A 57388-nucleotide genomic window follows, 5' to 3' on the forward strand; every position below is an offset into this window, starting at 1 on the left:
TTTGTATTTGATTATCTGCCCGGTGGTGTCATAGTCAAAAAGATGTTTGGTATGCATTACATTTATTGGCACAAAAAGATCATGCTGATACTTCGCAAACGCGATAATCTTCCTGAATTGAATGGTATTTGGGTGGCAACAAATAAAGAACATCATCAAAGTTTAAAAGAAAATATTTCAGAGTTTAGTCCATTCTTTATTGATGGCGACGAACGACACGGCAATTGGCTTTTGATACAGGCCGACGCAGAAAATCTTGAAGAAGCAGCAATTAAACTTTGTGAATTGATCTCGCATGGCGATCCCAGGATTGGAAGACTAACGGAAAAAGCTCCGTTCTGATCAATATTTCCTTACTTTCGCAGCAACTATGGTAACCTATTTTGAAGCTTCGCTGGAAACTGTTTCTGTTCATCACATTGGCAATCAGGCACAAAATGAAATGTACGCCTTATCTGAGCAGCCACTTACATTTAAGGATGAAGTGATCCCGCAATTGTTGATGCAATATTTTTTAAAACCTTTTGAAAAAGCCAACGAGGTGTACCACTTAATGCATACCAGTGGCGAACTTAACCTGAACGAGCTTCATCATTTTGCTACACAAATATTTGAGGATCCCAGTCGCTTTCATGAAATATCCGAACAAGTAGCAAAACACTTGTACAAAGTATCCAATCATCCCAATATAAAACCCGGCGAATTATATGTTGCTTATTTTAGAAAAGTACAAATAGAGGGCAATCCACTAGACGCTATAGGTATTTTTAAATCAGAAAATAAAGAAACTTATCTGAAGGTTTATCCTGAACAGGGCGGTTTTGGAGTGGATTACGAAGAGAATGCCATCAATATTAATAAGCTGGATAAGGGTGTACTCATTGTTAATATCGAAAAAGAAAACGGCTATAAGGTTGTTGTAATCGACCATACTAACCGTGGCCAGGACACAGCTGCTTATTGGAAAGACGAGTTTTTACAATTGAAGATCAGGAATGACAGTTTTAACCAGACTAATAATGCTCTTGGGATTTATAAAAACTTTGTCACCCAAAAATTGGATGACGAATTTGAACTGAGCAAAGCCGATAAAATTGACCTGTTGAACAAGTCGATGAAATACTTTAAGGAAAAAGAAACTTTTGATATGGATGAGTTTACCGGAGAAGTGATTGGAAATCCACAAGCTATTGAATCATTCAAAAACTTTAAAAGTCAATACGAACAGGAGTTTGAAATGCCCATTGCGGATACCTTTGAAATATCAGGCAACGCTGTAAAAAAGCAGCAGAGGGTTTACAAGAGTGTATTAAAGCTGGATAAGAACTTTCACATTTATATCCATGGCGACAAGGAGCTGATAGAAAAAGGCTTTGACGAGGGTAAATCGATGAATTATTATAAGGTATTTTTTAAAGAAGAAGCTTAGTTACTCACCGTTATAAGCCAATCGCATAAATTCAATTACTTCATCATTCACGTCTTCTTTACTAAGCATCCTGAAATGGTGATTGAACTGCATGTCTCCCGGCACCTGGGCGATCTTCTGAAAACATAGATTATCGGGATAAGGCTGTTTGAACGGGAATACTACATGAATAAAATTTTTACCTGGTTGGGTAATGTAAACTATTCTTTTGTTTGCATTGGCTACGCCTATCATTGTTTTAGCCGGATGCAAAGTAACAGGTCCTACTTTTTGCAGCTCGTTCACGAAATGGAGAAACAGCGTTAAGGCAACCTCAGGTTTTCCTTTAAAGAAATCTTCCAAGTCTCTGAAATCATGAATATTATAATCTCTCATCAAAAATCATTGAATTTATAACCCTAAAGTAAATATTTTATTAAAGATTTTTTTACTATTATTGACTCTTATTAACCTTATCATAAATGCGATTAATTTTTTTAAATGTCTTTTTGGCCTTATCTATTAATGTTTTTGGGCAAGATAGCAAATCAAGTGACACCTCTTTTAAGCTAACAGATCATATCAGAAATAATTTTATAAAAGAATCAACAAATAAGGGGAGACTGGATTATTGGACGTCAATAAAGGGCCACGAATTAGAAGGCGAAAAGATTGAATCGGATTATTATGTTTCTAAAGGTGATGCAGCTATTATTAAGTGGGCATACGATTTAACGACATCTGGTGTAAAAGATAAAACAGCTATTATCTCTTTATACGAAGAACTTAAGAGACGTAAGATTAGCAATAATGAATTATCTTACATTGATTATGGATACAATAAAGCATTGAGAAAACACTAAATGCATATCAACCAATGATGATTTAAAATTTTTCTTCTATCCCCAAGCCAAATAAGGCAAAATCATATTTAACCGGGTCAAGTGGGTCAAATTCACACAGGCGCCCGGTTAATTCCACAGCCGTCTGCCAATCGGTTTGCTTGCGGGTAATCAGCTTAAGCTTGCGGGCGACACGATCTACATGTAGGTCGCAAGGCATTATTAGGTCAGACGGCTTTAGCTTGTTCCAAATGCCAAAATCTACCCCACAATTATCTTTTCTCACCATCCAGCGCAGGAACATATTCAACCGTTTACAAGTTGATTTCTGCGATGGTGATGAAACATGTTTTTTTGTGCGATGCGGGTAATCGGGTAATGAAAAGAAATAGCTTCTAAAATAGTTCAGCGCTTGTTCCACCCCCTTCAGGGGGCCGGGGGGCATAAAAGCATCTTCTAAGGAATCATGCCGACTATAATGGTATCTGAAAAAAGAAATAAAATACAACGTATCGATATCATTAAAAGTCCGGTGCTTAAAATGCAATAGCCTTTTCAGGTCTGGTTCTTCATGATTGATAATGAAATCGTAAGGCGCACCATCCATCAAAGTAATCAGTTCTTTACATTTATTGATGATAGTAACCCGTTGACCCCATGCTAAAGTAGCCGCCCAAAAACCCATGATCTCAATGTCCTGCCTTCTTGTGAACAGATGCGGGATGGATACCGGATCGTTTTTTATAAAATCTGGTCGGTTGTACTGGGAAACTTTGGAATCGAGAAAAGCTTTGAGGTTTTCTATTTTCAATCCATCCATAAACATTTTGTAGAATACTAGTAGATCAAATCGGAACTGGAGTTTATCAATAACACCACCTCTTCAATTGTTGGAGCAATGGGAATACTTTCGGATTCATTTAAATTAGAATATAATTTATATATGCCATGTTGATTTCTTTTAAATCCTATATAATGACTGGCTAATAAAAAATCGCAAAATGGTATAAAATCCTTGTCCTGTAGATCGAAATATTCTTCCATTATTCTTTCCAAAGGCCAGAAATAGAACATATGCTCTTGCCAATCAAGGTCTTTAAAACCATTGATCACAGAATAAAATTCTTTAAAATCGGTGGGAAAGCTAAATTTTAATACTCTTTCAGTTTGTTCGATTAGTTCATTCGGGGCGGGTTCGTTGATTTTAACGCCTTCACGACTCCACTTTAAAACGACCTTATCGACCCAGCTTTCCATGTTAGGCTAATGCTTGTTTCAAATCATCGATTAGGTCATCAATATCCTCAACACCCACACTCAGTCGTAGCAGATTATCAACCACACCGGCCTTCTCACGTTCTTCTTTTGGTATGGAAGCATGTGTCATAGTTACCGGGTGATTTATAAGTGATTCTACACCACCTAATGACTCTGCCAAGGAAAACACTTTAAATGAAGATGCAACCTTAAAGGTTTCCTGAAGATCAGCTCCTTTTAGGGTAATGGATATCATTCCGCCAAAATCGCGCATTTGTTTTTTGGCAATAGCGTGATTAGGATGATCGGTAAATCCTGGCCAGTAGATTTTGTCTACCCGGGGGTGTGTCTTTAAAAACTCTGCTATTTTACGGCCATTTTCGCAATGCGCTTTCATACGCAGGTGCAATGTCTTAATACCGCGCAACACCAAAAAACTATCCATCGGACCGGGAGTAGCACCGCAGCTATTGTAGATGAACCAAAGCTTTTTATACAGGTCTTCATCGTTCATCATTAAAGCACCCATTACCACATCGCTGTGCCCACCAATATATTTGGTTACCGAATGCATTACGATATCAGCACCAAGATCAATAGGATTTTGCAGATAGGGTGAAGCAAAAGTATTATCAACTACCAAAGTTAAACCTTTAGCTTTAGTTATCTTAGCAATTTCCTCAATATCAATTATTTGCATTGTTGGATTGGTTGGTGTTTCAATCCAAACCAACTTAGTTTTATCATTCACATAATCATTAACGATCTCTGGTTTTGACAGATCAAGGAAATGGAACTTGATCCCATAATTTGCAAATATTTTGGTAAATATCCGGTACGAGCCGCCATAAAGATCATTTCCTGTGATCACTTCATCACCTGGCTTCAATAATTTCATTACCGCATCCGTAGCACCCATACCACTTGAAAAAGCCAAACCAAATTTGGCATTTTCTAATGCTGCCAAACAATCTTCCAGCGCTCTGCGTGTTGGGTTGGTGCCTCGAGAGTACTCATAACCTTTGTTATCTCCCGGCGACTTTTGCCAATATGTTGACGTCTGATATATCGGGGTCATAATCGCCCCCGTTGTTGGATCGGGCTCCTGCCCTGCGTGTATAGCTTTGGTTGCGAATTTCATTTTCTCGTAGTTCATGGTTCATAGATCATGGTTCATGGTTAACCGCTCATTACTATGAACTATTAACCATGAACTATATGCTGTGTCTAATAGGCACGTGCAAACAACACTCTTTGTATTGATGGCTTACCTGTCAGGATGCATTTACCTGCTTCCAATTTATTATTTAATGGTATGCAGCGTATGGTAGCTTTGGTTTCTTCTTTTATGCGTTGCTCTGTTTCCGGAGTTCCATCCCAGTGGGCTGATAAAAAGCCTGGTTCTTCGTCCAGCATACGTTTAAATTCTTCGTAAGTATCTACTTCCTTAGTATTTTCAGCTCTGAAGTTGAAAGCTTTTTGATAAATATTTTGTTGAATATCTTCAAGCAACTTTTCGATATGTGCTGCTAATCCTCCTTGAGTAACTGTTTCTTTTGTTTTTGTATCACGTCGTGCCAGTTCTACTGTACCATTTTGCATATCACGGCTGCCTATAGCTACGCGCAAAGGCACTCCTTTCAATTCATATTCTGCAAATTTTGCTCCCGGGCGATGCGTATCGCGGTTATCAAACTTTACGGATATATCTTTTGCTTTGAGCTCTTTTGTAAGTGCCTTTACATAAGCTGATATATTCGCCAACTCTTCATCGTGCTTATAGATCGGAACTACCACTACTTGTATAGGGGCCAGTTTTGGAGGTAATACAAGTCCTGCATCATCCGAGTGTGACATTATCAATGCACCGATCAGGCGAGTAGATACACCCCATGAAGTAGCCCAAACATAATCCAGCTTATTTTCTTTGTTGGTGAATTTCACATCAAAAGCTTTGGCAAAATTCTGTCCTAAGAAGTGTGATGTACCTGCCTGGAGCGCTTTACCATCCTGCATCAAAGCCTCGATGCAATAAGTGTCCAAAGCACCAGCAAAACGTTCGTTAGGCGTTTTACGCCCTCTGATAACAGGTAAGGCCAGCCAGTTTTCAGCAAATTCCGCATACACGTCCAGCATTTGTTCTGTTTCAGCAATAGCTTCTTCTGAAGTAGCGTGGGCGGTATGTCCCTCCTGCCATAAAAACTCGCTGGTTCGCAAAAACAAACGGGTACGCATTTCCCAACGGACTACATTAGCCCATTGGTTAACCAAAATAGGCAGGTCGCGGTAAGATTGTATCCAGCCTTTATAAGTATTCCAGATAATGGTTTCAGAAGTAGGGCGAACGATCAATTCTTCTTCAAGCTTAGCGTCTTCATCCACTACAATATTACCGTCAGCATCATTTTTAAGCCGATAATGGGTTACCACAGCACATTCTTTAGCAAAGCCCTCTACGTGGCTTGCTTCTTTTGAAAAGAATGATTTCGGGATAAATAAAGGGAAATAAGCATTGCTGTGACCGGTATCTTTAAACATTTTGTCCAATACAGCCTGCATTTTCTCCCAGATGGAATAACCATAGGGCTTAATGATCATACAACCTCTTACTGGCGAATATTCGGCCATATCAGCCTTAATTACCAGGTCGTTATACCATTGTGAATAGTCTTCCTCTTTACTAATGATCCCTTTGCTCATATTATAGTGTAGTAGTATTTAATGTGAATTTATAATAGCGCCAAATTTATAAATTTAAACGTTACCCTGAACTGTATTTCGCCATACAAAACTATCCCGTCGAAATAAGCATATTTGTACAATTTACTATGCTGCAACCTCAAATTAGATGTCAATTTAAATCAACCGTATGGCGACTGGAAATAGATGCCCTGAGCCAAATCATATTTGCCGAAGTAAGAGATCAGGCTGATAAAAAAGTCTACTTTGCAGCTATCAGTCTGGACACCGGAGAATTGCTTTTTGATAATTTACAAACAGAAGAAAGATGGCTCACCGGCATTGAGACAGCATATAACGGAGTTCTGTTATTGCACAATTATCAATCCGAAGCAGCCCCTGTACATAAAGGGTTGACAGCTATTGATGGCGGCACAGGGAAAGTGCTTTGGAACAATTTCACACATGCTTTTGACCACCTTTCGGTAAACGGACCTATAATTTATGATACAAGAATACAGCCGCGAAAATTATTCCTGGTGAATATTATAACCGGGGAAATAATAAGACCGTATAATTCATCAATGGATACGGAGATGGATAATGAAATAACTTTGCCTGAAGAAATTTCAATCGGCTCTTTGAAACATATTTCTTTATCGACGGAGCCTTTTGGAAATACAATTCATTATCTTGAGCACAATAATTTCAGAATTGTATCTTTGCACACGTTTACAGAAGGGACACTGCAACAACGCTTGTATATCATCAGTAATGCGGAGATAGTATATGAAGATTTGTTGAACAGTGATATACAAAAGTTGCAGCCCGAGGCGTTCCTATTACATAAAGATCAATTAATTTACCTCAAAGATAGATCACAATTGAAAGTTTTAAACTTGTAAATACTGTTTTTTAACCAAAATGAAATTTAGATTATTATTACTAACTATTTCTTTAACAGCTTTTTCTATATCTGCTTTTGCTCATTCGGTACCCGATTCAGTGGGTGTCGAAAATCAAAACGGTAAAAAAGTGATCCTGCACAAACTTGATCCAAAAGATAATTATTATTCGATAGGCAGACGCTACAATGTAAGTCCAAAAACAATCATTGATTTTAATAAAAATGCCAAAATGACTATTGGCACGATCATCAAAGTGCCAACTGATCGTCCTTTTAATCAACCTGAAAAAACTACGACAAAAACTGCACCTGTATACCAACAACCGGTAGTACAGCAACCAGTTGTTCAGCCACAACAACAACCAACTCAAACTGCTAATGATACTGATGGTGTACCAACACAATACAAAGTTTCTGCCGGCGAGACACTATATTCAATAGCAAAACGATTTAATACTACAGTTGAGGATATTACAAATCTGAATGGATTAGCATCGAATGCAATAAGCCCTGGACAGATATTGCTCATCAGGGCAAATGCGGCATCACCTGAACCTGAGCCGGCGACCCAACCAGTTCAACCACAAACAACACAACCCATAGTGGCTACGCGTGATTCAACAATGCCTGACAGCACCCATCATATGAATGCAAATCGTTTCGGTTTGTACGAAAGGGACGAAAAAGGAGTAGCCACCTGGATGGACGATGATGGCCTTGACCCTAATAAAATGCTGGTTCTGCATCGCACAGCCCCTATTGGTACTGTCATTAAGATCACCAATATCATGACCAACCGCACTACCTTTGCCAAGGTAGTAGGACGTTTTACGGATACAGAGCAAACCAAAGACGTTATTATTGTGATGACCAAAAATGTTGCACAAGCATTAGGCGCCCTTGATAAGCGTTTCCAGGTAAACCTGAGCTACGGTGCACCAAATGAACAATAATCTCTAAAAAATATTCTGGTGATATAAATAAACGGCTATTTTGAATGAGTAAGCACGATCATATCTTAAAGTGGGACAAACCTTTTATTATTGGCATTGCAGGCGGAAGCGGTTCGGGAAAGACCTTTTTCTTAAAGTGCTTCCTTGAACATTTTACGAATGAAGAAGTCTGCCTTGTATCACAGGATGATTATTACTTCCCGGTTGCTGATAGTATGACAGCAGAGGAAATTAAGCTTTATAATTTTGATGTTCCCGAAACAATTGATCGTGAACACTTCTATTCGGACATTACCAAACTTATCAATAAGGAAACCATTTTTAAAAAAGAATATACCTTCAACAATCCGTATGCTGTTCCAAAAATTCTTGAGATCAGACCGGCGCCAATATTAATGGTTGAAGGTTTATTTATTTTCCACTTTACAGAAATTGCTCGCCTGCTAGATCTTAGAATATTCATTGAGGCCGATGAGCATGTGGCTTTAAAGCGGCGCTTAAAACGCGACCTGGAAGAACGCGGCTATTCACATGATGATGTGATGTACAGATGGGAAAATCACGTTGTCCCCGCCTATAATGAATATCTGTTACCTTACAAAAATGTATGCGAACAAGTGATCGTCAATAACACACATGTTGCTGATGATATAATAAGCCTGACGGAAGAGATTTCTAAAGAATTGAGAGGGAAGGTTCTTTAATCACAAGGAATGCCAAACAAATCCAAATCGTCTACCCACACAACTTTTGCCGAATTTCCAGATATTCTAAAAACGCTCCTAGTTGGAAAAAGGCATTTTGATTCTTTATTTGTTCCAAACCATTTGAAATCATCAGAATAAGCAAAAAACAATTGTGAATTGTAGGCGAATTGTTTTGAAATAATACTGTCCTTATAATCCGTTGTTTTGTTCAATATGGCTTCATATTTTACTAGTCCTTTTTGAATGCCCTTACTGGTTGTAAAAATGAATTCGTGTAATTTTTTACTTGCAATTAACGGATAGCCGAAACGTAGAGTATCGATTTTTGAAAGTTTTAAAATCAATACAGTATTGCAATCAGTAGTGCCAAATAGCACATTTTCAACTGTAGCTCTCGTCATACCCTTTGTACAATATATATAAAATGTTCGAGACGTATCATTATTCAAAATTGTGTTGAATAAACCTTTTGAATAATGAATGACGTAATGACCTGAGCTATCTAATCTTATATCCTTTTCAGACTGGTTGGCACCATATGCAAATAACGAATCAAGTAACGGAGTATCCGGTCCTGCTTTTATCTCAAATCCTATTCCGGTTAAATTCTTAGAAAAATGATATACACCATAATATTCGCTTATCGATGTCCATTTCTTAACATCTTTTTGTTTTTTAAATGAAAAAGCAGTGTCAATTACCATGTCGTTTCTTTTAGGTTTCTGGATTGACCGTTTGTTCTCTTTGTTGTTCGAACACGAAAAAATGAAGACAATTATGATTGTGAATAAAGCTGGTCTCATTTTATTGAAAGGTTTAAGCAAAATTATCAATAATCATTTCCGGCACCTCACCCTCAACAATCAATTTCCCTGCAGTTGCATTCTTTATTTCCTCAACACTTACCCCGGGAGCACGTTCCAGTAATTTAAAACCGCCAGAAGGCAATACTTCAAGCACGCCCAACTCTGTCACTATTTTTTTAACGCAGTTTACACCCGTAAGCGGCAAAGTACACTTGGGCAATAATTTAGATTCACCGGCCTTGTTTACGTGCTGCATCGCTACAATAATATTCTCTGCCGATGCCACAAGGTCCATCGCACCACCCATGCCTTTTACCATTTTGCCTGGTATCTTCCAGTTGGCAATATCTCCGTTTTCGGAAACTTCCATTGCGCCAAGGATAGTGAGGTTCACTTTTTTAGCCCTGATCATCCCAAAACTCATAGCCGAATCAAATATGGCTGATCCCGGCAGTATGGTAATGGTTTGCTTACCCGCATTAATTGTGTCTGCATCCTCCTCACCTTCAAATGGGAATGGCCCCATACCCAGCAATCCATTTTCTGATTGCAGTACTACATCTATTCCTTCCGGAATGTAATTTGCTACCAATGTTGGTATACCTATACCAAGATTAACATAATAGCCATCTTTTATTTCTTTAGCAATCCGCTTTGCTATACCTTCTTTATCAAGCATATTTCTATAAATAATGTCATCACGAGAGGAACGACAAAGCAATCGCAGATTTACAGAGCGGCTCTGTATATGCGATTGCCACGCTACCGTTCGCAATGACAAAGAGTTATTTTTTTCTTACAGTTCGCTGTTCTATTCTTTTTTCATAAGCGTTGCCCTGGAATATCCTGTGTACATATATTCCAGGGGTATGAATATGATCAGGGTCTAATTCGCCCGGTTCAACTAATTCTTCTACTTCGGCAATGGTTATTTTTCCAGCCATTGCCATTATTGGGTTAAAATTACGGGCTGTATGCCGGTAAACAAGGTTACCCATTGTGTCCCCTTTCCATGCTTTTACGATAGCAAAATCTGCATTAAAAGCCAATTCCATCAGGTAATCCTTACCATTGAAATTTCGAATTTCCTTTCCTTCGGCTACTTCCGTTCCAATACCTGCAGGAGTAAAAATAGCGGGCATCCCATATCCGGCAGCCATACAGCGGGTAGCTAAAGTCCCTTGTGGTATCAATTCAACTTCCAGTTCGCCGCTCAATAGCTGTCTTTCAAATTCAGCATTTTCGCCTACGTAGGATGAGATCATTTTTTTTACCTGGTGTTGTTTCAGCATCAACCCGATGCCAAAATCATCAACCCCGGCATTGTTTGAAATACAGGTGAGGTCCTTTGCACCTTTCTTCACCAGGGCGGCAATACAATTCTCTGGTAAACCGCACAAACCAAAACCGCCAAGCATTAGGGTCATGCCATCCATAACATCCTGGATGGCTTCATCAGCATCTCTAACAACTTTGTTCATATGTATAATTGGTTGGGGTAAAATTAAATACGATTTTGGGATTTTATGGATTTATAGGGTTTTTTATTGTCACTATTAAAAGCATCCTGGAAGTCTCACACACTTCAATATTAAGCTGGTCTCCAAAAATCAAAGCGTTAATTAAAATGATTGTCTCCTAACAAAGTATCCTATTAATCCATCAAATCTTATAATCGTGTCACCATTTTATATGCTGATCGATAAATGCGATCAGATCGTCGGCCATGGCCTGCTGCTCCTTTTTGCTTGGATGACCGGGCGTATTCTTGTATGGAAAGAAATGGATGAAAATGTTTTTATCACCTATTTCTGTTACAGCTTTTTGTACATATCCCGGCCATGGAGAACCTTCTTTTACTGCATCCATGCTTCCTAACGTACAAATGATATGTGCTTTGGGATATTTACTTCTGATATTTTTTACAAAGTCTTTGTAAGCTTTGACGATCTGATCCTCTGTAGGCGCTTTAGTACCAAACTTAGCTTTGAACTGATCGTTATCGGGCAATTTAGTGATCCATACGTCATTCTGAAAAATATTGATCACTACTAAATTAGGCGTATATTTTGAAAAATCCCATTTAAGATCGCCATCAGTTGGGTCCTGGCGATTATACATATCCGGCATCACCATCGGGAACCAGCTTACCAGCATACCGATTCCGGTTCTTGATATATTAGACAGTTCGGCATCATAGTGTCTTGCTATTATGCTTGGATAACTTAGGTAACCGTTCTCAAAAGGCGCTGTGCCTCTATCCTGCCCTGTAGTATCTTCTAGTGCATAACCACAACTAATGGAATTTCCATAAAACTCTATTTTGCGTTTTTGTGAAGTCGGCGGTGATAACACAGTACTATTCTTATCTAACGAAAACTGGTAAAACCATGTTTTACCCATAGCCCATTCTGTACGTTTAAATAATTCGAGTGTATGATTTCCCTGGGGCAAGCCTGAGACCAATGTATATTCTTTTTGAATGCTATCAGGCTGGAGAACAGAAACTACCTTTCCATCAACGATAACATTAAAATAGTCAGACCCGTGTTCATCTTTTAGTGTTGCTTTAGCTCCCGTTCCGTTAAAGTTTATTTTAATAGATGACGCTATCCATGAAATTTCTGCTGCTTCATCAAGCATCACAACCCTGCCAGAGTAACGAATATGCGTATCATGGCTTTTGATAACTATGTTTTGGGCACAGGAATTGAGACTTGCTATAATAAACAGCAATGTGAAAAGGCAATTATTTCTCATATCAGGTGATCTTAGGTTATTTCAAATATACATAAGTAATCCCATCTCCGCCCCTGTCCGCATGCTCGTCTTCCATCCGGCTTACCGCATCATATTTTTTCAAGTAATCGCGTATCAATTTACGCAAAATACCATCACCTTTTCCATGTAAGATCTTCAAATTATTAAAGCCCATCATCAATGCCCTATCGAGCATTTTTTCTATCTCATATAGGGCTTCATCACCACGTTTACCACGCACGTCTATCTCGGGACTAAAACTGGCATAATCATTTGTTTGTGAACTAAAGCTCTTCCTGATTTCTTTAGGAACTTCTTTTTTGGATACCTTTTGCACCCTGCTTTTCTTAGCGACTGTCCGCAAATCACCAATGGCAATAATCAGATTATCCTTTGCAATTTCAATTATTTGTCCTGTAGTTTCCGAATCATTCAGTTTCACCCAATCACCAGGCTTCAGTTCGTTATCGACAATTGTTGGCTTAACTACCTCTGGCCTTATCGTGTTTTTCTGTAATTCTTTGCTCAGGTTATCACGCAGCTGACGCGTTTTTTCTTTATCCGCATTATTGCTTTTTATATCAGCTATAGTATTTTCAACCAGCTTATTCGCGTTCAGGATGATATTTTTAGCTTCCTGTTTAGCGTCCCGGATAAGTGCCTTTTTATTTTCTTCGAGATAGCTCTTCAGCTTTTCATTTTCAGCAAGCAAATCACTAACTCTTTTTTGCTGCTTATCAAGTTTTAACCTGGTATCAAAAATTTCCTTTTTTTCACGCTCCAGGTCAACCAGTAGTGTATCAACCTTTTTCTGGTTGACACCTATTTTATTTTTAGCGAGATTAATCACTTGTTGGGGCAGACCTATTTTCTGTGCGATTTCAAAAGCATAAGAGCTGCCAGGTTTACCTACTTCTAAAATATAAAGTGGGCGCATCTCTACATTATCAAACAGCATCGAAGCATTCTCAATGCCGGGTGTATTACTTGCGAAAATCTTCAGATTAGAATAATGGGTGGTAACCACGCCTTTCACTTTTTTATGATTGAGCGTTTCGAGTACGGCTTCGGCAATTGGGCCGCCGAATTGCGGATCGGTGCCGGTACCAAATTCATCAATCAATACCAGCGTTTTCCCGTTTGCCATCTCCACAAAATTTTTCATTTTGGATAAATGGGCGCTGTAAGTACTCAAGTCGCTTTCGATGGATTGATCATCACCGATATCAACAAATATTTGCTTAAACACACCTACCATGCTGTTATCTGATGCCGGTATCAATAACCCTGCCTGCGCCATCATTTGTAGCAGGCCAACCGTTTTCATGCAAACCGACTTACCCCCTGCATTAGGCCCCGATACAACGACCATCCGCGTATCTTCATCAATAGTGATATTAAGCGGAACAACGGATTTCTTTTCTGCTTTAAAACTCAGCAACAAAAGCGGGTGACAGGCATTTAATAATTTTATCTTAGCCTCATTTACCAAGCCAGGCATTTCGGCCTCAATATCAATGGCAAATAATGCTTTTGCCCGTACAAAATCCAGCTTGGTCAATAAGCTGTGGTACGATAACAAAAGTGGCACATAAGGCCGCAGCTCATCAGTTAAGGCTGTCAATATTTTTACGATCTCACGACGGCGCTCAAATTCCAGGTCGCGAATGCGGTTATTCAGGGTGAATACCTCTTCAGGTTCAATATAAACCGTTTGACCAGATGAAGATTCATCATGTATAAAGCCTTTAAGCTTACGTTTATTTTCAGCTAAAAGTGGAATACACAGACGTCCGTCCCTTATAGTTAATGATCCGTCTGCTGTCCATCCATTACTTGCAGCATTTTTAAATATCTGGTCAATTTTTTTCCGGGCTTCCTGTTCAGCTTTTGCAATACCCGATGTAAGTTCAGCCAAGTCGCGTGATGCATTAGGTTTTATCTTCCCTTTTTGGTCAATCACCAGTTCGATCTTTTTTATGATCGATCTCTCAATAGGAAGATGTTCAAACAATGCTTCAAGATTAGGATACTGCCCCTCACGTTCGTTAAAATAAGCAATCACTGCAAATACGGTAGACAATGATGACTGAACCTGGAAAAACTCTTCCTCGGTTAAAAAAGCACCTTCTATTTTTGCTTTATTGGCAAGTGACTTGATATCGAAGAAATGATGTATAGGCAATGCCTCATCATTTTGCAGTATGTTCTTAAATTCATTGGCCTGGCTCAAAAATTTGTGGATCTGGTCGTAATTATTCATTACCTGTATCCTATCAACCATTTGCTGGCCCATAACACTCAGGCAGTGTACTTTTATCAGCTCTTTTATTTCGGTGAAACCAAGCTTATCAACACTATGGGACGGGTACAACATGTCTTTTTGGTTTGCGCTGATTAAAGTTTTGTTTAGGATTTTGTAAAGCCGGTTGTGGTGGGGATACAGGATGCTTTGGCGCTGTTTTAGGCAAATTATTGAGCGAATCGTTCCTTCTTTTATAATCCTTCTGCATCTGTAGCTGATTGATCTTATTTATTGAATCGCTTTTTTGTTTCAGATTGGTAGTGATCTGCTCATAAATCGACGCCAATAAATCAGGATGAGCAGAATAGTATTTAAAGCTCTTTCTGAATTCAACCGAATCTGTATGATATTTTTTAAATATGACCAGGTATTTAGCTGTACCATATTTGTACAATGTATCAGGCATTTGCATCGTGTTATACATGCTGCCGTCCGCTATATGAATTTCAGTTAACAGACCAGTCATTCGTTCCTGGTTAATGATGTCACCGGGGGATTTACTCCCTTTACAGGCTATTAGAAAAATCAATACTGAGAAAAACAGTTTATTATATTTATGCATTCTGTAATTTAGCGGCATTATTATTAAGCAAAACTACGGATAAATGAGCATTGCAGATAACATCAAAAGCTTAAAAAACGAAACTAACCCGATAAAAGTACAACTGATAGCAGTATCCAAAACCAAGCCGGCCGAGGAAATAATGGAAGCTTACGATGCAGGACAGCGCCTATTTGGCGAGAATATGGTGCAGGAACTGGTTGATAAATATGAAAAACTGCCAAAAGATATTAAATGGCATCTTATAGGGCATCTGCAAAGCAATAAGGTAAAATACATCGCTCCTTTCATCAGCATGATACAATCTGTAGACAGTTTAAAGCTTTTAGAGGAGATCAATAAACACGCTGAAAAAAATAATCGGGTAATAGATTGCCTGTTACAGATATACATTGCAGATGAAGAGACTAAATACGGTTTAGGTTTTGATGAAGTTATTGAACTATTACGATCTGATGAATATACTGGTTTAAGCCATATAAGGATCAGAGGCCTGATGGGAATAGCAACCAATACAGATACTGAAAAACAGATAAAAGACGAGTTTTACGAGCTTAAAACCTTTTTTGACGGGATAAAACAAAGCTATTTCCGTCAGGACCCAACATTTGACGTATTATCAATGGGGATGTCGTCAGATTATAAAATAGCTATTGAGCAAGGCAGTAATATGGTACGTTTAGGCAGTACAATTTTTGGACAAAGAATAATAAAACATTGGAAAAACAATTAACCCCTGATATGAATTTAAGAGTAGCTGTTAAAGAAGATTGTCCGCGCCTGCTTGATCTTGTACATGAACTGGCCCTTTTTGAAAAAGCCCCCGAAGAAGTAACTGTGACGCTTGATGAATTTGAGGAAGCGGGCTTCGGGAACAAACCGGTATGGAAAGCATTTGTTGTTGAATCAGACGGGGTAATTGTTGGGTTTGCATTATATTATATTCGCTATTCAACCTGGAAAGGCTGTCGCATGTATTTGGAAGATTTGATCGTAACAGAAAGCTGGCGTGGCAAAGGAGTTGGGAAATTGCTTTTCGACAGGCTGATACAAGAGGCACGCGAACTCGGCTTTAACGGCATGACCTGGCAAGTGCTCGACTGGAACGAACCTGCCATCAATTTTTACAAAAAATATGAGGCAGCAATTGATGCCGGCTGGCTTAATGCTTCGTTATCTAAACAACAAATATTAAGTTGATCTTATGCACCGTAAAAGTGTAATACTATTAGTAATTGCCTGTACACTGGTTGCATGTAACTGGGGAGCACGCGATACAGAAAAACCGGCGATTACTACTGATACACTTAAATACACCTATAAGATCATTGAACGAAAGTCTGCAGATTGCAGCAATAAAAAAGATAGCGGATGTATTGTTGCTAAAATAAAATACCCGGTATTTATTGGTCAAAAATTATTAAATGATACCATAAGCCATCAACTATTAACACAATTTGGCATCGCAGATAAACCTGATAATAGCCTGGAGCAATTAGCCGATGACTTTTTAAAATCTGGGCGGGACTTTAGGCTGAATACAAATACCGAAGTTATCCGGCAAGACTCCAGCATTCTGGTAATGGAATTATCAGGCTATAGATTTCTTGGTGGGGCTCGCGGATATGCTCTAACAAGCTTTATTAACTGGAATACAAAAGCAGGTAAAAAAATAGAGTTAAAAGATATTTTTATAGATGGCTATGCTAAGAATTTAAACAGTGTAGCCGAAAGAATATTTAGAAAGCAGGAAAAATTAAGTGATAGTGCTGCGCTTAAACCCAACTATCTTTTTCCGGAAGGTAAGTTTACGCTTAACAACAATTTCCTGATTACCCCAATCGGTATCCGCTTTTTATATAATCAATATGAGATAAAACCTTATCCGGCAGGTGAGACAAATATATTGATTCCTTATTCACAGATTGAATCATTACTAAGGCCCAACACGGTCGTAACCCAATATCATAAATAATGGTTGTTTTTAAATTTGGAGGCGCATCGGTAAAGGATGCTGCGGGAGTTATTAATCTTTCTAATATTGTTAAGAAATACCAAGGTCAAAAGCTATTGATCGTAGTTTCTGCGATGGGGAAAACCACTAATGCGCTTGAAAAACTAACAAAAGCTTATGTAGACCAAACCGATGACCTGCATAATATTTATGCTGAAATTAAGAATTATCATTATGATATTTTAGAAGGCTTATTTGAGCCCGCTCATCCAATTTTCGATGAAATTGCGAATACCTTTGTTGAGATCGACTGGACGATAGAAGATGAACCTCACGAAGACTATGATTTTATCTATGATCAGATCGTATCCATTGGGGAAATTGTCTCTACCCGTATTGTTGCAGCCTATCTAAATAAGTGTGAAATAAAAACACAATGGCTTGATGTGCGCGGATACATCCATACAGATAACAACTATCGTGAAGGAAATGTGTACTGGGATAAGACAAAAGCAAGCATTAGTCAGGGTATCCCAGCTTTGCTGGATAAAGGCGTTGTTGTAACCCAGGGATTTTTGGGTGGCACCTCAGAAAATTTTACTACTACACTTGGCCGGGAAGGCTCTGATTATACTGCTTCAATTTTCGCATCATGTCTTAATGCTGAGTCTGTAACCACATGGAAAGATGTACCCGGAATTTTAAACGCTGATCCTAAATTTTTTGCTGATACCGTTAAGTTTGATGAATTATCCTACACAGATGCTATTGAAATGACCTATTACGGCGCTACCGTTATCCACCCTAAAACCATAAAACCATTACAGAATGATAAAATACCTTTACTGGTAAAATCATTTAATGATCCGGCAGCAGCGGGGACAATAATAAAAGAAACAGCAATTACTTCTTTTGAAAAACCTGTAATCATCCTAAAACAAAATCAAGCTTTGCTTTCAATATCAGCCAAAGATTACTCCTTCATATCAGAAGACCATTTGAGTGATATTTTCAAAATGTTCGCACAAAATCATGTTAAAGTAAATGTAATGCAAACTTCAGCTTTAAGTTTTTCTGTTTGTTTCGATTTAATCCAGGAGCGCTTTGATAAACTCCTGGCTATGCTTAACCTGGATTTTAAAGTAAAATATAATAGTAATCTTACCTTAATTACGGTTAGGCATTATAAACAGGATGCTTTAAAAGAATTAATTGAAGATAAACTGGTATTGTTAGAGCAGATCAGCAGAAATACAGCACAGGTGGTGGTAAAGTAATTAATAAGCCTTGTTTAACCGAAAAGCATTAAACAAATTCCTCCCGCCAGAGCTGCTATTAATGTATTCAGGAAATTTACTGCATTATTGTTTAAGTAATGTTTTCGCTCTAATAGTGCGCCCAAAACAGAATCAGACAAGTTGCCCAATGTACCCGCAATGATGATGAATAGCACCCGGATATCCCACCCAAATCCAATTGCATAAATCAATGCAATTACTGCTGAACCGATTATACCGATTACAGTCCCCTCAATACTTATTACTCCATCTAAACCCCTTTCCTCTATTCTTAGAGTGATGATATTGAAAAATCTTCTGCCATAGATTATACCCAATTCGGAAGATAAAGTATCTGCCATAGCTGATGCCAGGCTGGCTGCCATCATTAATCTTAGCAATTCAGTTTTTTCAGGTAGAAAAAATACCAGCATACCCATTATTGCAGCAACACCGCCATTCGCTATTACCTGTCCTGAATTTCTTTTAACAGATTGGTCTTTTATGGATTTAGCCTGTTGTTTTTCATCCTTTTTCCAGGAGGTAGCGATCGTACCGAGAACAAAAAATGCTGCCAGCATGGATAGTCCGGTGTAGCCGGCTCCGCTAAAGATCATTATCGCGACCACTCCCCCTATTATAGCGCCAATAAGGGTTAGCTTCCCTGTTTTTACACTAATGATAATGATTGCTGATAGTAATAGAAACAATAGAAGATAATAATACACAGTCATTATTGGATGAAGAGGCGATTAAATTTATAAACTAAAGCATAATTTATATCCTTATCAAATTTTAGCAGGTTTATAGAATTAAAATTTATTTTACATTTGTATCAAATTTATAACGATGAAAAGAACCAGTATTTTTATTATTATCATAGGCGTAGCTATTACCATTGCATGCCTTGTTTATTTCAAGCCAATGCTTAACCCTGTTGATTCTGATACTATGACTGTTACATCTCACGGTGTAAAAACGTCTGAATGGCCTCTATTCATTGGCCTGCTGACTACCTTCGTAGGTGTGTGCTTCTATTTTATCGGCGCTTCTGAAGATAAAAAAGCCAAAAAATAATTACATTAAATTTTCTTTTTCTTTTAAGGGATATATCGGTTAAACGGATATATCCCTTTCTTTTTTATCATTATCAGTCGCAGTGTTCACGTTCACGACACACATGAACACCCGCGATCACTTTATGAACGCTTGATTATCAGCGCATTGCATTTTGCACACTACTGACAAAATAGTGTCACCAAAATTTTAAACCCAGGGTATTATACAACTCCATCTACCCCTCTCTCATTTCATATCGGCGTTTGAGATGGTTTGATACCAGGTTCTAATCATATTATTGAATATTTAATTGAAATTGGAATTTTCCAGGGTGTTTTAAATAAAAGAAACAGCATCCGGCTAACCACAACAGATGGTCCGCTAAACAAAGCAAAAACGGTCTTTAAAACAAAGCGACGGTTTTAATAAGGCCTTAATTTTGGCATAAATTAAATACAACTATTTATGTCATTACAATCATTCAGAATTTTAGGCCGTTCGGGTTTACGGGTAAGCTCGTTATGTTTAGGGGCCATGACCTTTGGCGAAGATTGGGGCTGGGGCGCCAGCGTTGATGAAACAACGCGTATCATCAATACTTACATTGAGCAGGGCGGCAATTTTATCGATACTGCTAACATTTACACCAATAACCATTCCGAGCGGATTATTGGTGATGTGGTTGGTAAAAACTCATCCCTCAGGACGCAGATGGTGATTGCTACCAAGTTTGCCAATAATGTTTTCCCGGGTAACCCAAATACGGGAGGCACGGGTAACAAATCATTGATAACCAACCTGGAGGATTCTTTAAGGCGTTTGCAGACTGATTATATCGACCTGTACTGGATCCATTCATGGGATTTTTCGACACCAATGGAAGAGACTATGCGCTCGCTGGATAATGCGGTAAAAAGCGGTAAAGTGCGTTATATCGGCGTCAGTGATGCCCCTGCCTGGAAGATAGCACAGGCGCAAACTGCCGCGTGGTTTAAGGACTGGACACCGTTTATTGGTTTGCAGATAGAATATTCGTTATTGCAAAGAACCGTTGAAGATGAGCTGATCCCAATGGCGCGCGAACTCGGACTGGGCATTACGCCATGGTCACCGCTAAAAGGTGGTTTGTTATCCGGAAAATATAACCGGGCGAATAACGGCAACGCTGATGGCAGGCTAAAAACCAGGAATGCCGATATGCAATTAACCGAAAAGCAACTCGAGATCATTGATGAACTGCAACGCATAGCCGGAATACATCACACAACACCTGCCGCGGTCGCTTTATCATGGGTAAACAATAAACCCGGCGTTACTTCTACTATAATCGGTGTTAGATCGGTAAAACAACTGGAAGATAATATTAAAGCAACTAATTTACTGTTATCAGCCGATGAGATAACATCACTTGACAAGCTGTCTGCGCCGCCGCCAACTTTCCTGTCGGATTATAAAGATCTCATCGCGTCCATGCAGCATGGCGGTATGGAGATCAACGGTTTTAAACCAGAAGCGCTTCCATTGCTAAAGAATATACAGCCGGGTCAATATTGATGCGTACATTTGTTTTATGATCACGCACACTACCCAAGTAGTTTCAAAGGCTGATATTTTTCTCACCTGCTCGGAGGAGAAATATTACAGCAGCGATTTCATCGTACCAAAGAATACGCTGATCAGGTTATTATCGGGCGAGATGGTCATCATTATGCCCGATAAAACTTTAACCATTAGTGCAGGCGACACCATCTTTTTCCCACGGTTGGAACTGGCAAAAGTGAGAAAGCATCCAAAAGATAGTCAGCCATATAAATCGGTAGCCATTTATTTTACACCAGAAGGTATACAGCAATATTTTGTCAGGCATCATCTGAAACCGGGGTACACAGGCAAAAAAACAGGGATAAAAGAATTGAATAGCCACCCGTTACTTGATAGTTTGTTCAATTCGCTGCTTCCTTATTTCAACCTGGAAAACGAACTACCGGAAACCATCGCCGAAAACAAAGTGGATGAGGCCATCTCGATATTAAAAGAACTGGATACGGATGTTTTCAACCTCTTAGGCCATTTTGAGGAACCGGGCAAGATCAATCTACGATCCTTTATGGAGAAAAACTTCATGTTCAATATGACGATGGATAAGTTTGGCTACCTCACCGGTCGTAGCCTTACCACTTTTAAGCGTGATTTCAAAAAGGTTTTTGATATGACGCCGCAAAAATGGCTCACCCAAAGGCGGCTGGAACTGGCACACTATCAATTAACAGAACGGAATCGCAAAGCCAGCGACATTTACCTGGAAGTGGGATTTGAAAACCTGTCTCATTTTTCCCTTGCATTCAAAAAGCAATACGGGCATGCCCCCAGCCGAATACTGGCCTGACACTGGATTGGCGCAAATTCCCTGTTTTTTGTCGTGAATGGGTACTGTTATGCCGGAGGTAATCAGGACTAAACTACAATATATCAATATCCCCCGCCTGTTCAAGCGTGACACGCTTGAACAGGCGGGGCAGAATCAGCTTTATATTATTGATTATTCACCATAGATAAATCTTACCAAATTTTCATCATCTTCGAGTGATCTCGTAAAGATTGGCTCGGCAAACATCATCAGCTTATTGGTTATATCGAGATACTTAGCAAAAGTCTCGTGAGCGATATCATCAGGTATTTCCCAATCATCCCCATAATCCACATAGAAACCACGATTCTTAAGTTGATTGGCATCGTTTAAAAGCGTGATTAAAATACCTACATCCTTTTCGTCAATCTCTCCCAACTTCAACACCTTATTCATGTAATAGGCTTTTTGTTGAAAGTTGTTCTCATGATTGCCGTCGAAATAATAGTCGAAGAAATGAAGATCGTAATCATCAAAACTGCCTTTGGTTAAGGCCATCAAGAAATCTTTGATATTTGAATGTTTAAAATAGTGATTAGCAAAGAGTTTTTCTTTTTTCTTATGGTCAATAAAGTGCCGGTCTGTATTTAGGAAAATAAGTATTAAACCTTTAATTAATTCTTCAGCGCCCAAAACTAAGTGCGAGACTGCAAATCCATAGCTTTTAGTTTCGGCTAGGGTTTTACTAGTGGCGATATGTTTAACACCATTTTCATAAGCATAACAAGCTCCCCCAATAAAATCACAGTCTAGCCAATACCCATCTATTTGTTCAGGGGTTTCTAAAACTTTAGTTCCTCGCTTCATAATTTTATTCATTTTTCTCAACCCGTGGCTTTGGCTTCTTCTTTTTCGACTTTTTATATTCGCTGTAAGCCTTATCAATCTCTGGCATCATCAACCGGTATCCCTCCCAAAACGCATCTGTTCTTGTTATTTTTAAACTGGAAATGATCTCTGTGTTTTCGTTAACTTTAGGATCGTCCTTTACAACAAGGTAACCCTTTTGTCCGGTGTCAGGGGTATGACCAGGAACGATATGCACTTTATATTCCTTGATTTCATCACCGAATAAGGCCCAAAATACTGGATTAGGTGGGGAAGCGGGCCTTTGTTCCTTTATTTTTACTAAATAAGTACTTTTATGGATATCATCCTCATTCCATCTTCGTCCCCAATTATCACTGCTAAAGGCAGACTGATTCCGGTGAATAGCAAGTAATATATCTTCCTGCCCACTTTCGATATCATCAGTTAATTCATAATCTTCAAAGTGCACAGCAAAATCCCTAATTAATTCATATTGTTCATAATCGCTATCAAAACTAACTGAGACGGTTTGGTGTAAATCAACAATGTATACCGGATTGTCTATTTTGTGTTGCTTAATTGTGTTCAACAACAATTTGATGTGATCTTTATTATACAGGGTCAGGTTGATCGAAAGAATAAGCATGGTAAACCAAAGTTAAATTTTTATTTTTGACAAAAAGAACGTAATTATATCAATGAATGCCCATCTCGGCCACAATAAAATCATTTCACCCTCACCCCCCCGCCCAGTCAAGCGTTCCGCTTGACTGTAAACAATTTGAGCGTCCACGCTCAAGTAACTCATGTTTACCCCCGGATCAATCCTTCCAAAAGCAACTTGCTAAGTTGGATAACCATATAGAAGAATTTAAAAGTGACAAGTCGGTTTATATCTTTTTTAATTGTGGTTTCATCTTTGTAAAAAACTCTAGATAATCATTTTCGTACTCTGCTTTTGTTATTCTTGAGAAGCCACAATTTTCCATACAAATTCTTAAGTAGTTTATAAACGTAGTTCCATTAGGCTCATTTAAAAACAAACTATCAATGCTTGGTTGCTTCGTTAATTGAATTGAATAAGGTAGGCCACCGCTAATATTGTCTTTATGCAAATAATCTGCGGCTAATTCCAAATAAGGTAATTGAGAGTGATCATCTTCAAGTATTTCATTTAAATATTCTTTCCAGCCATCGTCTGAAACGTAATCAACAATATCATCAAGGCTGTTAATTTGTATTGGATCGGCACATTTCCAAAACATGTCTGGCCGGTTTTCATAATCCCAGGCAAAGTTGCATGAGCCTACAATTTTATAGAATAATTTTAAGGATAAAGGTATTCGTCCAATATCGTTGGTAGCATTATCAAGTTTAACGAGTAATTCGTCAGTATCAGGCAACGGGCGCAATAAAGGTCTTTCAAAATTGAATCGGAATTCTGTCTTAAATGCATAATTGATATTGTTTAATTCTGAAAGAATAATTTGGAGATTAAAAGCAACTCTGTTAAAGGTTTCCGTCAATAAACTTTGTACATCATCAAAGTATTTATCGCTAAAAGCTTCTTGCCCTAAATTGTAAATATCAGAATAAACAGACCTGCTATCTTCTCCATTTATATAGCGATTGTAAAATGTCATAATGTTACTAAGATAGCATAATGAGGATTTGTCAAAAACAAAAAGCACTTCTCATTTTAATGAAAGGCGTTTAGGTCTTTATCGTACGAATCTCGAACCGATTTATAGTTCATTTACGGCGCATAACACATATCTAATGGATAACTGCATTAATAAGGAAATTTCATATTTGGATATTTTTTCTTAAGTCTATTTATCTCATCCATTTTTATGTAATCATTCGTGGAGTCATACACGTTATCTCTTCCAAAAAACAGGTGATCATGATGAAAGTAAAATAAACACCAATTCAGGGTCTTGTCAAAGACAATAACGTCGTTGCTAAAAAATAGATCTGGCGCATACTTAACAATCATTTTCCATGTTGTAAGAATACTATCATCTCCTAATAAAAAAACTTCACTTCTAAACGGTATTTCTCTATTATACAACCATTTTTTCAATCCGCCCTCATCACTCATATTTGTGAAATGTTCAACTGATTTGAAATTATTTTTGCTAAATGGGTCATCATTATTAGCAATAAGTTTCGCTGCATTTAAAAAATCATATAAAAATCCAGTAGCGGTCTTGTCAAGAAAGGTAATTTGATCTTTATGCTCCGTCGGTAGCCTGTCAAAATCTTCAGCAAATGAACCCCAGCGACCAGATGTTTCAATCTGATACTGCTTAATATTTTCAATATCTATCATTCCTAAAATTACATTTTTAGAATTTAACTTAATAGAAAAGCATTTAAACCGTTCTGTTGAGTAATTGGTTGAAATGGGTGGTTTCTCAAAAATGGTTCTTTAAATGATAATATCTGTTTGTTAGGCTCTCGATTTACTAAGCAGTTTAAAAGACATTCTTCGAGTTTCTCAACATTTTTATGGTTTCGCGACAAAATACCCTTTCATATTCTGTCGGGGTAGAAAATCAAAATTTCTTTCCTGAAATTATTAGACCAAATATTACCGTTGAAATTGTATTTTTTTTTGATTTCACTCTTCTCTGACTTCATTAAGTATGCGTAGTTCTGTTCCAAAATCAATGCTGATTTATGATCTCGTAATTCTTTAAATTCTTCAATTACTTCTAAGATTCTGTCGTAATCTAGAGTAAATGGGGCGAAATAACTACTCCCAGACAATAATCCATCCTTTCTTTTTACTAGTGGATGATTCTTGTATTTTCCTGATGAATCTATTCTATTGAACTGATCAATCGCTTTTTTGGAAGGGAGCCCAAAAGCGTAATTGCTTATTATTGAGTTTAGTGAAGCATATTCTGCCTTTTCTATTTCGTTCTGTGTATAATAATTATAGGCTAATAGTGTCCAAGAGTCAGTATATTCGGCAAATAACTCAATTGATTCTTCTAATGCCTGAATAGCATCTTCGGTTTTACCATTCTTCGTTAAGACTCTAGACTTGTTGTATAGGTTCAAAAAAAATCTCTTATCACTTAAGTTTATGAAAGGAATAGGTTGTTCTTGCTCAATATAATACCATTCTAAAAATGAGTCAAGGTTTGGAAATTCGGGCACTAACAACGACTCCTCATGAAGTTTATGACATACTATTGGTTCTTCACCTTCTTTCCCTACTGCCCAATATAAACCGTAATTATCTCCGGCACCGTCATTTCCTTCTCTAATTTCAATAAACCCAATTGGAGGAAAAACAGAGAAATCATTTGGCTTCTCAATGGTTATTTTGTCAATATTATCTGGTAGTTTCATTCTGGATAAGAATAGCGTTAAGGAATAGGTTATATCAAATTCTATAATTTTTAATATTTAAATATAAGTAATGTGTTTCTATAAAGTGGGGGAGCATATAAAAAAGCACTAACAAATCGCTTTAAACATAAAAAGCGACTCTTTTCAGAACTAATTTCAAAATCCGGGTCCCTAATGGTACAAATCCCGAACCGGTCAAACCATGACTACTACGGTATGCTCACTACAAATAGGACAGCCACCACCTGCGGTGCGTGCGTTTATAATTACCATACCATTTACATGGGAAATAAAATGCAGCCACCACAAATAGCCAAAAAAGATAGACGGCCCATAAAGGGAAACCAAAGCCTTGTGCCTGCCACACAAACGGATTTCCATCCGATTTGAACGGAAGACCCTTCAATCCGATCAATAAAATATTGATAACCCTAAGCAAGCATAAATGCCCGATAAAATAGACGTAGGGCACATTACCATACACTTCAAAGAAAGCGGTTACCCTGTTATTGAACTTTTCTGCAAGTGCCAGCAGGAGCATGACCGGCCCCAGTGTCATCGAGAAAAAGAGCAGTGAGGGCGTTTGTTTTGTTGTGTTGAGAAAAGACAATAACGTATGGACCGCATTCCGCTGCACCGCCCAGGGAGCCGGTTCGCCATAATGATTGGCCAACCGCACCAGGATAAACAGGCCGATGAATGATAAACCGCAAACCAACAATACTTTTTGTCTTTTCTTAGGGTCGGCCCCGGTTTGATACAGTTTGCCAAAAACGTAGCCCAGCAGCAGAGCACCCGTCCAGGGTATGACCGCGTACAATTCGGCGATCGCACGGTTGGGGCTTAGCGGTATGATGGCGCCCCTGGCGGTCAGAAAAATAGTGCTTAAGACACCTACTATACCATTTTCGGGAAGCCGCACGTAATCCAATGCATTGTGACCAAATAGAATGAGTAATGCTATTGCAGCGATCACCGCCCGCGGCGCACGGATGAGCAGCGCCAGGATGATCATCCCAAATCCAATGACCCATAGCACTTCCAGCACAAGCATGTGGTACTGCAGATCAAAGCTAAACAGTAAGCTGATGATCAGCAGGTCCGACAAGATGAGCCAGGCCCCTCTTTTGAGCAGGAAGCGACTGAGTTCCTTTTTTGTTCTGCGCTGCCCTGCCAGGAATGCCGACACCCCACTGAGGAAGACGAACGTCGGCGCACAGTAATGCGTGATCCAGCGGGTGAAAAACAGGATCACTGTTGTGGAATGCATGTTCGTCGGCGAGGGCCCTGCATAATGCAGGAAGTCGCGCGAATGGTCAAGCGTCATGATAACCATGATTAGGCCGCGAATAATGTCGATGGCATGGATGCGTTCTTTCATCAGTTCGGTTCAGATTTTACCGCTTACAATATACAACCAAAGATGCTTTAGCCAAAGCTTGCTTGCCCGTCACAAAAGAATCAATACGCCTGCGCAAACCAAATAGCCTTCCGGGCTACCAAATGATCAATGTTTTTAATTTTTTTTCAAAAGTCACATTAACTTTCAATGTGTTTTTACATTAGTTATTAAAAGTAATAACTATTTCTCTTAACTTGCTGTCGCAATTAGTGCTGGTCCTCCGAAAGTCTGGACCAATCTGATTGAAATTATTAAACCTATTCTGATAGATAATAAAAACACAATGCCGCCATCTGATAACCCCGTCAGTAGTATGGAATGCATTGTTTTGGCCTGGTATTAAATAATTACGAGAATATAAGAATGTTGGCTGGTTCAGCTCAACAAATCAAAAATATAGTACTACTACAAGTTTCTGATTATTTTATATAAAAGTTTTATTTACTTAAATGGACCTTGCAAACAGCACCAGGAAAGCCTTAACTAACATTTTACGCTATTTTCATTTGCATTTATTTAAGCTTATTGGCGCATGTATATTACTTGCTTTCATGGGATTCTCGTGGATTAGCGTCAATACAAAACTTCCTGCTCCTGATTCAGATAACGGCGGGCTTGTTTTGCCTGGCGGATTCCAGGCATTGGTTGTTGTTGACAGTTTAAAGGGGCTGGCAAGGCATATTGCTGTTAATTCAAATGGCGATATTTATGTAAAAGCCAGGAACCATAATTTAAATGGCGGCTATGGTAATATTGCATTAAGAGATACAAATGGTGACGGTAAAGCCGATATTGTAACCCCTTTTGGTAAATATGATGGCCACACCTACGGTACAGCTATGCGGATCAATAACGGCTATCTGTATTTTAGTTCGGAGCTGATGGTTTACCGGATGCAGCTTAAACGCGGACAATTAGTACCCGATAGCAAAATGGATACGATTGTCATTGACAAACCTCCCTATCATGAACACCAGACAAAACCGATTGCTTTTGATAACAAAGGACACATTTATGTAGGCTGGGGTGCCGGGTCAAATGCCGGACAGGAAAAGAACCGCATTCCCGGTTCTCCTGGCATAGGTGATCCCGATTCGCCCGATAACAACAATCCCTGGTTAAAAGATCATGGCGGCATCTGGATGTTCGATGCTAATAAAACTAATCAGTATCAATCAGACGGAATAAAATATGCCACAGGATTAAGAAGTCTTGTCGCCATGGATTGGGATCACAAAAGCAAATCACTATATACAATTGCTCACGGCCGCGACGATTTCAGGATGATATGGCCTGATTTATATACGCCATGGCAAAGCGCTATGCAGCCCGCCGAAGAGTTTTTTAAAGTAAATCAAGGGTTTGATGGCGGCTGGCCTTATTATTATTACGATGGCGTTAAAGGCAAAAAGTTGCTTAATCCTGAGTTTGGCGGCGATCAGATCAAAGAAGGTAATGGTTCAAAACTGGCTCAGCCGCTGATGGCGTTCCCGGCGCATTTCGCACCCAACGACCTGCTGTTTTACAGAGGGAAACAGTTTCCGGCCCGTTACAAAAACGGTGCTTTTGTTGCCTTCCATGGTTCTACAGACCGGGCGCCTTATCCGCAGGCAGGCTATATTATTGTTTTTGTACCTTTTAAAAATGGGCAACCTTCCGGTCCATGGGAAGTTTTCGCGGATGGCTTTGCCAAAGTTGAACCTATTGCTAGTGTTAGTAATGCGGCATATCGCCCAATGGGTTTGGCCGAAGGCCCTGATGGCTCTTTGTATGTAAGCGATACCGAAAAGGGCAAAATTTGGCGCATTATCTATACGGGTGACAAAAAAGCGTTCGGTACAACTCAACTGGCCGCCATGGAAAAAAGAAAAATGACTGCATCCAATATCAGGACACCTGATGAAATCAAGGATAACCTGTTTAAAGATATGCCGGCAACATCTGCAGTATACAGTACTTATTGTGTAGCATGTCATCAGACAGACGGTAAAGGCGACGGAAATCGTTTCCCTCCGTTGGCGCAGTCAGAGTGGGTAAATTATAATACAACCCGGTTAATCAACGTGATACTCAATGGCCTTAAAGGCCCGGTCCAGGTAAAAGGACTTCCCTATAATGAGATAATGCCCGCGCATGGCAGCTTCCTCTCAGACGAACAGGTTGCCGAAGTGCTCACCTATATAAAATCGAATTTTAACAACTTACCCGAAATTGTAACGCCTGCACAAGTAGCAGCAGTGCGAAAAATGACAACAAAATAGATATATGATCAAAATCACCTTTAATTCAGTCTTTAAATACAAACCCTTATTATTTGCGGGTCTGTTTGCCGCTATCGCAATAAACTCAGGTGCGCAAACTGCTGATACAACCGGGCTTTTCAAATCCTCGTTGTTTACGCCGGTAAAAAGCTTCACAACCGGAGTGGAAGGGCCAGCTGTAGATAAAGACGGGAATGTGTATGCAGTTAATTTTGATCACGACGGTACAATAGGCAAAATAACACCTGATGGCAAAGCGAGCGTATTTATAGAATTGCCAAAAGGAAGTGTTGGCAACGGAATCAGGTTTGACAGCCATGGAAACATGTTGATAGCAGATTATACCGGGCACAATATCATTAAAGTGAATATGAGCACTAAACAACAAAACATTATTGCTCATAACGATGGCATGAGTCAGCCAAATGATATTGCCATTGATAATAAGGACAGGATATATGCAAGCGACCCGAACTGGAAGGCCGGAACAGGCAAGATCTGGCGTATTGATACCGACGGTAAAATGAAGGTGTTGGACAGCATGGCAACTGTTAACGGGATAGATGTAAGCCCGGATAACCATACCCTGTATGTAAATGAAAAACGTAAGATATGGGCTTATGATCTTTCATCAAAGGGAGATATCAGCAATAAGCGCCTGGTAATCGAATTCACTGATTTTGGTATGGACGGGCTGAGATGTGATATTAAAGGCAATATTTACCAGGCACGGTTTGGTAAAGGAACAATAGCCAAAGTATCACCCGACGGTAAGATAATAAAGGAAATAAGCCTTACGGGTAAGCGACCAACAAATGTTTGCTTTGGCGGTGCCGACGGCAGAACCATGTATATTACCTTACAGGACCAGGGCAACCTGGAAACTTTCAGGGTAGATGATCCAGGCCGCGAGTGGAAAATGTCAAAAAAACAGAAATAACAACATGAAACTTAAAAGAATAATAACGGGCTTTTTTTGTATAGCATTAACTGTTTTCGCCTGTTATGCGCAGGCACAGGTAAAGAAAAAGACGGCTGTAAAAAAGACTCCGGCCGCCACTGTAACTAAACCAGCTCCCCCACCGTTTGCAACAGCTTCTGAAATTGAAGACGGGAAAGCTCTTATCGCTAAGTCTGATTGCCTTGCATGCCATAAATTAGAAGATAAGCTGGTGGGGCCTGCCTATATTGCCATTGCGACAAAATACCCGCAGGATCAAAATACGGTCAATTTACTTACGCAAAAAATAGTCAATGGCGGCAATGGTGTTTGGGGAACTGTCCCCATGGCGCCGCATCCTGCTATCACGCCGGAAGATGCAAGTAAAATGATAAAATATATCCTTACATTGAATACAAAAAGTCCCGCGGTAAATTCAAAATAAGTACAGCAAACAAAAATCATACACTCAATCACTAAAACTTAAACACCATGGAAAAAAGAAGATCTGTTTTGAAGAAAATGCTGGCCACAGTGGCCGGGTTATCTGTATTCGGAATAAGCAAAGATGCACTGGCCGCGCCTTCTGAAAAGACAGTTAGCAATGTTACAACATTCCAGGACGTACCTCTATTTTCTGGTTCAACCAAATTGGGCAACCTTATTTTTGTGGCCGGTAAAGGCGCACATGTTGAGCCATTTGAAATAAAGGCACATACAGAAATAGTGTTGAAGGAGTTGGAAAAAGAACTAATAAAAGCTGGCTCCTCCATGGAAAAGGTACTTAAAGTAACTGTTTTCCTGAATGATATTGCTGATTACCAAGGCATGAACGAAGTTTACAAGGGCCGCTTCGGCAAAAATCCGCCGGTGCGCACTACTGTAGCTGTTGCTAAAGGCGGCGTACCCGGCAACTCGCTGGTTGAGATGGATTGTATGGCTTATATATAACAGCAACGAAAATGAAACGCAGAGATATTATAAAAGGTCTTGCCTTATTACCATTATCAGGTGGTTTGGTGAGTAAAGCATCCGCCTTTGAGGCTACCGCTCCTGCCCCGCCAAAAACACCCGTGCGCGACCTGTTTAAAGAACTTGGCGTAACACCGGTAATTAATGCATCGGTAACTATGACTTTTTTATCAGGGTCGTTGATGTTACCTGAGGTACTGGAGGCGATCAATTCAACCTCGCACGATTTTGCCAACATGTATGAATTGCAGGATAAAGTAGGCGCCAAAATTGCAGAAATGCTACAGGTAGAATCGGCCATGGTTACTTCTGGTGCCGCATGTGCTATATTACTAAGCACTGCCGCAGCCATTACAGGAACAGATCATGAAAAGATCAAACTGTTACCCAACTTACCTGGCCCGCGGCCCGAGGTGATCATGCAAAAAACACACAGGTACCTTTTTGATCAGGCAGTTACTACTACTGGTGCTAAAATTATCGAGGTGGAGGGCGCTGATGAAATGGAAAAAGCGATCAACGATAAAACCGTAATGGCGCTGTTCTTTAACGCAGCCGCCAAAAGCAGTATTACACATGCCGATTTTGTGGCAATTGCTAAAAAACATAATATCCCCACCCTTTTGGATGCTGCTGCAGATGTACCACCAGTAGAAAACCTGTTCAAATTTCAGAAAATAGGTTTCGACCTGGTAACTTTTTCAGGTGGTAAGATGATACGCGGGCCTCAAAGCGCAGGTCTGCTTTTTGGACGCAAGGATCTGATTACTGCCGCACGCCTCAACCACAGCCCAAATGAAGCGCCTATCGGCAGACCAATGAAGGTGAACAAGGAAGAGATGTTTGGGATGTATGCCGCTTTAAAGGCCTATTTAGAAAGGGATCATAAAAAAGAATGGGAAGATTGGCTTCAGCGTGCCAAACATATCGGCTCGCAGCTGGAAACTGTGCAAACTGTAAAAACCGAAACGGTCGTTGACCCAGGCCCGTCAAATGCGTTTCCAAGTCTGAAGGTAACCTGGGATCAGGCTAAGATCAAAATTAAGCCGGAAGAAGTATTATCAGCCTTAAAAAACGGCACACCAAGCATTGTTGCTGGGGGAAAGAAAGATCACCTGCTCATCGGCGTAGTGCTTTTGCGGCCAGACCAGGTGGATATAGTAGCTGATAAAGTAAGATCCATACTACAGCAAGCCACCTGATAACGGCAAAGCTAATATTGATAATAACCAATAAATAAGTTCAAAGTGAGAAAAAGCTGCTTATTATTATTCGTGCTGGTGAGTTTATCCGGCCAGGTATTGTTGGCACAGACTTATGATATTGTCATCAAAGGCGGTCATATTATCGATCCTAAAAATGACATTGATGCCATTATGGACATTGCTATCAGTGGTGGTAAAATAGTGTCGGTATCTAAGAACATTGATACTAAGCAGGCCATCCAGGTAGTTGATGCAAAGGGGCTTTATGTTACCCCCGGCCTGATAGATATCCATACCCATAATTTTGTTGGCACACAACCAGATCACCAGTATGAGGACGGCAACCTCGCCATTGCCCCGGACGGATTCACATTCAGAAACGGTGTTACAACTGTTGTAGATGCTGGAAGTTCAGGCTGGAGAACTTTCCCGACTTTTAAAGCACAAACCATTGACATTTCGCAAACCCGTGTGCTGGCATTTTTAAATATTGTAGGTGAAGGCATGCGGGGCACGTACGAGCAGAATCCCAATGATATGGATGCCAGGATGACCGCGATAGTCGCCAAAAAATATAAAGATATTATTGTCGGGATAAAACTGGCCCATTACACCGGCCACGACTGGACGCCAACTGACCGCGCGGTGGAAGCCGGTACACTTGCAGGTGGCATTCCCGCGATGATCGATTTTGGGGGAAGTACACCCCCGCTTTCAATTGAAGAGCTGTTTATGAAACATCTTCGCCCGGGTGATATTTTTACCCATTGTTTTGGTCAGCTGGGCAGCCGCGAATATATTGTTGATTTGCAAACCAATAAGGTAAAACCATTTGTTTATGAAGCCCGGAAACGCGGGATTATGTTTGATGTAGGCTATGGCGGTATCAGCTTCGCTTATTCGCAGGCAATACCTGCGGCCAAAGAAGGCTTTTTCCCAAATTCTATCAGCACCGATATCCATGTTGGCAGTATGAATGACGCCATGAAGGACATGCTTACCTGCATGTCGAAATTTTTGGCAATAGGGATGAGTTTGCATGATGTGATACAAGCCAGCACATCAAACCCGGCGAAGGAAATAAAGCATGAGGAATTGGGGAATCTGTCTGTAGGTGCAGTTGCCGATGTGGCTGTGCTAAATCTCCGCGAAGGTAAGTTCGGCCTATTTGATTATACCGGCTATAAAGTAGAAGCCAGCAAAAAGCTGGAATGTGAACTTACTATCCGGGCAGGTAAGATCGTTTACGACCTCAACGGCATTGTAACACCTATTTATCCGCCCAAAGTTGTTGTTGTAAATAAACAGTCAGCCCTAAACGGCGATACACATTAACCCGAAATCCAATTATATTTCACTTTTATTATTTATGAAATACTATAAACTTTTAATCTTAACACTTATTACCAGCCTTTGCAGTTACCAGTCTGTCAAAGCGCAAACCATTTCAAAGGAAGAGCTGATTTTTTATACATCTGAATGGAAAGGTGAGCGTTTTTCTGATGGAAGACCAAAAATCCCAGATGAGCTAATCGAAAGGGCAAAAAAAATCAGCATAGAGGACGCCTGGACCGTATTAAGAAACGAGGGCTACAATAACCAGTTTGAGGGTAACTGGAAATTGGTAAATGATACTATACCGGTTGTTGGCCGTGCGGTTACAGCCATGTATATGCCAACCCGCCCCGATATAGAAAAAAATATTAAAGCAAGGGGTGCAAAGGAAGGACGAAAGGGTAATACCAATGCATGGCCTATAGATGTTTTAGTAAAGGGTGATGTTTATGTAGCGGATGGTTTCGGGAAGATCAGGGGAGGAACTTTGATAGGTGATAATCTTGGTAATTCTATATTTAATAAATCGGGTAATGGTGTCATCTTTGATGGTTCAGCACGGGACTTACAGGGATTAAAAGAGATACAAGGTTTTAATGCTTTTGTGCGCGATTTTGATCCGTCATATCTCGAAGAAATGGTACTGATGGGCCTTAATACTCCTATACGCATAGGCCATGCCATCGTTTTACCGGGTGATCTGGTAATATCCGTAAAGGAAGGCGTGCTTTTTATTCCCGCCCATTTGGCCGAAAAAGTAGTCGCCACATCAGAATTCGTTGCACTGCGCGATAAATTTAGCCACGCTATGCTTAAGGCAGGCACGTTCACCACCGGCGAAATTGACAGTCAATGGACCAACCAGATCAGGGAAGCTTTCCTGAAATGGCTTGAACAAAACCCCAAAGAAGGAAAAATGACCAGGGCACAATTAGATGCCTTTATGGAAAAACGTACCTGGTAATAAACCATAAACCTAAATTGAAACTTTGAAAAATATTAGCATTTATAAAGTATTGGCAGGCATTGCCATACTTTGCCTGCTGGCTGCTCTATGGCGTATTTGCCAGGATGGTATTGCCAATGCCGGCTATTATATTATTCCATTCTTTATTGCGCTGGCCATTGCATTTCGTGGGTCGCGGGTACTAAAAGGATTTTCGTATACAATTATCATTTTTGCGGCAGTGACAACGGCCTTGTACTATCCGCAATATTTCATTCAGGTAAATGGATTTAAACTGTCCACACTTATTACCCCACTTCTTCAACTAATTATGTTCGGGATGGGAACATCTATGGGGCTTAAGGATTTTGCCGGTGTGATAAAAATGCCAAGAGGCGTGTTTATTGGGGTTGGGAGTCATTTTATAATTATGCCGCTGCTTGGTTTTACATTAGCCAAATTAAGCGGCTTTCCGCCGGAGATCGCTGCCGGAATAATTCTGGTTGGCTGCTCACCCAATGGCATGGCCTCCAATGTAATGTCATACCTGGCCAAAGCCAACCTGGCATTATCGGTTACAATAACTGCAGTTTCTACTATGCTGGCTCCTATTTTTACGCCATTACTCATGAAGCTGCTTGGAGGGGAATTTATTAAGATCGATGCCCTTAGTATGATGTGGGATATCGTAAAAATAGTGATCATACCTATTGGAGCCGGTATTCTTTTTAATAAATATCTGCTTAAACGTGCGTTATGGCTGGAAACATTGATGCCGTTAGTATCTATGTTCGGTATAGCGTTTATCATCGTAATTATTACCGCCGCCGGCAGGGATAGCCTGTTAAATATTGGCGGCTTGCTGGTTTTACTGGTGCTGATCCATAATTTAATGGGCTACACATTAGGTTACTGGTCGGGCCGCTTATTTAAAATGTCTGAACGCGATTGCCGCACAATGGCCATAGAAGTAGGGATGCAAAACGCAGGGCTGGCCTCAGGACTAGCAAAAGCCATGGGCAAAATTGCGACTGTCGGCCTGGCACCCGCAATATTTGGCCCTCTTATGAATACCACCGGATCATTATTGGCTAATTACTGGCACCGCAAACCGCTTAAAGAAAACACTTTAAATTGATTTTGATAAAAATTGACCAACTTTCGCCAATAATTTAAAAGGCATCGTGATATTTTATTCTATTTGGGCGTAAATCCACTATCCCTATAGCTCCGGCAGTACCGCCAGCAGTTCAACCGCTTTTTGAATGAGCGCTTTATCCGCTGCAGAGTATTGTTTTGAGATCGCCATAGCCAACCATTCCTCTCTTTCTTCGCGGCTATCTGCCAACCACTTGCTTCCTTTTCCGTTAATAACCGCATAGGACTTCCTTTTGTCCGTCGTTGCAGCTTTACGGGAAATATAGCCCAGCTCCGTTAGCTTATTAAGCACCTGCGATATATACTGCGATGATAAGTTCAGCTGTGCGCAAAGTTCTGATGGTAGCAATTCGCGGCTATCAACCAGCAATTGTATCACATTGAGTTCCGAAACCGATAACTGTTCCGGGTTGCTGATCTGTTTCCTTAGCCTCCGGTTCATCCTGGTAACGAGGTCGCGGAGGCTATGTGCTACTTTTTTATCGAGTTCGGTGACCATTGTTTCATCCATGAAATGTAAAGTTAAAAAAGAAATAGGAAAGTTACTTTGGTATTTAAAATATCAAAGTAACTTTGTAAAGTAGTTTTGATAAAATGATAGACAATAAAGATAAAGGACTGGCCAGGTTCATAGCGCCACTGGTACTGGGGAATATGCTTAACCCACTCAATTCGACTATGCTGGCTACAGCTGTTTTGACCATCGTACTGGCTTTCAAACAGGAACCAGGCGCAGGTGCGCTGCTCATTATACCCCTTTACTTTACCTCGGCTATCGGCCAACCGCTGATGGGCCGCCTTTGTGATGTATTTAGCCCGGGCAAGATTAACCTGTTTGGTTTTCTGCTCATCCTGCTATCCGGAATCGTCGGTGTGTTTGCGCAAAGCTTTGACTGGCTGATCGTATCGCGCATCCTATTAGGCTTGGGCAGTTCGGCGGCTTATCCATCGTCCATGACGCTGATCAGGCAACGTTATAAAGAATTAAAAATGGATGTACCGGGCCTCACTTTAAGTATTATCGCTATCGCGAGCCAGGTTTCGTTAGTATTCGGGCCATTCCTCGGGGGTATCCTGCTGGAAAGCTTTGGCTGGAAAGGCATCTTTTTTATCAATATTCCGTTGGTGCTGATCGGCTTGTTGCTGTCGGTTAAAAATAAAAATGAAGTCAGGGTTGTAAAGACACAGCGAAGCAAAACAGCCCTGCAAATTTTTAAAGACCTGGATCCTCTGGGACTGCTGACATTTTGCGCCTTCCTGTTCGTTTTCTTAATGGCATTACTTTATCCAACCTATTTATACCTGAAAATCCCTGCCGCTGTTATCCTTTTGTTCTTATTAATAGTTGCTGAGCTACGGCACCCTAAACCTTTTATCGATGTCAAAGTACTGAGCCTGAATGTGCTTTTAAATACCACTTTTCTGCGTCAGATCGGTATCAGTTTTATTATTTACCTGATTCTTTATGGCTTGCCGCAATGGATGGAGCAGTCTAAGCATATCAGCCCTTCAAGTGTAGGGCTAATCATGCTACCGTTCTCGCTGACTGCGATGGCCCTGAGTTTGCTGATCGCCAAAAATAAAAATTACAAGCTCATGCTGAGCACAGGTGTGTTTTGTATTATCGTGGCAACCATAGGTATCTTCCTGTTAAATACCGCCTCGTCAGTGCATTTTATTGTGTGTATCACCATTATTATGGGGGCAGCTTTAGGAATTCTTACCGTGTCCAACCAGGCCACCTTATATGCTGAAGCTCCTGACGACCAGGTAGGAGTCTGTTTTGGCCTGTTCCGCACCGCAGGTTATATCGGCGCTATCCTGGCCGGTTCCAGCCTGAAGCACCAGTTTAAAGCAGGGGCTACCGATGCCGGATTACATTCCCTTGCATTTTTTTCCCTATTTGCATGTGTGCTGATTGTTCTGTTCCTCCTGCCTTTGTTTTTTAAACGGAGAAAAATTGAGATCGATTTAGAAGTAACCATATAATTTATAATCATGACAACCAATTCAAAAAACAGTAAAACTGTCCTCCTTGTGATGGACATCCAGAAAGCGATGATGGGCTACCTGCCAGACTCGAAACCGCTATTAAGTAAAATCGAAAAAGCAATTGTAAGCGCGCGAAAAGCAGGCGTTACCGTAATTTATGTAACGCTTGCATTTCGCGAAGGCCATCCCGAAATTCATCCTGAACACAGGCGGTTTAGCGCCATCAAAGAAAGTAAAATGATGTTTACCCATGCGCATGAAGGCACCGCCGTACACGCCGCGATTGAACCGTTGCCCACCGATATCATTGTCAATAAAAAACGGGTAAGCGCCTTTGCGGGCAGTGACCTGGAGATTATTCTGCGCGCCAATAAAGCCGAAGCACTGGTCTTGTCGGGATTTTCAACCACAGGCGTAGTATTAAGTACGCTCCGCGAAGCGGCCGATCGGGACTATCACATGACTGTCCTGTCAGACGCCTGCGCAGACTCGGAACCGGAAGTACATGATTTCCTGATCAAAAAGGTATTCCCTTTTTCCGGCGAGGTACTAACCACCGATGAATGGGTGACAACTTTAAATTAGGTTAACGGATCAGGCAGGTAGTGACGAAAACACAGGCTCTACCAAGGGGAACTGGACAGGCTAAGCGTCTTAAAATACATAGCCAGCTACGCAAGGGAAAACTGTATGCCACAAATAAACCATAATTTAATCGCCAAGCCAAAGAACTAAAAAATTCCTAAAGGCTGCCTCACACAGCCTTTAGGAATTTCAACCACATGGCCACTTCCTCGAGAGGCCATGTGATCTTAGAAGATGACAATCTATAAGATCATCAATTAATGAAATGCATAAGTTGCCGGGAAATAATAGCCACTGAAAGGCACATCTTTTATCAGGGCTCCGGTTGTGGCGTTGTAAAAATCAAGATCATTGGTACTGTAATTTGTACCGAACCCGGATTTTACAGTATTCACTACCAGTTGGCTCAAAGCCGGGTTATAACCCAGGCCTGATCCGTACAATTCTTTTCCGGTGGCAAGCGTAATGAATGGTGTATTCAGGGATGCAGCATTGCCATCAATATATTTATAAATTGTAGTGCCTCCAAACCAGGTATTGTTATCAGCTAAAAAGATCGCATTCTCCGTACTGGATGCTGTAATAGAACCCGGATGCCAGGCAGCCCAGGAACCAAATACCGTAAATGGAACCGCAACGGTGGTTGTTGCCAGTGTGGTGGAATTTATTTTGATCAATGAAGTTCCGCCGGCAGTCCAAACTGAACCGTCAGGTGTTTTCGCAAAAGCAACCAGCATGCCGGGGATTGTTTTTACCACAGCGTAAGTTGAAGCGTTTAAGACCACCACTCCTTGTGATTGGGATAAAACAAAAATGTAATTCCCTGCCAGGATCATATCTGCAATATTCCCGGTTACCGTAGTTAGCTTAGTTCCGGTTGTATAAGTTGTTAAACTAAACGGATAAAGCCCGGTTGCAGAACTTAGCAGACCATGGGTTGCGTCGATCCCAACAAATGCCTGCCAGTTATTTCCACTGGCGCTGGGTATGCGTGCTACTTCCTGCATTGTGTTGGCATCACATACCACAACAGGACCGCCCACTTTAGAAACAAGAAACAACTGATTATTAAAAATAGTCCCGTATTCCAATGTCGATGTTACCGGGTTTAAGTTTTTCCCGGGATTCTCCTTGGTAAAAATGCTATCGGTTTTAGTGTTGGTGTCATAGCTGTAAAAGCTAACGCTTCCATCGCCGTGGCCGAACCAGCCTTCATTAATGATAAAAAAGCCGTTGGTGTACTTTCCGGTAACTGTCGAACTGAGCGATGTTGAAATAGGTTTTCCCGAAAACTGATTATTTGCAGGCGCTTGCTGCTCTTTTTGACAGGAAGCCAGGGCCATCAGCAATAAGGCCGGCAAAAGATAATAGATTGATTTTTTCATATGGTTTGTGATTTAATTTGTTGCAGGTTTTAACAGGCTCAGGTCAGCTGCGCCGCAGAATTCGGTGGACTGTTCACCCAACCAGCCCATGTTTGCCAGAATGCCGGTTTGCACCTTGACAAAGTCGATACCTTTCAATTCCACATGGTTGCCATCTTTATCCATAGCACTGGCTATAGATATCTTATCACCGCCGGCCGTATTGTCGCCATATCCATAGTCCCATGAACTGCTGGTGATGTAAGTCGGATCATCCATATTGATCTTGCTGGATGGCAACAGTGTGCCATTATAAGTTGCCGTGCTGCCCTTGATTCCTTTTGGAAAATAAGCCTGGGTATTGAAAATATTCGTTTGTACAACGCCTGTCTTGCCCTGGTTATCTTTCCACGGTACGCTGCAGGAGTCACAGGCAGGGCGGGTATAAGTTACCGAATAGTTGCGCAGATAACCGTTCGCGTGATAGGCGCTTCCCCTGATCTCGTACCAGGTATCATCCGGTTTTCCGTTCCCGTTCGTATCCTGCATCACCCAAATCACGCCGGGCTCAGAGAAAAGCGAAAACGCGTTGCCATAAACTACAAAATCTGTAGTGTCGTGTTTGTTAAGCACAGTATGGTCAAAACCAACAATGATATAGCCACCCCATGCTCCAAGACTTACCAGCCCCTGGTCGGTTTTTAAAGTTCCCATAGCCGCAACCGTATCCGCCAGGCCGGTATTGATAAATTGTCCCGGTGCCGGATTGAATTCAAATAACTGAGTGACGTAGGCATTGCTGGATGAGGTAACGGGTCTGATAGGTGCTTCAGGGGTAGCCGGCGTTACTTTCTGGTCTTTTTTACAGGCTGACCAAAAGGCGCAGACGACTAAAAGGATAGCTGCGGTCTTTACAAAGTTTAGTGTTTGTTTTTTCATATGAACGTGTTTTTTAATGTTTTGAATTATATAAAAAGGTGAAGTGGCCCGGTATATCGCCTGTGGTGACAGACCATTTTTTTTTGCCGTCAGTACCGAAACTGTAGAGTGTCCCAGGCGTTACGTAATTTTTAGCATCAGTAACATATACTTCGTGGGTGACCGGGTTTACCGCTATACCGTAGGGCACTTTAATTTGCTGTTGAGTGCCGTCAGTGATATATTGCTTATTGAGGACGGTTTCAGTCTTGACATCGATCATCGAATAGCTGATCGTATTCTGGCCTGTGGTGTAACTGAACGCGACAGCATACATATACGCTGTATCACCACTGATGACCAGATTGCTTACCGGCAGCTTAAAATCCTTTTTAACAGAATCGGTTTTGGTATCGATCACATACAGGTCGGGCGGAATGGTATAATAATCACCGCGCGAGGTAACGTACAGGTTACCATACCCATCCGGCTTCAATTTTTCCAGGTTGATAGCTACATCAATGCGTTTGATTTCGGTAAAGGAGTTCAAATCAACAACCGATACAGTTCGCTCATAATTTGGCGGACTATAACCGCCCGAATTTGCTACGTATAGCTTGTTATTTACTATGGCCAGTTCCTCTGGCTGCCGCCCGACAGTTACTTTCCTTGTTATCTGCAGGCTCGCAGTGTCGATCTCATAAACTGCCCCGTTCGGCGCTTTCGGGTCACCTACAATACCGAGATATGCGCTGACGTAATCCTTGCCGTTATTAAAGATCACGTTACGGCAATTCTGAATATTTATCTGCCCAATCTGCTTTACCGTATTAGCATTGACCACTTCTACCTTATTCGAATTATTTACTACGATGAACAACTTGCTGCCATAAACGCCCAGGTCATTACCAACATCACCAAGGCCTTTCACCACAGTGGGATTTGCCTGTTCATAAATATCCTGGTGGTATTGACCGGTTTGCAAGTCGAGGTAATCCAATGAGGCTTTATTAGAACCCATGTTGCCTTCGTTAAGGACATACATGCGCTTGAGTGCGCCGGTATCAGCAGCACCCACCTGGGTCACTGTTTCCGGAATTGTTTTTTGTTCTTTACGGCAGGCTGCTAAAAGCACCGGAACCAGCATCCATAATAAATGTGTGTTTTTCATAGCTATATATTTGTACTTATAGTGATCCGATAATTACGCCCGGGCATGGGAAAGTTTTGGATAACCTCATATTGCTGATTAAGCAGATTATTGATCTCCCCGGTTATCTTAATATGATGCCGCTGAAAATTTCCGGTATAGGTAATGCTCATGTCATGCGTGTACCAGGGCGGAAGGTAGTTTCGAGGTATATTAGCATCTTCATCGTAACGTGCACCGGTATAGATGAAGCTGTAATTAAGTAAGAAATGCCCCTTTTGTAGCCCAATTAGCAGCGAGCCGCTGTTTTTCGGCGTGTAAGGAATTTCTTGTCCATAACTATCCCCACCGCTGGTAACATCAATGCCGTTCTGATAAGTATAAGTAATGCCTGTGCTGAGCCTGATATTTGCCGGTAAAGCCCAGGTGGCTGATGCATCAATATCAAGTCCGGTTGTATGCACTTCGCCTATATTGTACATTGTCCACCGGGCCAGGTTTTGGCCGGGTATTGCCACAATCTTGTCGCGCACCTGGTTATAATAGCCGTCGGCCTGAAGAAAAAAATCAAGCAAGGCTTGTTGCTGCCAGTTTTTGGTATAAGTGATACCAATATCAGATTGCCTGGCAAACTCCGGTTTCAGGAAAGAATTACCAATGAAGGTAAAATAAAGATCATTGAAGGTCGGCAAGCGGAAAGTATTTTTGTAAAAGCCGCGCACATGGAAATCAGGGTTTTCAAAAGGCTGCCAGGAAAAAAGGAAAGCGGGCGTATACTCCGTTTTTCGCCCTGCTGCGGTAAGCGTGTCAACTGTATCATTCACATAAGTAGCCAGCAGATCAGCCTGGATATCTAAATGCTGCAATTTCAATTCGCCGGCCGCTGCCAGCAGTAACTGGTTGCGCACAGGGCTGACAAAGCGATATTGTACCGTATCATTCTGGGTAGCATCCAGCTGATTACGCTGATAGTCTGCTGAGATATCAAATGACAATTGTTTCGTTATCCGGTAACGGTTAGCAACAGAAAAATAGAGCTCTTTTTCGATGTATTTGTCGTCAAGTAATCCGCGGGTCGTGGTGATGTCCGGGTCAAAATAGCGGGTATAGTCATCGGAATATTTAGCATTGATGATCCAGCTATCCCTGTTTGACGGGTTGGTTTGGTAAGAAGACTGTACAAAAATGTCTTTATCCCATTGGCGCTGATCCGAATCAAAGTTATGATTGACCACCGCTGCAGGCAGGCCACGGTCCGAATGGTAAAGATACCCTCTGATTTTCCAGGTGGCGGAATCTTTTGAAGTTACCGACACAGCTCCTTCAATTCGCTGCGCATCGATATCTCCATTGTGACGTACTGCTGTGGTGTCGCCGCCGTCAAATGTGGTGAATTTATACCGGCCATTGGCATGTATCAGCTCGGAACTGACCGTAGCATAAGCATTGCTGCCGAATTTATAAGCGGCGTTAATGGACGGATTGATCAGACCAAAGGAGCCCGCTTTAAGACTTACTTTACCGACGAAATTAGCACTGTCAGTAAATTTCGGCCTTTTAGCAGTCAGGTACAATGCACTTGCGGGTGCAAAGCCTTTGGCCGGCTGAAAAATGCTGTTTTGCTGACCATCGTATAAGGCTATCTCTTCAATATTATCAAGTGAAAATTTGCCCAGGTCGACCTGCCCGTTCTGCGAATTGCCAAACTCCACGCCATCATAAAATACGGCCGTATGGTTGGTGCCCAGGCTACGTACGTTGATGGTTTTAAGTCCCCCAACGCCGCCATAGTCTTTTAACTGAACACCCGAGAAATAACGTATAGCATCAGCAACAGAGAGACTGTTGATCTGTTCCAATTGAGCGCCTCTAAGCACTTGCACCGGAACTGGTGATGTTGCCTGGATATAAGCCCGTGAAGTGGTTACCTGTACCCCCTTTAGCTGTCGCGATGTATCCTGTTGTTGGTGTATACTGTCTTTCACCTGCGCAGTAGCCGGAAAGCAGCACAACAGGGAACAGCCAGTTAAAACAAGCGCTGTTATAAAAGAAATGTTACTAAAGGGATTTAATACCCTGCTTAGTAAAGGTGATGCCATTGCGTGTTGTGGTTAAAGCCACAGCAAACAGAATGAAGGACACAAAAAATGAAAATACGCGTGCGGTATTTACATTCCAGCTTCAATCCCCGAAAGCTATGAATAATTATGTGCAATGGCAGGTCTTCTGACTTACTCCCCTCGGCCCTGTCTTCCCATCCGCTAGTTAGCGGACAGTGACAATAAGAATGGGCTTTGGTTTTGGAGCTTACAGCAGCGGGTCTGTTCAGGATTTACACCTGATTCCCTTTTAATCCCGAACAAAAGTTCAGGAACCAAAAGCGAGGCAAAGGTATACAATTCTCATGCAGATGGCGTAAAATTTTTATTACTAAGAACAAGAATCTTATTTCGGCCGATGTGGAATTTGCCAAAATGGGCACCATCACCACTAAATAAATAACAGATATGTCTATTTAGCCCATAGTCGGGATTATCAAGATCATGAGTTTCAGGTATAAGATAGATTTGACAATTGTGAATCAGCGACCTTCGCTGATGTCAAAGGTATAAAAAGGTAAAAACCGGGGAACATGATGATGATATTCCCCATTTCTCCATCTTTTTATTTTCATCTGGGGTGAATAAATAAGGTTAACGTGTCTTTTGGCATGAAAAACGCTCTTTGGCACAGGCATTGCAAAACGTATTGTGAACGTAAACTAAAAAAACTATCACAATGGAAAATCTAATAAACACCCACGTTGATGCTTTTAAAGCAGTATTCCTTTTCGGAAAATTTGATAATGTACAAGCAAGAAGAGTATTTGTACCAATCGCTCTGTTTATGGCATCTGTAATCCTTGTATTTGGTCATATCCCAAAGTTTTAATATCTATTCAACTCAAGCTTCCTGGCACATGGACGAGAACATGATGGTCTTTTATACTTCCATAGCATTCCCGTTATAGCGCTGCTGTTGAATTCAGTTCGATGTATTGGGCAAGTAATTAAAATTTAAAACAATAATCTACATATAAGATGTCTACAAAAAGAAACGTGACCTGGATAGGTAAAAGAACGGCAGGATCAGAACCCCATGAAATGATTGAGAGCCTGGCCGGGGAATATCTGGGATATTTATGGGTGTTACCGGATTTTCTGGTCATACAACACATCAAGCGTAATATCGAACAATATTACGTTTCTGAAAATGGTAAAAAAATTAAAGTAGTACTAGGAATTCATGATGGTAAAGAGTATCTAAAAACAGAACAGGATAGTTATAGTCCAGATACTTTATTACATCTGCCAACTCTGCATATTGAGCGACTTGAACCGGTGAATAAACGTCGTTTTGAATTTTAATTTACCTGAACAAAGTCCTTTACTTACTTACAAGTCCCGGGCGAAATCATCGGTCATCAGGCTCACAGAATCCAGATATTTGGACACTTCGCCCATTTCCGTCAGCTTCAGGAAACGCGTAAACCAACTGCGACTGTTGTGAGTAACTTCTTGTTGCCGGTCTGTTTTCAAGCGTGTCCAGGTCAAGTCGCAACTTCTGGAACATCAGCGTAAAATTATGTTTATCCTTAGGCCTGTAAATATTACCTGCCCAATATCTATCTGATTAATAACAAATTAAAAGGCAAAAAAATGGGGCTAAAACAACAAAAATTGTCTTGCCCCATGAAGGGTAAATGATGGGGCTCGAACCCACGACCCTCGGTACCACAAACCGATGCTCTAACCAACTGAGCTACATCTACCGTTTTGGAGAGTGCAAATGTAAAAATTTACTCTCTAAAGTCAAGGACTTTTTTAATATTACAATCAACTTACTATTTAATTTAGATCACTCCTCAATTATTGACGAAATTTGTAAGTATGGCTGAGCAATTAATTGAACTGAGTGTCACCGGGATGCATTGCAACAATTGCGCTATCTCTGTCCACAAATTATTAGAAAAAAAAGGCTTTCATGATATTCTTGTCGATTTTGCTTCGGAGGAAGTAAAGTTCTCTGCCGATGATGAAGCTAAAGTGCAAGATGCAATTAAGGGTATTGAAGGATTAGGCTATAAAGTAGCCGAAGATGCTTCGCTTCAGCATGAAAAGTTCTACGAGAAAATAGAAAATAAGCTCATCTTCTGTACTATATTCACTGTTCCACTTTTGTTAAGTATGTTATTGCCCTGGCATTTTTTGCATGAGCCGATTGTTCAGCTTTTATTTTGCCTGCCGGTTTTTATAGTTGGCTGCATGCATTTTGGCAAAAGCGCATGGCACTCGGTTAAAGGCGGCGTACCGAATATGGATGTGCTGATCTTTATCGGCTCATCCTCAGCCTTTATTTATAGCCTTATAGGCACGATACAGCACTTGGGTATGCAATATCAATTCTACGAAACCAGTGCCACTATCATCACACTGGTATTACTGGGTAATCTATTTGAAAAACGATCAGTAACGCAAACTACCTCTGCAGTAAAAGACTTAATAAAATTTCAGCAGGTAAATGCCAACCGTATTGTAGATGGTGAAATTGAAGTGATCAGTGCCCGCGAAGTGCGTCCGGGTGATACATTGTTAGTCAATACCGGTGATAAGGTTCCTGTAGATGGTGAAGTGCTATCCGGGGATGCCTCAATTAATGAATCCATGCTCACGGGTGAAAGTATTCCGGTTGAAAAAAAGAAATATGATCAATTGATTGGCGGAACAATTGTGGAACATGGCAATATTACCATGATCGCTACCAAGGTAGGAAGCAATACCGTGCTTGCACAAATTATCGAACTGATGAAAAAAGCACAAGCTGCCAAACCACCGGTCCAAAAATTAGGCGACCAGGTAGCGGCCATATTTGTGCCTGCTGTCATATTGATCGCCGTGATCACTTTTACTTTGACTTATTATGTGGGTCATGCCGGATTACAACATGCGCTTATGAATGCCATTGCGGTATTGGTTATCTCATGTCCCTGCGCAATGGGCCTGGCCACTCCTACTGCGGTAATGGTCGGACTTGGCAGGGCAGCAAAAAACGGGATATTAATTAAAGGCGGTGATACCATTGAAGCAGTAACCCAAACCAAATATATCGTATTTGATAAAACGGGCACGCTTACCACCGGGAAGTTTCACATTAATAAAATAAAATCCGAGAGCGGAGCTGACATAGAAGCAATACGCGGGATAATTACCGCTATTGAAGAACGTTCCAACCATCCTATTGCACGTTCCCTGGTAAGCGAGTTAAAAGGCCTGCCACAACAAAAAGTAATTTTAAAAGCTGTAAGTGAAGAAAAGGGTTTGGGTATGCGTGCCGAAGATGTGGAAGGCAATCATTATTTCCTGGGTCTGGGGAAAGCAAATATTGAAAGCGACTTTAATATATCGCTTTATAAAAACCAGGTTCTGCTGGCTCAAATAGAGATCGATGACGAGATAAAACCACAAGCTGCATCTTTGATCAGCACATTAAAGGGCATGGGAATTATTCCTGTACTATTAAGCGGCGACAAGCAGAATAGGTGTGAAAAAGTGGCAAAAGCAATCGGCATAGCCGAGGTTCATGGTGAAAAGATGCCTGCCGATAAACTAACGGTAATAGATGTTTACAAAAAGAAGGGCGAAACTATTATGGTTGGCGACGGCATTAATGATGCCCCTGCCCTTACCAAAGCAGATGTAGGTATATCTATGAATGATTCGAGCCAGATAGCTATACAATCAGCAAGAGTGATACTTTTAAATACAGATCTGTATTCGTTAGTTAAGTTTTTGCAGATAAGCAAGCATACGCTGATCACGATTAAACAAAACCTTTTCTGGGCATTTGCCTATAACGTCGTAGCTATTCCTATTGCTGCCTGTGGATTTTTAAGTCCGATGATCGGTGCACTCACTATGGCATTTTCAGATGTCGTGGTGATTGGTAACTCATTGAGGTTGAAAGTAAAGAAGATCTCTTAGTTCATAGTTGATGGTTCATAGTTCATAGACCTGATTTATTTTCTATTTTTGGGCATAACGATTTGGGGGATGCGATGGATCCAAAAACCATGAACCATCAACTATGATCCATGAACTAATTAAATGATTGAAATATTTACAGACGGCGCGTCGAGCGGAAATCCGGGACCAGGTGGCTATGGAGTAATTCTTCGCTCCGGCAAACACTACAAAGAGCTTTCTGAAGGCTTTCGTAAAACCACCAACAATCGTATGGAACTCCTTGCGGTAATAAAAGGTCTTGAAGCAATCAAAAGCTTAAATCAATCCGTCACTATCTATTCCGATTCAAAATATGTAATTGATGCTATTGAGAAAAGATGGGTGTACGGATGGCTGCAGAAGGGTTTTAAGGACAAAAAGAATAAAGACTTGTGGTTGCGCTATCTCGAAGTAAGCAAACTGCACAATATCAAATTTGTATGGGTACGCGGGCATGCCGGTCACCCCGAAAATGAAAGGTGCGATGTGCTGGCCGTAGCTGCCGGCAAACAAAAAGATTTGCTTATAGACTCTGTTTTCGAAATGGAATCGGGTAAGGTGAATTTATTATGAGTTGATTAAGTTAAGTTGTTGATTATGTTGATTGGTTAAATTTTATTCCCAACCTAATCCAACTCAATCAACCATTTTCAACCCTACTGTATAGAAACCAATCCCTCAAATGTCTTCTTAGTTCCCTGTGGTGAAAAGAAAGACATCAATTCTTCAGCCTTATGCACCATATTTTCTGATCCAATAAAGATGGCTGTACGCTGGTGCAAGTCTGTTACCTCAAGCTCCAGTATACGCTGATACCCATTACTTGCTCTTCCTCCTGCCTGTTCAATAATAAAGGCCATCGGATTGCATTCATATACTAACCTCAATTTACCATTCGGAGCGCTTGCGGTTACCGGATAAATAAATATGCCCCCTTTTATCATGTTGCGGTGAATATCCGCTACCATAGAGCCGATATAACGGGAAGTATATGGACGACTAGTTTTTGCATCCTCCACCTGGCAATACTTGATATATTTTTTTACGCCATCCGGAAAATGCACGTAATAGCCTTCGTTAATGGAATAGATCACACCATCCTTTGGCATTTTCATCTCAGGATGTGAAAGGCAAAACTCGCCTATTGAAGGATCAAGCGTAAAACCATTAACTCCTTTCCCTGTGGTGTATACCAACATGGTTGATGAGCCGTAGATCACATAACCAGCGGCTACCTGTTCAGTTCCGCGTTGCAATACATCCTCCAATGAAGCTCTTCCTTTTGTAGATTTTCTGCGATAAATAGAAAAGATAGTCCCAATACCAACATTGACATCAATATTTGACGATCCATCCAGTGGATCTATCGCCACAATATATTTTGCATCCTGTGATACATCTGTATCCAAATGGATATAATCATCATTTTCTTCTGATGCAACTATGCAGCATTCGCCACCATGCTTTAATGCAGAGATGAATTGTTCGTTAGCATATACGTCCAGTTTCTTCTGCCCCTCGCCCTGAATATTTGTTGTTCCGTTTTCTCCAAGTATATCCGCGAGGCCTGCTTTGTTCACTTCGCGGTTAACAATTTTTGCGGCTATTCCAATGTCCCTCAACAACCTTGATAATTCACCCTTAGCGTACGGAAAGTCAGCTTGCTTCTCAATAATAAATTGGCCCAGTGTTTTGGTTATTTTCATATACTTAGTGTATTTAATACATACTATTTTTGCAATTCTATGGCTTCTAAGTTATGAATTTTTTCTTCAGAAATGCAAAATCTAAGCATAGTACGAACTTTATGCCAGCCTTGTTTCCCAGCAGCACCGGGGTTTAAGTGTAAACAACTGATCTTTTTATCATAAATAACCTTTAATATATGAGAATGCCCGCAGATAAATAATTTGGGAGGGTTAGTGTAAATCTCTTGTCTTATTGACGGGTTATAATTTCCGGGATATCCGCCTATATGCGTCATCCAAACATCTACCTGCTCACAGTTAAAACGCAGGTTTTCGGGATAAGTTAAACGGATATCTCTACCATCAATATTACCATAAACACCACGCAATGGCTTAAAGGCCGCCAGTTTATCTGCCAGCTCTATAGTGCCGAAATCACCGGCATGCCATATCTCGTCGCAATTTTCAAAGTGCTTAAAAACAGCATCGTCAAGGTAGTCGTGGGTGTCTGAGAGGAGGCCTATTCGGGTCATATTATTGCGAAATGCGAAAGTTCAATTTCGGAAGTATTTATTAAAATATGGTGAAGAAATCTTTTAAAGTTTCTTGATATTGTTTGCTATAGACTTTGGGTGCATTATAGATTACAAATTTTTCATTGTCAGTTTCTATTTTATCTAATGACAATACCAATATTTCGCGATGTGGAGCAGAATCTTGATACGAATAAATACTTATTACCTTTTTAATAAAAAGACCGTTATCCAACCCGATATTTTTCACCAATTCGGCTGTATCCAAGGGTAAAATCAAGAAACAATCGCCACTCGAATTAATATGCCTTGCTATACCAATGGTCAATTTTCTAAAAAACTCCTGATCTGTATGTTTTGCAATACCTTTATTGGCTTTTGGCGATTTTAACGAGTTAATAAAAAACGGTGGATTAGATACGATAAGGTCATACTTTGCATCAGGGTTCGGCTCAAAAAACTGCTCAAAACCAACTGGATAAACACTTAATCTTTCAGAAAATGAAGAGTTAGTAAAATTCTTTTCAGCAGTTTGGGCAGCTATGGGATCAATCTCAACTGCATCTATCCGTGCATCATTAAACCTTTGCGCCAGCATAAGTGCTATTACACCTGTGCCTGTCCCAATATCCAGTATAGTTTTAGGCTGATCTGCTTCGGCCAATGCGCCTAATAATACCCCATCCGTATTGATCTTCATCGCGCAGTCGCTCTGATCGACGTTGAATTGTTTAAATCTGAACATTATTATTAAAATCGTAAATTTGCTGTAAACATAAGTTATGCCTGAACTATTTAGACTATTTGGTATTAGATTTTTCTTTTTTAGCAATGAGCATTTGCCGATTCATGTACATATAGAAAATGCGGATGGTGATGCAAAATTCGAAATCAAACCTGTAAAACTTGTCAATAATAACGGCATAAAAAATAAAGATCTGAAACTCGCTGAAAGTATAATAGAAGAAAATGAAGAGTTAATTGAGAAACGTTGGAAAGAATACTTTAAAAAGTAAAATTATGATAACAATTACATCAGTTCGGTTTGATAATAACAACATTGTTGTTGAAATGAGTAATGGTAAAATCATAGAAACTCCAATCAAGTCTTACCCCAATTTAAGAAAGGGTACACAGGAACAAATAAACAATTATCAAATAAAGGGTAATGGAAGATGGGTACATTGGGATGAATTAGATGAGGATTTGTCTGCCGAAGGCTTTTTATCCATGCAAGAAAAGCACGATTAACTTTTTCTTTCCTTTATTTTTCATAAAACTCAATAGGCAACCCATCCGGATCAGCAAAAAAGGTAAAATGCTTGCCGGTAAATTCATCAACCCTGATAGGCTCAATAAATATATGATGAGATTGAATATGACTAACAGCTTCTTCGATATCATCTACCTCAAAAGCAATATGCCTCAAACCAACAGCTTCAGGACGTGACGGCCGGGCAGGCGGATCAGGAAATGAAAAAAGCTCGATCTGGTATAGTCCTGCAACTTCCAGATCAAGCTTATATGAATTTCTTTCCTTGCGGAAAATCTCTTGTGTAATCTTTAAACCGAGCACTTCACTATAAAAGTGTTTGGACTTTTGATAGTCCGAACAAATAATGGCGATATGATGTACACGGTTAAGTTTTAGCATATTTACTTCTAAAAAGGATAGTTAACGTTTTTTCAACTATTAGAATGCTACCATGTTCCGTAGGAACAATTGGTTGGTAGAAAAAAATAATATTTTTAACAGCGTTCCATAGGAACGTATGGTGCTATTCTAATTCTTTGAAAATATATCGTTCGTCCCATTCAATTTCAAACGCCGTCAGAAATTTTTTGTATTCGTCTAAAAACGTTTCCTTATGATGGCGTATCTCCTGATTTTTTATATAACGAATCACATCGTTCACCTAACTTTTTGCATATGAAAAAGCCCCGTATCCCTCCTGCCAGGCAAAGGGCTGTGAACACAAATTCTGCAATTTGATCCATTTGCTGCTTTCAGTTTTTACGTTTTGTATTAAAGAAGATATAGATTGATGTGGCCGCATTCCAATAAAAATATGAATATGATCAGGCATACTATTTATTTGAAGCATTTTATGTTTATTCTCCTGAAAAATGCCCGTAATATATTGATGCAGTCTTTCTTTCCATTCTGAATCAATTAATGCCGTTCTAAATTTTACAGCAAATACAAACTGAATATGAATTTGCGTATAACTATTTGCCACAATAAAATGGAATATAAAACCCTGATAAGCACCAATCGTTCCTATGGAACGGTACAATAAAATTCATTTTTTTTCTACCAACCAAATGTCCCTATGGGACACTCTATATTTCCAATTTCGATAAGGTTATTCGCCTAAAATAACATGTAGAACGTTATCGTAAACCAATTTAATATCCATGATATTACCGAATGATTCTTCGTCGACAGTTAAGTAGCCGTTGCTTACTGTACCCAGCAAACTAAAATCGACTTCGCTGGTCGCCATCAGTTCAATAAAACGCTCCTGCTCTTCTGGCGATATGCTTACCACTACCCTGCCCTGTGCTTCGCCAAACAAGAAGGCATCTTTACGTATAGCACTATCTGATTCTATTTCAAAGCCCAAGCCATTTGGCATAGCCGATTCTGTCAATGCAATAAATAAGCCGCCATCAGATACATCATGTGCAGATTGTATCACCTGGTGTTTGATCAGTTGCTTTACAACCTGGTGCATGGCATATTCCTTATCCAGATCAAAATATGGTGCCGGTGCCGATAGTATTTTATGATAAGAAGCTAAATATTGTGATGAAGCAATATCATTAACCGATTCACCTATCAGGTAGATCAAATCTCCAGGCTGTTTAAAATCAGATGTGGTTAACGTTGAAATGTCATCTAATACGCCAAGCATACCAATAGTTGGTGTCGGGAATACCGGACCTTCATCTGATGATTGGTTATAAAAGCTCACGTTACCACCTGTAACAGGGGTTTCGAATTTAGTACAAGCTTCGCTCATACCTTTTATAGCACCAACAAACTGCCAGTAAACTTCGGGTTTGTAAGGATTACCAAAATTAAGACAGTTAGTAATTGCAACAGGCTCACCACCCGCACAAGTAATATTACGTGCAGCTTCGGCTACAGCTATGGCACAACCTTTCTGAGGGTCAGCATATACATAACGCGAATTACAATCAACAGTTAAAGCAATAGCTTTATCGGTATCTCTTACACTCACCACCGCAGCGTCGCATGGACGATTAGTAGTCATGGTTGATGCACCGACCATCGAATCATACTGCTTGGTTACCCAACGTTTAGATGCAATATTAGGGTGTGATATCAGATGCTCTGCAACCTCCGTCAGGTCTACAGGCTCTTTTACATCTTCTATTTTAAATTTCTGATTTTCTCTGTAATAGGCGGGCTCGCTGTATTCGCGTTTATAAACCGGAGCACCACCGCCCAATACAAGGTCATCAGCAGGGACATCGGCAACCAGTTCGCCATTCATATAATAAAGCAGGCGTTGAGTATCGGTTACCTCGCCTATTATGGCGCAATTCAAATCCCATTTATCGAAAACAGCTTCTACTTCTTTTTCCCGCCCCTTGTGAACCACGATGAGCATACGTTCCTGAGATTCGGAAAGCAGTATCTCGAAAGGCTTCATATTTTCCTGGCGTGTAGGCACTTTATCCAGGTCGATACGCATGCCATGCTCGCCTTTTGCTGACATTTCAGAGTTTGAGCAGATAATACCCGCCGCTCCCATATCCTGCATTCCTACTACAGCACCGGTCTTGATCACCTCAAGCGTAGCTTCCAACAATAATTTTTCCTGAAAAGGGTCGCCCACTTGTACAGCAGGTAAGTCATTTACAGAATCTTCAGTAATATCTTTTGATGCAAAAGCAGCACCATGTATACCATCTTTACCTGTTGCTGATCCTACTATATAAACCGGATTGCCAACACCATAAGATGTTGCTGACACCGTTTCACCGGCTTTAACAATACCGGCAGACATGGCATTTACCAATGGGTTTACATTATAGCAATCGTCAAAGAACAATTCACCACCAACTGTTGGGATACCAAAAGCATTCCCATAATCACCAATACCTTTAACAACACCTTTGATCAGCCATTTGGTACGGTCAAGACTTAAATCGCCGAACCTCAAAGAGTTTAACTGTGCGATTGGCCTTGCTCCCATTGTAAATATATCACGGTTAATACCGCCGACGCCAGTTGCTGCGCCCTGGTAAGGTTCTAAAGCAGAGGGATGGTTATGTGACTCAATCTTAAAAGCACAACCAATACCATCACCCAGGTCAACCAATCCGGCATTTTCCTCACCGGCCTTGGCCAGCATACGCGGACCATCTTTTGGCAAAGTTTTAAGCCAGGTGATAGAATTTTTATATGAACAATGCTCGCTCCACATTACCGAGAAAATAGATAACTCAGTAAAGTTCGGCACACGACCCAATATTTCTTTTATTCGTTCAAATTCTTCGGGTAGTAAGCCTAAATCTTTTGCGGTTTCGGGGGTGGTTAATTCCAGGTGCTCCAAGATAATATCGTTTTTTTGAAAGGATGCGCAAAATTAGGAAAAAGAGCCGAAAGCAGAAAGGAAAAGACAGTAAAAGCTTAAAGGATAAAGGCGAAAGGCCAGAGGTTGATAACCCAGAAATAGCCTTTCGCCTTTATCCTTTTACCTTTCGCCTCAATCAGGATCGTTCAACTGAAAGGTGATTGGCATAGTAAACTTTACACGCACCGGGTGACCATTCTGGATACCAGGTTTCCAGGCCGGGGCCAATTTCAACACTCTTACCGCTTCTGCATCAAGTCCAAAACCTATTCCTCTCTCAACAACAATATCTGAAATATGGCCGTCCTTCTCTACAACAAAACTCAGGAATACTTTGCCTTGTGCTTTTGCATCTATGGCTTGTTGTGGATAACGCATATTTCTTTGCAGAAATTTTGCCCAGGCAGCTTCACCTCCATATGGCTGTGGCAATACCTGAATCTCATACATTTCCCTGGGCTTTGTATCTTCAACTACATCCTTCATTCCTCCGTCACCTGGCCCTGTTTCAGGGATTTCAATATTTCCAGCCTGGTCCGGGCCTTTTTTCGTCTCTGTGCCAATCGCTGCTGTAGTAAGATCAGTCAACTTTGGTGGATTTTCCGCTTCATCGTTGGGCTTAACTACAAAAATCGGATACTTAATTGTATTCACCTGTACCTGTGGATGCGTAGTTTGCGGTTTAGGCGGAACAACTGGTTTTACCTCATCCTTGACATGTGGAGGAATAGGAATGGGTGAGTTATACTCCCTAATTATTACAGCTTCTTGTTTAGGCTTTAAAATACTATAAGCTGTATACAAAAACGCTACACTAAAAAAAGCTATTGCCATTGCCTTTACCAGGTTTTGAGCGTAATGCTTTCTCAGATCATAAGCGCCATACTCTTTGTTCTTGCTGTCAAATACAATCTCGAGCCACTCGGGGTTGTACAAATCAAATTTTGTGATTTCCATTTCGGTGAAATTTAATTTTTAAATATAACGATTTAACAATATTAAATATTGTATATATTTAAAATATTAATTTTCACAAGGCAATTTTCCAGTTTTGCAGAATATAATTTTACCCAACAGCCAAATTGAAAAAATCAAGTGAAAAAGAAAACGCCGCAAAAATTGCGGCGTTTATAAAATGGAAGCGCGTGTCGGGAAAATATCTTTACCACTTATCGGTAACTATTTTCTTTACCGGTTGCTGATCCGGATTTTTAACTGAATGATTTTCAGTCATATATTTTTTAAGTTTTTCTCCTAATTGCTTGCAAAATGCACCTGTCTGATCAAAATAGCCATCAACATCTTTTTGAGTTAGTTTGGATGACGCGTTTTCAAGTGGTATTTCAACACCATTTACTGGCACAAAAACACCATAGCGGTTTTTTTCATAAGGTGTAAATAAAAAATCGGTTAGCCAATACCTGTATTTGCCCTCTTTACACTCAATAGTTAGATTATAGGCCATTTCGCCATTTTCATGCTTGACCAGGGAAGTATAGGTGAGAAATTTATCTTTAATACCGGCACCATTTTGAGTCATTTGCGCTGACTTATTTTTGGGATAAATATCTTTTACAAAATATGCAACGCTTTTTTGCAGGCTGTCTGCAGATATTCCGGGACGGTCAACCACCTGGTAATAAATATATTTATTATGTTCATCAAGTGACAACAGACTTTTTTGCGCACTCGCAACTTCCACAGCTATTAAACAGGTAAGAAATAAAAAAAATCTTTTCATACTATAAATATAAAGCCGCTCCTTTATATAAAGAGCGGCTTTGATAAAATAAATAAGGTATTTTATTAGAACGCGTATACAGCTGCAATTAAGAACTGTGAAGCGTTATTGGTTGAAAGATTACTGCTGTTAACAAAAGTGTATGGAAAATCATCACTCTTCTTATCAAACCTGATCTCAGGAATAATCGTTAACGGGCCTGCTTTGATGTTAGATGTTATTGTTAGTGCTTTCACATTGCCACCATTGTTCTTGTAGTCAAAATACTCACCCCTCAAGCCAAAAGTAACCACCTTTGATACGGCTAATTGTGGATACAAAGCCACTCCTGAAAATCCGTCTCCACCATGCGAAGTACTAAAGTCAGCAGCATTCAAGCCCAGTTTAAAGGCATCGGTGATCTGGTAAGCAGTTGTAAGGTCAAGCTCTGTTCCTGAATACGGGCCAGAAGCAACATTGAGGTAAGCAGTCCAGCCTTTTACAGGAGC

General features: G+C 40.4%; 61 protein-coding genes, 1 tRNA gene and 1 riboswitch (2 of these 63 running past the window's edge). Of the genes, 29 read left to right on the forward strand and 33 right to left on the reverse strand.

Going from position 1 to position 57388, the window contains the following annotated elements:
- Both ACPPVU_RS16865 and ACPPVU_RS16870 read left to right on the forward strand, forming a co-directional pair.
- Positions 1-342 carry the 3' portion of a hypothetical protein gene (locus ACPPVU_RS16865; RefSeq protein ID WP_426667697.1) on the forward strand. The gene continues 24 nt to the left of window position 1, outside the view, so only the last 342 of its 366 coding nucleotides appear in the window; the start codon falls outside the window, past its left edge; it ends in the stop codon at positions 340-342.
- A 28-nt stretch (positions 343-370) separates the two neighbouring features.
- Entirely contained in the window at positions 371-1429 is a 1059-nt protein-coding gene (locus ACPPVU_RS16870) for a nucleoid-associated protein (protein ID WP_426667698.1), read from the forward strand.
- On the opposite strand, the gene ACPPVU_RS16875 is transcribed toward ACPPVU_RS16870, so the two are convergent.
- The gene (locus ACPPVU_RS16875) at positions 1430-1804 is read right to left on the reverse strand and encodes a DUF5655 domain-containing protein (protein ID WP_426667699.1); all 375 of its coding nucleotides are present in this window, start codon (positions 1802-1804) and stop codon (positions 1430-1432) included.
- Between the two features lie 86 nt (positions 1805-1890).
- Between ACPPVU_RS16875 and ACPPVU_RS16880 the strand changes: the two genes are divergently transcribed.
- Positions 1891-2271: a hypothetical protein gene (locus ACPPVU_RS16880; RefSeq protein ID WP_426667700.1), complete on the forward strand. Its 381-nt coding sequence runs from the start codon at positions 1891-1893 to the stop codon at positions 2269-2271.
- Between the two features lie 22 nt (positions 2272-2293).
- Here the strand turns inward: ACPPVU_RS16880 and ACPPVU_RS16885 are convergent, their stop codons facing one another.
- The 4 genes from ACPPVU_RS16885 to proS all read right to left on the reverse strand — a co-directional run bounded on the left by ACPPVU_RS16885 (position 2294) and on the right by proS (position 6207).
- Complete coding sequence (locus ACPPVU_RS16885) at positions 2294-3070, reverse strand: TIGR02757 family protein (protein ID WP_426667701.1); 777 nt, start codon at positions 3068-3070, stop codon at positions 2294-2296.
- Between the two features lie 17 nt (positions 3071-3087).
- Positions 3088-3507, reverse strand: coding sequence for an SMI1/KNR4 family protein (locus tag ACPPVU_RS16890; RefSeq protein ID WP_426667702.1), 420 nt, complete (start codon positions 3505-3507; stop codon positions 3088-3090).
- Position 3508: 1 nt separating this feature from the next.
- Positions 3509-4648 carry a cystathionine gamma-synthase gene (locus ACPPVU_RS16895; RefSeq protein ID WP_426672204.1) on the reverse strand — a complete coding sequence of 380 codons (1140 nt, stop codon included), beginning with the start codon at positions 4646-4648 and terminating at the stop codon, positions 3509-3511.
- Positions 4649-4734: 86 nt separating this feature from the next.
- Positions 4735-6207 carry a proline--tRNA ligase gene (proS, locus tag ACPPVU_RS16900; RefSeq protein ID WP_426667703.1) on the reverse strand — a complete coding sequence of 491 codons (1473 nt, stop codon included), beginning with the start codon at positions 6205-6207 and terminating at the stop codon, positions 4735-4737.
- 128 nt (positions 6208-6335) lie between these two features.
- Between proS and ACPPVU_RS16905 the strand changes: the two genes are divergently transcribed.
- The 3 genes from ACPPVU_RS16905 to ACPPVU_RS16915 are packed head-to-tail and all read left to right on the forward strand — an operon-like array spanning position 6336 to position 8750.
- Entirely contained in the window at positions 6336-7091 is a 756-nt protein-coding gene (locus ACPPVU_RS16905) for a DUF4905 domain-containing protein (RefSeq protein WP_426667704.1), read from the forward strand.
- A 19-nt stretch (positions 7092-7110) separates the two neighbouring features.
- Positions 7111-8046 carry a LysM peptidoglycan-binding domain-containing protein gene (locus ACPPVU_RS16910; RefSeq protein WP_426667705.1) on the forward strand — a complete coding sequence of 312 codons (936 nt, stop codon included), beginning with the start codon at positions 7111-7113 and terminating at the stop codon, positions 8044-8046.
- A 44-nt stretch (positions 8047-8090) separates the two neighbouring features.
- Positions 8091-8750, forward strand: coding sequence for a uridine kinase family protein (locus ACPPVU_RS16915; protein ID WP_426667706.1), 660 nt, complete (start codon positions 8091-8093; stop codon positions 8748-8750).
- On the opposite strand, the gene ACPPVU_RS16920 is transcribed toward ACPPVU_RS16915, so the two are convergent.
- The 6 genes from ACPPVU_RS16920 to ACPPVU_RS16945 all read right to left on the reverse strand — a co-directional run bounded on the left by ACPPVU_RS16920 (position 8747) and on the right by ACPPVU_RS16945 (position 15204).
- Positions 8747-9457 (reverse strand): hypothetical protein, encoded by a 711-nt coding sequence (locus ACPPVU_RS16920; RefSeq protein WP_426667707.1) that lies wholly within the window; start codon positions 9455-9457, stop codon positions 8747-8749. The genes ACPPVU_RS16915 and ACPPVU_RS16920 overlap by 4 nt on opposite strands.
- 112 nt (positions 9458-9569) lie before the next feature.
- The gene (locus ACPPVU_RS16925; RefSeq protein WP_426667708.1) at positions 9570-10238 is read right to left on the reverse strand and encodes a 3-oxoacid CoA-transferase subunit B; all 669 of its coding nucleotides are present in this window, start codon (positions 10236-10238) and stop codon (positions 9570-9572) included.
- A 106-nt stretch (positions 10239-10344) separates the two neighbouring features.
- Positions 10345-11040 carry a CoA transferase subunit A gene (locus ACPPVU_RS16930; protein WP_426667709.1) on the reverse strand — a complete coding sequence of 232 codons (696 nt, stop codon included), beginning with the start codon at positions 11038-11040 and terminating at the stop codon, positions 10345-10347.
- Between the two features lie 199 nt (positions 11041-11239).
- The gene (locus ACPPVU_RS16935) at positions 11240-12319 is read right to left on the reverse strand and encodes an SGNH/GDSL hydrolase family protein (protein ID WP_426667710.1); all 1080 of its coding nucleotides are present in this window, start codon (positions 12317-12319) and stop codon (positions 11240-11242) included.
- A gap of 16 nt (positions 12320-12335) precedes the next feature.
- Entirely contained in the window at positions 12336-14696 is a 2361-nt protein-coding gene (locus ACPPVU_RS16940) for an endonuclease MutS2 (RefSeq protein WP_426667711.1), read from the reverse strand.
- On the reverse strand, positions 14677-15204 hold the full coding sequence (locus ACPPVU_RS16945) for a DUF4296 domain-containing protein (protein ID WP_426667712.1): 528 nt from the start codon (positions 15202-15204) through the stop codon (positions 14677-14679). The genes ACPPVU_RS16940 and ACPPVU_RS16945 overlap by 20 nt, the downstream gene beginning before the upstream one ends.
- Before the next feature lie 25 nt (positions 15205-15229).
- On the opposite strand from ACPPVU_RS16945, the gene ACPPVU_RS16950 reads away from it, so the two are divergent.
- Genes ACPPVU_RS16950 through ACPPVU_RS16965 form a run of 4 tightly spaced genes read left to right on the forward strand, consistent with a single transcriptional unit; the run spans position 15230 to position 18417 of the window.
- Complete coding sequence (locus tag ACPPVU_RS16950) at positions 15230-15919, forward strand: YggS family pyridoxal phosphate-dependent enzyme (RefSeq protein WP_426667713.1); 690 nt, start codon at positions 15230-15232, stop codon at positions 15917-15919.
- Positions 15920-15927: 8 nt separating this feature from the next.
- Entirely contained in the window at positions 15928-16386 is a 459-nt protein-coding gene (locus ACPPVU_RS16955; RefSeq protein WP_426667714.1) for an N-acetyltransferase family protein, read from the forward strand.
- A 4-nt stretch (positions 16387-16390) separates the two neighbouring features.
- Entirely contained in the window at positions 16391-17161 is a 771-nt protein-coding gene (locus tag ACPPVU_RS16960) for a DUF3298 domain-containing protein (RefSeq protein ID WP_426667715.1), read from the forward strand.
- Complete coding sequence (locus tag ACPPVU_RS16965; protein WP_426667716.1) at positions 17161-18417, forward strand: aspartate kinase; 1257 nt, start codon at positions 17161-17163, stop codon at positions 18415-18417. The genes ACPPVU_RS16960 and ACPPVU_RS16965 overlap by 1 nt, the downstream gene beginning before the upstream one ends.
- Before the next feature lie 14 nt (positions 18418-18431).
- Here ACPPVU_RS16965 and ACPPVU_RS16970 read toward each other — a convergent pair whose 3' ends face one another.
- The gene (locus tag ACPPVU_RS16970) at positions 18432-19151 is read right to left on the reverse strand and encodes a DUF92 domain-containing protein (protein ID WP_426667717.1); all 720 of its coding nucleotides are present in this window, start codon (positions 19149-19151) and stop codon (positions 18432-18434) included.
- Positions 19152-19266: 115 nt separating this feature from the next.
- Here ACPPVU_RS16970 and ACPPVU_RS16975 point away from each other — a divergent pair, with 115 nt between their 5' ends.
- From ACPPVU_RS16975 to ACPPVU_RS16985, 3 genes are all read left to right on the forward strand, one after another.
- On the forward strand, positions 19267-19494 hold the full coding sequence (locus tag ACPPVU_RS16975; RefSeq protein ID WP_426667718.1) for a hypothetical protein: 228 nt from the start codon (positions 19267-19269) through the stop codon (positions 19492-19494).
- 447 nt (positions 19495-19941) lie between these two features.
- Entirely contained in the window at positions 19942-21030 is a 1089-nt protein-coding gene (locus ACPPVU_RS16980) for an aldo/keto reductase (protein ID WP_426667719.1), read from the forward strand.
- A gap of 16 nt (positions 21031-21046) precedes the next feature.
- Positions 21047-21862 (forward strand): helix-turn-helix domain-containing protein, encoded by an 816-nt coding sequence (locus ACPPVU_RS16985; RefSeq protein ID WP_426667720.1) that lies wholly within the window; start codon positions 21047-21049, stop codon positions 21860-21862.
- A 153-nt stretch (positions 21863-22015) separates the two neighbouring features.
- Here the strand turns inward: ACPPVU_RS16985 and ACPPVU_RS16990 are convergent, their stop codons facing one another.
- From ACPPVU_RS16990 to ACPPVU_RS17015, 6 genes are all read right to left on the reverse strand, one after another.
- Positions 22016-22690, reverse strand: a complete 675-nt coding sequence (locus ACPPVU_RS16990) for an AbiV family abortive infection protein (protein WP_426667721.1) — start codon at positions 22688-22690, stop codon at positions 22016-22018.
- A 4-nt stretch (positions 22691-22694) separates the two neighbouring features.
- Positions 22695-23339, reverse strand: a complete 645-nt coding sequence (locus ACPPVU_RS16995) for a hypothetical protein (protein ID WP_426667722.1) — start codon at positions 23337-23339, stop codon at positions 22695-22697.
- Between the two features lie 244 nt (positions 23340-23583).
- Entirely contained in the window at positions 23584-24336 is a 753-nt protein-coding gene (locus ACPPVU_RS17000) for a hypothetical protein (protein ID WP_426667723.1), read from the reverse strand.
- 149 nt (positions 24337-24485) lie between these two features.
- Positions 24486-25028 carry a hypothetical protein gene (locus ACPPVU_RS17005; protein WP_426667724.1) on the reverse strand — a complete coding sequence of 181 codons (543 nt, stop codon included), beginning with the start codon at positions 25026-25028 and terminating at the stop codon, positions 24486-24488.
- Positions 25029-25231: 203 nt separating this feature from the next.
- On the reverse strand, positions 25232-26059 hold the full coding sequence (locus tag ACPPVU_RS17010; protein WP_426667725.1) for a hypothetical protein: 828 nt from the start codon (positions 26057-26059) through the stop codon (positions 25232-25234).
- Positions 26060-26282: 223 nt separating this feature from the next.
- Complete coding sequence (locus tag ACPPVU_RS17015) at positions 26283-27440, reverse strand: DUF1624 domain-containing protein (RefSeq protein WP_426667726.1); 1158 nt, start codon at positions 27438-27440, stop codon at positions 26283-26285.
- A gap of 470 nt (positions 27441-27910) precedes the next feature.
- Between ACPPVU_RS17015 and ACPPVU_RS17020 the strand changes: the two genes are divergently transcribed.
- Genes ACPPVU_RS17020 through ACPPVU_RS17055 form a run of 8 tightly spaced genes read left to right on the forward strand, consistent with a single transcriptional unit; the run spans position 27911 to position 36258 of the window.
- Positions 27911-29722: a c-type cytochrome gene (locus ACPPVU_RS17020; RefSeq protein ID WP_426667727.1), complete on the forward strand. Its 1812-nt coding sequence runs from the start codon at positions 27911-27913 to the stop codon at positions 29720-29722.
- Positions 29723-29726: 4 nt separating this feature from the next.
- Positions 29727-30662 carry an SMP-30/gluconolactonase/LRE family protein gene (locus ACPPVU_RS17025; protein ID WP_426667728.1) on the forward strand — a complete coding sequence of 312 codons (936 nt, stop codon included), beginning with the start codon at positions 29727-29729 and terminating at the stop codon, positions 30660-30662.
- A gap of 4 nt (positions 30663-30666) precedes the next feature.
- The gene (locus tag ACPPVU_RS17030) at positions 30667-31107 is read left to right on the forward strand and encodes a c-type cytochrome (protein WP_426667729.1); all 441 of its coding nucleotides are present in this window, start codon (positions 30667-30669) and stop codon (positions 31105-31107) included.
- A gap of 47 nt (positions 31108-31154) precedes the next feature.
- A complete protein-coding gene (locus ACPPVU_RS17035) occupies positions 31155-31613 on the forward strand; it encodes a RidA family protein (protein ID WP_426667730.1) in 459 nt (152 codons plus the stop codon).
- A gap of 11 nt (positions 31614-31624) precedes the next feature.
- Positions 31625-32836, forward strand: coding sequence for an aminotransferase class V-fold PLP-dependent enzyme (locus ACPPVU_RS17040; RefSeq protein ID WP_426667731.1), 1212 nt, complete (start codon positions 31625-31627; stop codon positions 32834-32836).
- Between the two features lie 45 nt (positions 32837-32881).
- A complete protein-coding gene (locus tag ACPPVU_RS17045) occupies positions 32882-34174 on the forward strand; it encodes an amidohydrolase/deacetylase family metallohydrolase (RefSeq protein ID WP_426667732.1) in 1293 nt (430 codons plus the stop codon).
- 34 nt (positions 34175-34208) lie between these two features.
- The gene (locus tag ACPPVU_RS17050) at positions 34209-35138 is read left to right on the forward strand and encodes an RraA family protein (RefSeq protein WP_426667733.1); all 930 of its coding nucleotides are present in this window, start codon (positions 34209-34211) and stop codon (positions 35136-35138) included.
- Positions 35139-35163: 25 nt separating this feature from the next.
- The gene (locus tag ACPPVU_RS17055; protein WP_426667734.1) at positions 35164-36258 is read left to right on the forward strand and encodes a bile acid:sodium symporter family protein; all 1095 of its coding nucleotides are present in this window, start codon (positions 35164-35166) and stop codon (positions 36256-36258) included.
- A gap of 84 nt (positions 36259-36342) precedes the next feature.
- Here the strand turns inward: ACPPVU_RS17055 and ACPPVU_RS17060 are convergent, their stop codons facing one another.
- On the reverse strand, positions 36343-36789 hold the full coding sequence (locus ACPPVU_RS17060) for a MarR family winged helix-turn-helix transcriptional regulator (protein ID WP_426667735.1): 447 nt from the start codon (positions 36787-36789) through the stop codon (positions 36343-36345).
- 83 nt (positions 36790-36872) lie between these two features.
- Between ACPPVU_RS17060 and ACPPVU_RS17065 the strand changes: the two genes are divergently transcribed.
- Together ACPPVU_RS17065 and ACPPVU_RS17070 are read left to right on the forward strand one after the other, a co-directional pair.
- The gene (locus ACPPVU_RS17065; protein WP_426667736.1) at positions 36873-38267 is read left to right on the forward strand and encodes an MFS transporter; all 1395 of its coding nucleotides are present in this window, start codon (positions 36873-36875) and stop codon (positions 38265-38267) included.
- 9 nt (positions 38268-38276) lie between these two features.
- Positions 38277-38855 (forward strand): cysteine hydrolase, encoded by a 579-nt coding sequence (locus ACPPVU_RS17070; protein WP_426667737.1) that lies wholly within the window; start codon positions 38277-38279, stop codon positions 38853-38855.
- Positions 38856-39112: 257 nt separating this feature from the next.
- Here the strand turns inward: ACPPVU_RS17070 and ACPPVU_RS17075 are convergent, their stop codons facing one another.
- From ACPPVU_RS17075 to ACPPVU_RS17090, 4 genes are read right to left on the reverse strand one after another with little or no spacing between them, the layout of a single operon-like run.
- Positions 39113-40240 carry a DUF5074 domain-containing protein gene (locus ACPPVU_RS17075; RefSeq protein WP_426667738.1) on the reverse strand — a complete coding sequence of 376 codons (1128 nt, stop codon included), beginning with the start codon at positions 40238-40240 and terminating at the stop codon, positions 39113-39115.
- Positions 40241-40252: 12 nt separating this feature from the next.
- Positions 40253-41158 (reverse strand): cell surface protein, encoded by a 906-nt coding sequence (locus tag ACPPVU_RS17080; RefSeq protein WP_426667739.1) that lies wholly within the window; start codon positions 41156-41158, stop codon positions 40253-40255.
- Positions 41159-41171: 13 nt separating this feature from the next.
- Complete coding sequence (locus ACPPVU_RS17085) at positions 41172-42308, reverse strand: YncE family protein (RefSeq protein WP_426667740.1); 1137 nt, start codon at positions 42306-42308, stop codon at positions 41172-41174.
- A 2-nt stretch (positions 42309-42310) separates the two neighbouring features.
- The gene (locus ACPPVU_RS17090; protein WP_426667741.1) at positions 42311-44386 is read right to left on the reverse strand and encodes a TonB-dependent receptor plug domain-containing protein; all 2076 of its coding nucleotides are present in this window, start codon (positions 44384-44386) and stop codon (positions 42311-42313) included.
- A gap of 100 nt (positions 44387-44486) precedes the next feature.
- A riboswitch (cobalamin riboswitch) is annotated at positions 44487-44681 on the reverse strand.
- A gap of 384 nt (positions 44682-45065) precedes the next feature.
- Between ACPPVU_RS17090 and ACPPVU_RS17095 the strand changes: the two genes are divergently transcribed.
- Positions 45066-45218, forward strand: coding sequence for a hypothetical protein (locus tag ACPPVU_RS17095; RefSeq protein WP_426667742.1), 153 nt, complete (start codon positions 45066-45068; stop codon positions 45216-45218).
- A gap of 149 nt (positions 45219-45367) precedes the next feature.
- Positions 45368-45694, forward strand: coding sequence for a DUF3892 domain-containing protein (locus ACPPVU_RS17100; RefSeq protein ID WP_426667743.1), 327 nt, complete (start codon positions 45368-45370; stop codon positions 45692-45694).
- A 330-nt stretch (positions 45695-46024) separates the two neighbouring features.
- Here ACPPVU_RS17100 and ACPPVU_RS17105 read toward each other — a convergent pair.
- Positions 46025-46098, reverse strand: a tRNA-His gene (locus ACPPVU_RS17105).
- Positions 46099-46216: 118 nt separating this feature from the next.
- Between ACPPVU_RS17105 and ACPPVU_RS17110 the strand changes: the two genes are divergently transcribed.
- Together ACPPVU_RS17110 and rnhA are read left to right on the forward strand one after the other, a co-directional pair.
- Positions 46217-48307: a heavy metal translocating P-type ATPase gene (locus ACPPVU_RS17110; RefSeq protein ID WP_426667744.1), complete on the forward strand. Its 2091-nt coding sequence runs from the start codon at positions 46217-46219 to the stop codon at positions 48305-48307.
- A gap of 123 nt (positions 48308-48430) precedes the next feature.
- Complete coding sequence (rnhA, locus tag ACPPVU_RS17115; protein ID WP_426667745.1) at positions 48431-48901, forward strand: ribonuclease HI; 471 nt, start codon at positions 48431-48433, stop codon at positions 48899-48901.
- 83 nt (positions 48902-48984) lie between these two features.
- Here rnhA and fbp read toward each other — a convergent pair whose 3' ends face one another.
- The 3 genes from fbp to ACPPVU_RS17130 are packed head-to-tail and all read right to left on the reverse strand — an operon-like array spanning position 48985 to position 51294.
- Positions 48985-50034: a class 1 fructose-bisphosphatase gene (gene fbp, locus ACPPVU_RS17120; protein WP_426667746.1), complete on the reverse strand. Its 1050-nt coding sequence runs from the start codon at positions 50032-50034 to the stop codon at positions 48985-48987.
- A 23-nt stretch (positions 50035-50057) separates the two neighbouring features.
- Positions 50058-50549 carry a metallophosphoesterase family protein gene (locus ACPPVU_RS17125; RefSeq protein WP_426667747.1) on the reverse strand — a complete coding sequence of 164 codons (492 nt, stop codon included), beginning with the start codon at positions 50547-50549 and terminating at the stop codon, positions 50058-50060.
- Between the two features lie 40 nt (positions 50550-50589).
- Positions 50590-51294 (reverse strand): tRNA1(Val) (adenine(37)-N6)-methyltransferase, encoded by a 705-nt coding sequence (locus ACPPVU_RS17130; protein ID WP_426667748.1) that lies wholly within the window; start codon positions 51292-51294, stop codon positions 50590-50592.
- Positions 51295-51331: 37 nt separating this feature from the next.
- Between ACPPVU_RS17130 and ACPPVU_RS17135 the strand changes: the two genes are divergently transcribed.
- Both ACPPVU_RS17135 and ACPPVU_RS17140 read left to right on the forward strand, forming a co-directional pair.
- The gene (locus ACPPVU_RS17135) at positions 51332-51565 is read left to right on the forward strand and encodes a DUF4160 domain-containing protein (RefSeq protein ID WP_426667749.1); all 234 of its coding nucleotides are present in this window, start codon (positions 51332-51334) and stop codon (positions 51563-51565) included.
- A 4-nt stretch (positions 51566-51569) separates the two neighbouring features.
- A complete protein-coding gene (locus tag ACPPVU_RS17140) occupies positions 51570-51800 on the forward strand; it encodes a DUF2442 domain-containing protein (protein WP_426667750.1) in 231 nt (76 codons plus the stop codon).
- A 13-nt stretch (positions 51801-51813) separates the two neighbouring features.
- Here ACPPVU_RS17140 and gloA2 read toward each other — a convergent pair whose 3' ends face one another.
- The 6 genes from gloA2 to ACPPVU_RS17170 all read right to left on the reverse strand — a co-directional run.
- A complete protein-coding gene (gloA2, locus tag ACPPVU_RS17145) occupies positions 51814-52203 on the reverse strand; it encodes an SMU1112c/YaeR family gloxylase I-like metalloprotein (protein WP_426667751.1) in 390 nt (129 codons plus the stop codon).
- 262 nt (positions 52204-52465) lie between these two features.
- On the reverse strand, positions 52466-52846 hold the full coding sequence (gene tnpA / locus ACPPVU_RS17150) for an IS200/IS605 family transposase (RefSeq protein WP_426667752.1): 381 nt from the start codon (positions 52844-52846) through the stop codon (positions 52466-52468).
- A 69-nt stretch (positions 52847-52915) separates the two neighbouring features.
- Complete coding sequence (gene purL / locus ACPPVU_RS17155) at positions 52916-55138, reverse strand: phosphoribosylformylglycinamidine synthase subunit PurL (RefSeq protein WP_426667753.1); 2223 nt, start codon at positions 55136-55138, stop codon at positions 52916-52918.
- 153 nt (positions 55139-55291) lie between these two features.
- Positions 55292-56116: an energy transducer TonB gene (locus ACPPVU_RS17160; RefSeq protein ID WP_426667754.1), complete on the reverse strand. Its 825-nt coding sequence runs from the start codon at positions 56114-56116 to the stop codon at positions 55292-55294.
- A 205-nt stretch (positions 56117-56321) separates the two neighbouring features.
- Positions 56322-56900, reverse strand: a complete 579-nt coding sequence (locus tag ACPPVU_RS17165) for a DUF4468 domain-containing protein (RefSeq protein ID WP_426667755.1) — start codon at positions 56898-56900, stop codon at positions 56322-56324.
- A 65-nt stretch (positions 56901-56965) separates the two neighbouring features.
- Positions 56966-57388: the 3' portion of a porin gene (locus tag ACPPVU_RS17170; protein WP_426667756.1), read on the reverse strand. 639 nt of this gene lie beyond the right edge of the window; only the last 423 of its 1062 coding nucleotides appear in the window; the start codon falls outside the window, past its right edge; its stop codon occupies positions 56966-56968.

This window comes from Mucilaginibacter sp. McL0603, from assembly GCF_049992945.1.
Lineage (GTDB): Bacteria > Bacteroidota > Bacteroidia > Sphingobacteriales > Sphingobacteriaceae > Mucilaginibacter.

Bases quoted from the DNA above. Each gene is read 5' to 3' on its own strand.
- ACPPVU_RS16870 (WP_426667698.1), top strand. From the start codon at position 371: ATGGTAACCTATTTTGAAGCTTCGCTGGAAACTGTTTCTGTTCATCAC.
- ACPPVU_RS16875 (WP_426667699.1), bottom strand. From the start codon at position 1,804: ATGAGAGATTATAATATTCATGATTTCAGAGACTTGGAAGATTTCTTT.
- ACPPVU_RS16880 (WP_426667700.1), top strand. From the start codon at position 1,891: ATGCGATTAATTTTTTTAAATGTCTTTTTGGCCTTATCTATTAATGTT.
- ACPPVU_RS16885 (WP_426667701.1), bottom strand. From the start codon at position 3,070: ATGGATGGATTGAAAATAGAAAACCTCAAAGCTTTTCTCGATTCCAAA.
- ACPPVU_RS16890 (WP_426667702.1), bottom strand. From the start codon at position 3,507: ATGGAAAGCTGGGTCGATAAGGTCGTTTTAAAGTGGAGTCGTGAAGGC.
- ACPPVU_RS16895 (WP_426672204.1), bottom strand. From the start codon at position 4,648: ATGAAATTCGCAACCAAAGCTATACACGCAGGGCAGGAGCCCGATCCA.
- proS (WP_426667703.1), bottom strand. From the start codon at position 6,207: ATGAGCAAAGGGATCATTAGTAAAGAGGAAGACTATTCACAATGGTAT.
- ACPPVU_RS16905 (WP_426667704.1), top strand. From the start codon at position 6,336: ATGCTGCAACCTCAAATTAGATGTCAATTTAAATCAACCGTATGGCGA.
- ACPPVU_RS16910 (WP_426667705.1), top strand. From the start codon at position 7,111: ATGAAATTTAGATTATTATTACTAACTATTTCTTTAACAGCTTTTTCT.
- ACPPVU_RS16915 (WP_426667706.1), top strand. From the start codon at position 8,091: ATGAGTAAGCACGATCATATCTTAAAGTGGGACAAACCTTTTATTATT.
- ACPPVU_RS16920 (WP_426667707.1), bottom strand. From the start codon at position 9,457: ATGGTAATTGACACTGCTTTTTCATTTAAAAAACAAAAAGATGTTAAG.
- ACPPVU_RS16925 (WP_426667708.1), bottom strand. From the start codon at position 10,238: ATGCTTGATAAAGAAGGTATAGCAAAGCGGATTGCTAAAGAAATAAAA.
- ACPPVU_RS16930 (WP_426667709.1), bottom strand. From the start codon at position 11,040: ATGAACAAAGTTGTTAGAGATGCTGATGAAGCCATCCAGGATGTTATG.
- ACPPVU_RS16935 (WP_426667710.1), bottom strand. From the start codon at position 12,319: ATGAGAAATAATTGCCTTTTCACATTGCTGTTTATTATAGCAAGTCTC.
- ACPPVU_RS16940 (WP_426667711.1), bottom strand. From the start codon at position 14,696: ATGTTGTACCCGTCCCATAGTGTTGATAAGCTTGGTTTCACCGAAATA.
- ACPPVU_RS16945 (WP_426667712.1), bottom strand. From the start codon at position 15,204: ATGCCGCTAAATTACAGAATGCATAAATATAATAAACTGTTTTTCTCA.
- ACPPVU_RS16950 (WP_426667713.1), top strand. From the start codon at position 15,230: ATGAGCATTGCAGATAACATCAAAAGCTTAAAAAACGAAACTAACCCG.
- ACPPVU_RS16955 (WP_426667714.1), top strand. From the start codon at position 15,928: ATGAATTTAAGAGTAGCTGTTAAAGAAGATTGTCCGCGCCTGCTTGAT.
- ACPPVU_RS16960 (WP_426667715.1), top strand. From the start codon at position 16,391: ATGCACCGTAAAAGTGTAATACTATTAGTAATTGCCTGTACACTGGTT.
- ACPPVU_RS16965 (WP_426667716.1), top strand. From the start codon at position 17,161: ATGGTTGTTTTTAAATTTGGAGGCGCATCGGTAAAGGATGCTGCGGGA.
- ACPPVU_RS16970 (WP_426667717.1), bottom strand. From the start codon at position 19,151: ATGACTGTGTATTATTATCTTCTATTGTTTCTATTACTATCAGCAATC.
- ACPPVU_RS16975 (WP_426667718.1), top strand. From the start codon at position 19,267: ATGAAAAGAACCAGTATTTTTATTATTATCATAGGCGTAGCTATTACC.
- ACPPVU_RS16980 (WP_426667719.1), top strand. From the start codon at position 19,942: ATGTCATTACAATCATTCAGAATTTTAGGCCGTTCGGGTTTACGGGTA.
- ACPPVU_RS16985 (WP_426667720.1), top strand. From the start codon at position 21,047: ATGATCACGCACACTACCCAAGTAGTTTCAAAGGCTGATATTTTTCTC.
- ACPPVU_RS16990 (WP_426667721.1), bottom strand. From the start codon at position 22,690: ATGAAGCGAGGAACTAAAGTTTTAGAAACCCCTGAACAAATAGATGGG.
- ACPPVU_RS16995 (WP_426667722.1), bottom strand. From the start codon at position 23,339: ATGCTTATTCTTTCGATCAACCTGACCCTGTATAATAAAGATCACATC.
- ACPPVU_RS17000 (WP_426667723.1), bottom strand. From the start codon at position 24,336: ATGACATTTTACAATCGCTATATAAATGGAGAAGATAGCAGGTCTGTT.
- ACPPVU_RS17005 (WP_426667724.1), bottom strand. From the start codon at position 25,028: ATGATAGATATTGAAAATATTAAGCAGTATCAGATTGAAACATCTGGT.
- ACPPVU_RS17010 (WP_426667725.1), bottom strand. From the start codon at position 26,059: ATGAAACTACCAGATAATATTGACAAAATAACCATTGAGAAGCCAAAT.
- ACPPVU_RS17015 (WP_426667726.1), bottom strand. From the start codon at position 27,440: ATGAAAGAACGCATCCATGCCATCGACATTATTCGCGGCCTAATCATG.
- ACPPVU_RS17020 (WP_426667727.1), top strand. From the start codon at position 27,911: ATGGACCTTGCAAACAGCACCAGGAAAGCCTTAACTAACATTTTACGC.
- ACPPVU_RS17025 (WP_426667728.1), top strand. From the start codon at position 29,727: ATGATCAAAATCACCTTTAATTCAGTCTTTAAATACAAACCCTTATTA.
- ACPPVU_RS17030 (WP_426667729.1), top strand. From the start codon at position 30,667: ATGAAACTTAAAAGAATAATAACGGGCTTTTTTTGTATAGCATTAACT.
- ACPPVU_RS17035 (WP_426667730.1), top strand. From the start codon at position 31,155: ATGGAAAAAAGAAGATCTGTTTTGAAGAAAATGCTGGCCACAGTGGCC.
- ACPPVU_RS17040 (WP_426667731.1), top strand. From the start codon at position 31,625: ATGAAACGCAGAGATATTATAAAAGGTCTTGCCTTATTACCATTATCA.
- ACPPVU_RS17050 (WP_426667733.1), top strand. From the start codon at position 34,209: ATGAAATACTATAAACTTTTAATCTTAACACTTATTACCAGCCTTTGC.
- ACPPVU_RS17060 (WP_426667735.1), bottom strand. From the start codon at position 36,789: ATGGATGAAACAATGGTCACCGAACTCGATAAAAAAGTAGCACATAGC.
- ACPPVU_RS17065 (WP_426667736.1), top strand. From the start codon at position 36,873: ATGATAGACAATAAAGATAAAGGACTGGCCAGGTTCATAGCGCCACTG.
- ACPPVU_RS17070 (WP_426667737.1), top strand. From the start codon at position 38,277: ATGACAACCAATTCAAAAAACAGTAAAACTGTCCTCCTTGTGATGGAC.
- ACPPVU_RS17075 (WP_426667738.1), bottom strand. From the start codon at position 40,240: ATGAAAAAATCAATCTATTATCTTTTGCCGGCCTTATTGCTGATGGCC.
- ACPPVU_RS17080 (WP_426667739.1), bottom strand. From the start codon at position 41,158: ATGAAAAAACAAACACTAAACTTTGTAAAGACCGCAGCTATCCTTTTA.
- ACPPVU_RS17085 (WP_426667740.1), bottom strand. From the start codon at position 42,308: ATGAAAAACACACATTTATTATGGATGCTGGTTCCGGTGCTTTTAGCA.
- ACPPVU_RS17090 (WP_426667741.1), bottom strand. From the start codon at position 44,386: ATGGCATCACCTTTACTAAGCAGGGTATTAAATCCCTTTAGTAACATT.
- ACPPVU_RS17095 (WP_426667742.1), top strand. From the start codon at position 45,066: ATGGAAAATCTAATAAACACCCACGTTGATGCTTTTAAAGCAGTATTC.
- ACPPVU_RS17100 (WP_426667743.1), top strand. From the start codon at position 45,368: ATGTCTACAAAAAGAAACGTGACCTGGATAGGTAAAAGAACGGCAGGA.
- ACPPVU_RS17110 (WP_426667744.1), top strand. From the start codon at position 46,217: ATGGCTGAGCAATTAATTGAACTGAGTGTCACCGGGATGCATTGCAAC.
- rnhA (WP_426667745.1), top strand. From the start codon at position 48,431: ATGATTGAAATATTTACAGACGGCGCGTCGAGCGGAAATCCGGGACCA.
- fbp (WP_426667746.1), bottom strand. From the start codon at position 50,034: ATGAAAATAACCAAAACACTGGGCCAATTTATTATTGAGAAGCAAGCT.
- ACPPVU_RS17125 (WP_426667747.1), bottom strand. From the start codon at position 50,549: ATGACCCGAATAGGCCTCCTCTCAGACACCCACGACTACCTTGACGAT.
- ACPPVU_RS17130 (WP_426667748.1), bottom strand. From the start codon at position 51,294: ATGTTCAGATTTAAACAATTCAACGTCGATCAGAGCGACTGCGCGATG.
- ACPPVU_RS17135 (WP_426667749.1), top strand. From the start codon at position 51,332: ATGCCTGAACTATTTAGACTATTTGGTATTAGATTTTTCTTTTTTAGC.
- ACPPVU_RS17140 (WP_426667750.1), top strand. From the start codon at position 51,570: ATGATAACAATTACATCAGTTCGGTTTGATAATAACAACATTGTTGTT.
- gloA2 (WP_426667751.1), bottom strand. From the start codon at position 52,203: ATGCTAAAACTTAACCGTGTACATCATATCGCCATTATTTGTTCGGAC.
- ACPPVU_RS17160 (WP_426667754.1), bottom strand. From the start codon at position 56,116: ATGGAAATCACAAAATTTGATTTGTACAACCCCGAGTGGCTCGAGATT.
- ACPPVU_RS17165 (WP_426667755.1), bottom strand. From the start codon at position 56,900: ATGAAAAGATTTTTTTTATTTCTTACCTGTTTAATAGCTGTGGAAGTT.